Origin of the sequence: Kyrpidia spormannii, from assembly GCF_002804065.1 — a bacterium.
Taxonomy (GTDB): Bacteria; Bacillota; Bacilli; order Kyrpidiales; family Kyrpidiaceae; genus Kyrpidia; species Kyrpidia spormannii.
This window is the reverse complement of sequence record NZ_CP024955.1, coordinates 1,726,230-1,783,900: the sequence shown is the minus strand read 5'-3', so window position 1 is coordinate 1,783,900 and position 57,671 is coordinate 1,726,230. Positions and strand designations below refer to the sequence as shown.

59 protein-coding genes, 1 pseudogene and 1 other annotated feature (2 of these 61 cut by a window edge) are annotated in these 57,671 nt (G+C 59.0%); of the genes and pseudogenes, 50 read left to right on the top strand and 10 right to left on the bottom strand.

The window, feature by feature from the left end; translation table 11 throughout:
* On the top strand, positions 1-162 hold the 3' portion of the coding sequence (locus CVV65_RS09095) for a YneF family protein (RefSeq protein ID WP_232796777.1). The gene continues 132 nt to the left of window position 1, outside the view; the window shows 162 of its 294 coding nt (coding positions 133-294); its start codon lies beyond the left edge, outside the window; the stop codon is at positions 160-162.
* Between the two features lie 171 nt (positions 163-333).
* Entirely contained in the window at positions 334-936 is a 603-nt protein-coding gene (wrbA, locus tag CVV65_RS09090; RefSeq protein WP_100667857.1) for an NAD(P)H:quinone oxidoreductase, read from the top strand.
* A gap of 40 nt (positions 937-976) precedes the next feature.
* Here the strand turns inward: wrbA and CVV65_RS17155 are convergent.
* Positions 977-1,078, bottom strand: a pseudogene (locus CVV65_RS17155) (SDR family oxidoreductase); the annotation flags it as partial.
* 102 nt (positions 1,079-1,180) lie between these two features.
* Positions 1,181-2,983 (bottom strand): multicopper oxidase domain-containing protein, encoded by a 1,803-nt coding sequence (locus CVV65_RS09080; protein ID WP_100667856.1) that lies wholly within the window; start codon positions 2,981-2,983, stop codon positions 1,181-1,183.
* A 323-nt stretch (positions 2,984-3,306) separates the two neighbouring features.
* Here CVV65_RS09080 and CVV65_RS09075 point away from each other — a divergent pair, with 323 nt between their 5' ends.
* From CVV65_RS09075 to CVV65_RS09055, 5 genes are read left to right on the top strand one after another with little or no spacing between them, the layout of a single operon-like run.
* Entirely contained in the window at positions 3,307-4,140 is an 834-nt protein-coding gene (locus CVV65_RS09075; RefSeq protein ID WP_100667855.1) for an electron transfer flavoprotein subunit beta/FixA family protein, read from the top strand.
* Between the two features lie 12 nt (positions 4,141-4,152).
* Positions 4,153-5,259 (top strand): electron transfer flavoprotein subunit alpha/FixB family protein, encoded by a 1,107-nt coding sequence (locus tag CVV65_RS09070; RefSeq protein ID WP_100667854.1) that lies wholly within the window; start codon positions 4,153-4,155, stop codon positions 5,257-5,259.
* A 60-nt stretch (positions 5,260-5,319) separates the two neighbouring features.
* Positions 5,320-6,624, top strand: coding sequence for an FAD-dependent oxidoreductase (locus CVV65_RS09065; protein ID WP_100667853.1), 1,305 nt, complete (start codon positions 5,320-5,322; stop codon positions 6,622-6,624).
* A complete protein-coding gene (locus CVV65_RS09060) occupies positions 6,621-6,911 on the top strand; it encodes a ferredoxin family protein (RefSeq protein ID WP_100667852.1) in 291 nt (96 codons plus the stop codon). The genes CVV65_RS09065 and CVV65_RS09060 overlap by 4 nt, the downstream gene beginning before the upstream one ends.
* Before the next feature lie 38 nt (positions 6,912-6,949).
* Positions 6,950-7,366 (top strand): hypothetical protein, encoded by a 417-nt coding sequence (locus CVV65_RS09055; protein ID WP_100667851.1) that lies wholly within the window; start codon positions 6,950-6,952, stop codon positions 7,364-7,366.
* Positions 7,367-7,639: 273 nt separating this feature from the next.
* Here CVV65_RS09055 and CVV65_RS09050 read toward each other — a convergent pair whose 3' ends face one another.
* Positions 7,640-7,834: a hypothetical protein gene (locus CVV65_RS09050; protein WP_100667850.1), complete on the bottom strand. Its 195-nt coding sequence runs from the start codon at positions 7,832-7,834 to the stop codon at positions 7,640-7,642.
* A 208-nt stretch (positions 7,835-8,042) separates the two neighbouring features.
* On the opposite strand from CVV65_RS09050, the gene CVV65_RS09045 reads away from it, so the two are divergent.
* The 3 genes from CVV65_RS09045 to CVV65_RS09035 all read left to right on the top strand — a co-directional run bounded on the left by CVV65_RS09045 (position 8,043) and on the right by CVV65_RS09035 (position 12,174).
* Positions 8,043-9,632, top strand: a complete 1,590-nt coding sequence (locus tag CVV65_RS09045; RefSeq protein ID WP_100669350.1) for a YifB family Mg chelatase-like AAA ATPase — start codon at positions 8,043-8,045, stop codon at positions 9,630-9,632.
* 197 nt (positions 9,633-9,829) lie between these two features.
* Complete coding sequence (locus tag CVV65_RS09040) at positions 9,830-10,930, top strand: glycosyltransferase (RefSeq protein WP_133121269.1); 1,101 nt, start codon at positions 9,830-9,832, stop codon at positions 10,928-10,930.
* 116 nt (positions 10,931-11,046) lie between these two features.
* Positions 11,047-12,174: a mannosyltransferase family protein gene (locus CVV65_RS09035; RefSeq protein WP_100667848.1), complete on the top strand. Its 1,128-nt coding sequence runs from the start codon at positions 11,047-11,049 to the stop codon at positions 12,172-12,174.
* Here the strand turns inward: CVV65_RS09035 and CVV65_RS09030 are convergent.
* Together CVV65_RS09030 and nadA are read right to left on the bottom strand one after the other, a co-directional pair.
* The gene (locus tag CVV65_RS09030) at positions 12,149-12,676 is read right to left on the bottom strand and encodes a transcription repressor NadR (RefSeq protein WP_100667847.1); all 528 of its coding nucleotides are present in this window, start codon (positions 12,674-12,676) and stop codon (positions 12,149-12,151) included. The genes CVV65_RS09035 and CVV65_RS09030 overlap by 26 nt on opposite strands.
* A gap of 47 nt (positions 12,677-12,723) precedes the next feature.
* On the bottom strand, positions 12,724-13,818 hold the full coding sequence (gene nadA, locus CVV65_RS09025; protein WP_100667846.1) for a quinolinate synthase NadA: 1,095 nt from the start codon (positions 13,816-13,818) through the stop codon (positions 12,724-12,726).
* Positions 13,819-13,921: 103 nt separating this feature from the next.
* Between nadA and CVV65_RS09020 the strand changes: the two genes are divergently transcribed.
* Positions 13,922-15,088 (top strand): cysteine desulfurase family protein, encoded by a 1,167-nt coding sequence (locus CVV65_RS09020; protein WP_100667845.1) that lies wholly within the window; start codon positions 13,922-13,924, stop codon positions 15,086-15,088.
* 150 nt (positions 15,089-15,238) lie between these two features.
* Positions 15,239-16,519, top strand: coding sequence for a methyl-accepting chemotaxis protein (locus tag CVV65_RS09015; RefSeq protein WP_157935450.1), 1,281 nt, complete (start codon positions 15,239-15,241; stop codon positions 16,517-16,519).
* A 29-nt stretch (positions 16,520-16,548) separates the two neighbouring features.
* Here CVV65_RS09015 and CVV65_RS09010 read toward each other — a convergent pair whose 3' ends face one another.
* A complete protein-coding gene (locus CVV65_RS09010; RefSeq protein WP_100667843.1) occupies positions 16,549-18,159 on the bottom strand; it encodes an ATP-dependent metallopeptidase FtsH/Yme1/Tma family protein in 1,611 nt (536 codons plus the stop codon).
* 197 nt (positions 18,160-18,356) lie between these two features.
* Here CVV65_RS09010 and CVV65_RS09005 point away from each other — a divergent pair, with 197 nt between their 5' ends.
* Positions 18,357-18,968, top strand: coding sequence for a hypothetical protein (locus CVV65_RS09005; RefSeq protein ID WP_100667842.1), 612 nt, complete (start codon positions 18,357-18,359; stop codon positions 18,966-18,968).
* A gap of 35 nt (positions 18,969-19,003) precedes the next feature.
* Here the strand turns inward: CVV65_RS09005 and CVV65_RS09000 are convergent, their stop codons facing one another.
* The 4 genes from CVV65_RS09000 to CVV65_RS08985 form a co-directional block, all read right to left on the bottom strand.
* Positions 19,004-19,210, bottom strand: coding sequence for a DUF4177 domain-containing protein (locus CVV65_RS09000; RefSeq protein WP_100667841.1), 207 nt, complete (start codon positions 19,208-19,210; stop codon positions 19,004-19,006).
* Between the two features lie 58 nt (positions 19,211-19,268).
* A complete protein-coding gene (gene murI / locus CVV65_RS08995) occupies positions 19,269-20,126 on the bottom strand; it encodes a glutamate racemase (RefSeq protein WP_157935449.1) in 858 nt (285 codons plus the stop codon).
* 119 nt (positions 20,127-20,245) lie between these two features.
* Complete coding sequence (gene mqnE / locus CVV65_RS08990; RefSeq protein ID WP_100667839.1) at positions 20,246-21,322, bottom strand: aminofutalosine synthase MqnE; 1,077 nt, start codon at positions 21,320-21,322, stop codon at positions 20,246-20,248.
* Positions 21,323-21,535: 213 nt separating this feature from the next.
* Positions 21,536-21,949, bottom strand: coding sequence for a hypothetical protein (locus tag CVV65_RS08985; RefSeq protein ID WP_100667838.1), 414 nt, complete (start codon positions 21,947-21,949; stop codon positions 21,536-21,538).
* Positions 21,950-22,109: 160 nt separating this feature from the next.
* Positions 22,110-22,376 (top strand) — a binding site (T-box leader).
* 15 nt (positions 22,377-22,391) lie between these two features.
* Between CVV65_RS08985 and ilvA the strand changes: the two genes are divergently transcribed.
* From ilvA to CVV65_RS08800, 37 genes are all read left to right on the top strand, one after another.
* A complete protein-coding gene (gene ilvA / locus CVV65_RS08980; protein WP_100667837.1) occupies positions 22,392-23,417 on the top strand; it encodes a threonine ammonia-lyase in 1,026 nt (341 codons plus the stop codon).
* Positions 23,418-23,822: 405 nt separating this feature from the next.
* Positions 23,823-24,980: an ADP-forming succinate--CoA ligase subunit beta gene (gene sucC / locus CVV65_RS08975; RefSeq protein WP_100667836.1), complete on the top strand. Its 1,158-nt coding sequence runs from the start codon at positions 23,823-23,825 to the stop codon at positions 24,978-24,980.
* Positions 24,981-24,997: 17 nt separating this feature from the next.
* Positions 24,998-25,915 (top strand): succinate--CoA ligase subunit alpha, encoded by a 918-nt coding sequence (gene sucD / locus CVV65_RS08970; RefSeq protein ID WP_100669348.1) that lies wholly within the window; start codon positions 24,998-25,000, stop codon positions 25,913-25,915.
* 141 nt (positions 25,916-26,056) lie between these two features.
* The gene (gene dprA, locus CVV65_RS08965) at positions 26,057-27,211 is read left to right on the top strand and encodes a DNA-processing protein DprA (protein WP_133121267.1); all 1,155 of its coding nucleotides are present in this window, start codon (positions 26,057-26,059) and stop codon (positions 27,209-27,211) included.
* Between the two features lie 225 nt (positions 27,212-27,436).
* On the top strand, positions 27,437-29,566 hold the full coding sequence (gene topA / locus CVV65_RS08960; RefSeq protein ID WP_100667834.1) for a type I DNA topoisomerase: 2,130 nt from the start codon (positions 27,437-27,439) through the stop codon (positions 29,564-29,566).
* A 6-nt stretch (positions 29,567-29,572) separates the two neighbouring features.
* Positions 29,573-30,898: an FADH(2)-oxidizing methylenetetrahydrofolate--tRNA-(uracil(54)-C(5))-methyltransferase TrmFO gene (gene trmFO, locus CVV65_RS08955; protein ID WP_100667833.1), complete on the top strand. Its 1,326-nt coding sequence runs from the start codon at positions 29,573-29,575 to the stop codon at positions 30,896-30,898.
* Between the two features lie 28 nt (positions 30,899-30,926).
* Positions 30,927-31,841 carry a tyrosine recombinase XerC gene (locus tag CVV65_RS08950; RefSeq protein ID WP_100667832.1) on the top strand — a complete coding sequence of 305 codons (915 nt, stop codon included), beginning with the start codon at positions 30,927-30,929 and terminating at the stop codon, positions 31,839-31,841.
* A gap of 13 nt (positions 31,842-31,854) precedes the next feature.
* The gene (hslV, locus tag CVV65_RS08945) at positions 31,855-32,397 is read left to right on the top strand and encodes an ATP-dependent protease subunit HslV (protein ID WP_100667831.1); all 543 of its coding nucleotides are present in this window, start codon (positions 31,855-31,857) and stop codon (positions 32,395-32,397) included.
* 11 nt (positions 32,398-32,408) lie between these two features.
* Positions 32,409-33,797, top strand: coding sequence for an ATP-dependent protease ATPase subunit HslU (gene hslU, locus CVV65_RS08940; protein WP_100667830.1), 1,389 nt, complete (start codon positions 32,409-32,411; stop codon positions 33,795-33,797).
* A gap of 23 nt (positions 33,798-33,820) precedes the next feature.
* Positions 33,821-34,603, top strand: a complete 783-nt coding sequence (codY, locus tag CVV65_RS08935) for a GTP-sensing pleiotropic transcriptional regulator CodY (protein WP_100667829.1) — start codon at positions 33,821-33,823, stop codon at positions 34,601-34,603.
* Between the two features lie 124 nt (positions 34,604-34,727).
* Positions 34,728-35,135 (top strand): flagellar basal body rod protein FlgB, encoded by a 408-nt coding sequence (gene flgB, locus CVV65_RS08930; protein WP_232059666.1) that lies wholly within the window; start codon positions 34,728-34,730, stop codon positions 35,133-35,135.
* Positions 35,136-35,141: 6 nt separating this feature from the next.
* The gene (flgC, locus tag CVV65_RS08925) at positions 35,142-35,609 is read left to right on the top strand and encodes a flagellar basal body rod protein FlgC (RefSeq protein ID WP_100667828.1); all 468 of its coding nucleotides are present in this window, start codon (positions 35,142-35,144) and stop codon (positions 35,607-35,609) included.
* Between the two features lie 13 nt (positions 35,610-35,622).
* On the top strand, positions 35,623-35,928 hold the full coding sequence (gene fliE / locus CVV65_RS08920; protein WP_100667827.1) for a flagellar hook-basal body complex protein FliE: 306 nt from the start codon (positions 35,623-35,625) through the stop codon (positions 35,926-35,928).
* Positions 35,929-35,952: 24 nt separating this feature from the next.
* Positions 35,953-37,467 (top strand): flagellar basal-body MS-ring/collar protein FliF, encoded by a 1,515-nt coding sequence (fliF, locus tag CVV65_RS08915; protein ID WP_100667826.1) that lies wholly within the window; start codon positions 35,953-35,955, stop codon positions 37,465-37,467.
* Between the two features lie 6 nt (positions 37,468-37,473).
* Positions 37,474-38,481, top strand: a complete 1,008-nt coding sequence (gene fliG, locus CVV65_RS08910; RefSeq protein ID WP_100667825.1) for a flagellar motor switch protein FliG — start codon at positions 37,474-37,476, stop codon at positions 38,479-38,481.
* Positions 38,471-39,223, top strand: coding sequence for a FliH/SctL family protein (locus tag CVV65_RS08905; RefSeq protein WP_133121266.1), 753 nt, complete (start codon positions 38,471-38,473; stop codon positions 39,221-39,223). Before fliG ends, CVV65_RS08905 begins: the two co-directional genes overlap by 11 nt.
* A gap of 6 nt (positions 39,224-39,229) precedes the next feature.
* Positions 39,230-40,555: a FliI/YscN family ATPase gene (locus CVV65_RS08900; RefSeq protein WP_100667823.1), complete on the top strand. Its 1,326-nt coding sequence runs from the start codon at positions 39,230-39,232 to the stop codon at positions 40,553-40,555.
* Positions 40,552-40,989 carry a flagellar FliJ family protein gene (locus CVV65_RS08895; RefSeq protein WP_100667822.1) on the top strand — a complete coding sequence of 146 codons (438 nt, stop codon included), beginning with the start codon at positions 40,552-40,554 and terminating at the stop codon, positions 40,987-40,989. The genes CVV65_RS08900 and CVV65_RS08895 overlap by 4 nt, the downstream gene beginning before the upstream one ends.
* Positions 40,986-41,639 carry a magnesium transporter MgtE N-terminal domain-containing protein gene (locus tag CVV65_RS08890; protein WP_100667821.1) on the top strand — a complete coding sequence of 218 codons (654 nt, stop codon included), beginning with the start codon at positions 40,986-40,988 and terminating at the stop codon, positions 41,637-41,639. The genes CVV65_RS08895 and CVV65_RS08890 overlap by 4 nt, the downstream gene beginning before the upstream one ends.
* The gene (locus CVV65_RS08885) at positions 41,636-43,126 is read left to right on the top strand and encodes a flagellar hook-length control protein FliK (protein ID WP_100667820.1); all 1,491 of its coding nucleotides are present in this window, start codon (positions 41,636-41,638) and stop codon (positions 43,124-43,126) included. Before CVV65_RS08890 ends, CVV65_RS08885 begins: the two co-directional genes overlap by 4 nt.
* A gap of 38 nt (positions 43,127-43,164) precedes the next feature.
* The gene (locus CVV65_RS08880) at positions 43,165-43,620 is read left to right on the top strand and encodes a flagellar hook capping FlgD N-terminal domain-containing protein (protein ID WP_100667819.1); all 456 of its coding nucleotides are present in this window, start codon (positions 43,165-43,167) and stop codon (positions 43,618-43,620) included.
* A 52-nt stretch (positions 43,621-43,672) separates the two neighbouring features.
* Positions 43,673-44,470 carry a flagellar basal body rod protein FlgG gene (gene flgG / locus CVV65_RS08875; protein WP_100667818.1) on the top strand — a complete coding sequence of 266 codons (798 nt, stop codon included), beginning with the start codon at positions 43,673-43,675 and terminating at the stop codon, positions 44,468-44,470.
* A gap of 46 nt (positions 44,471-44,516) precedes the next feature.
* On the top strand, positions 44,517-44,747 hold the full coding sequence (locus tag CVV65_RS08870; RefSeq protein ID WP_100667817.1) for a flagellar FlbD family protein: 231 nt from the start codon (positions 44,517-44,519) through the stop codon (positions 44,745-44,747).
* Positions 44,710-45,153 carry a flagellar basal body-associated FliL family protein gene (locus tag CVV65_RS08865; protein ID WP_133121265.1) on the top strand — a complete coding sequence of 148 codons (444 nt, stop codon included), beginning with the start codon at positions 44,710-44,712 and terminating at the stop codon, positions 45,151-45,153. Before CVV65_RS08870 ends, CVV65_RS08865 begins: the two co-directional genes overlap by 38 nt.
* A gap of 14 nt (positions 45,154-45,167) precedes the next feature.
* Complete coding sequence (gene fliM / locus CVV65_RS08860; RefSeq protein ID WP_100667815.1) at positions 45,168-46,166, top strand: flagellar motor switch protein FliM; 999 nt, start codon at positions 45,168-45,170, stop codon at positions 46,164-46,166.
* Positions 46,167-46,176: 10 nt separating this feature from the next.
* On the top strand, positions 46,177-47,355 hold the full coding sequence (gene fliY / locus CVV65_RS08855; protein ID WP_232796776.1) for a flagellar motor switch phosphatase FliY: 1,179 nt from the start codon (positions 46,177-46,179) through the stop codon (positions 47,353-47,355).
* 4 nt (positions 47,356-47,359) lie between these two features.
* Positions 47,360-47,722 carry a response regulator gene (locus tag CVV65_RS08850; RefSeq protein WP_013075509.1) on the top strand — a complete coding sequence of 121 codons (363 nt, stop codon included), beginning with the start codon at positions 47,360-47,362 and terminating at the stop codon, positions 47,720-47,722.
* A gap of 32 nt (positions 47,723-47,754) precedes the next feature.
* A complete protein-coding gene (gene fliO, locus CVV65_RS08845) occupies positions 47,755-48,237 on the top strand; it encodes a flagellar biosynthetic protein FliO (RefSeq protein WP_157935448.1) in 483 nt (160 codons plus the stop codon).
* Complete coding sequence (gene fliP, locus CVV65_RS08840; RefSeq protein ID WP_269148816.1) at positions 48,224-49,018, top strand: flagellar type III secretion system pore protein FliP; 795 nt, start codon at positions 48,224-48,226, stop codon at positions 49,016-49,018. Before fliO ends, fliP begins: the two co-directional genes overlap by 14 nt.
* Before the next feature lie 10 nt (positions 49,019-49,028).
* Complete coding sequence (gene fliQ / locus CVV65_RS08835) at positions 49,029-49,298, top strand: flagellar biosynthesis protein FliQ (RefSeq protein WP_100667812.1); 270 nt, start codon at positions 49,029-49,031, stop codon at positions 49,296-49,298.
* Complete coding sequence (locus tag CVV65_RS08830) at positions 49,295-50,086, top strand: flagellar biosynthetic protein FliR (protein WP_100667811.1); 792 nt, start codon at positions 49,295-49,297, stop codon at positions 50,084-50,086. Before fliQ ends, CVV65_RS08830 begins: the two co-directional genes overlap by 4 nt.
* Positions 50,035-51,213, top strand: a complete 1,179-nt coding sequence (flhB, locus tag CVV65_RS08825) for a flagellar biosynthesis protein FlhB (protein ID WP_100667810.1) — start codon at positions 50,035-50,037, stop codon at positions 51,211-51,213. The genes CVV65_RS08830 and flhB overlap by 52 nt, the downstream gene beginning before the upstream one ends.
* Positions 51,210-53,246: a flagellar biosynthesis protein FlhA gene (gene flhA, locus CVV65_RS08820; protein WP_100667809.1), complete on the top strand. Its 2,037-nt coding sequence runs from the start codon at positions 51,210-51,212 to the stop codon at positions 53,244-53,246. The genes flhB and flhA overlap by 4 nt, the downstream gene beginning before the upstream one ends.
* On the top strand, positions 53,243-54,433 hold the full coding sequence (gene flhF / locus CVV65_RS08815) for a flagellar biosynthesis GTPase FlhF (protein ID WP_100667808.1): 1,191 nt from the start codon (positions 53,243-53,245) through the stop codon (positions 54,431-54,433). The genes flhA and flhF overlap by 4 nt, the downstream gene beginning before the upstream one ends.
* 14 nt (positions 54,434-54,447) lie before the next feature.
* Entirely contained in the window at positions 54,448-55,332 is an 885-nt protein-coding gene (locus CVV65_RS08810) for a MinD/ParA family protein (RefSeq protein WP_100667807.1), read from the top strand.
* Positions 55,313-55,918: a CheB methylesterase domain-containing protein gene (locus CVV65_RS08805; protein ID WP_157935447.1), complete on the top strand. Its 606-nt coding sequence runs from the start codon at positions 55,313-55,315 to the stop codon at positions 55,916-55,918. The genes CVV65_RS08810 and CVV65_RS08805 overlap by 20 nt, the downstream gene beginning before the upstream one ends.
* 11 nt (positions 55,919-55,929) lie before the next feature.
* On the top strand, positions 55,930-57,671 hold the 5' portion of the coding sequence (locus tag CVV65_RS08800; RefSeq protein WP_100669342.1) for a chemotaxis protein CheA. 361 nt of this gene lie beyond the right edge of the window; the window shows 1,742 of its 2,103 coding nt (coding positions 1-1,742); it begins with the start codon at positions 55,930-55,932; the stop codon falls past the right edge of the window.

Here is a 57,671-nt window from a genome sequence, read left to right as displayed (position 1 = left end):
GTCAATTTGAACCAGAAACAATTGCAAACGGTGATGCGCCATATGAAACAAAATCCTCCCACAGGGAAGGGCCCCTTAGGGGCACTGGTCAAGAACAAACCGCAACCCTCGGGTCAGGCCAGCAAAGAGAAGTCGAAAACGGGCAAACGCAGGACAAAATGAAAGGGGCTCCCGGGGATTTCCAGACAATTTCTTGCGGTGCCGGGAACGATTCCTTGCGATCGCTTTATCCCATGCCACCCCATCATCCTTGCAAAAGGATAGTTTGTGTAGTATAGTTAGCAACGGGTTGCCCTATAGAGAATCACTTCTTCGTTTGGGAGGGATCAAACCATGGCGGATGTCAAGGTGGCGGTGATTTATTACAGTTCCACAGGGACGAATTATCGGCTGGCTCTTGCGGCCAAGGAGGCGGCTGAGGCGGCCGGCGCGGAGGTGCGGGTGCGCCGGGTGCGGGAGTTAGCTCCGGAATCGGCCATCGCCTCCAATCCTGCGTGGAAAGCCCACGTGGAAGCGACCCGGGATGTGCCGACGGCTGAACTCGATGACCTGGAGTGGGCGGATGCTTTCGTGTTTTGTACGCCTACCCGCTTCGGGAACGTGGCTTCCCAGATGAAACAATTTCTTGATACGGCGGGGCCCCTCTGGGCCCAGGGGAAGTTGGTCGACAAGGTGGTTACGGCGATGTCCAGTGCCAGTAACCCTCACGGGGGACAAGAGGCCACGATCCTGTCCTTGTACACGACCATGTACCATTGGGGGGCGATCGTGGTGGCACCGGGGTATACCGATCCCTCCATCTTCGCTGCAGGTGGCAATCCGTATGGTACCAGCGCCACGGTGAACGACCAGGTTTCCCTGGACGAGAAAACCCTGGCTGCGGCAAGGCACCAAATTAAACGCTTGGTGGACGTCGCGCGCCGTTTGAAGAAGTAACGACCGGGGGCGGAGGCTTTCTCCGTCCCCAAGTCGTACCACTGGCGACATACCCGCCGTCGATCACCACAGCTTGACCGGTGATGGTTAGTCCCTTTTCTGAGGCGAGGAAGGCGGCGTAATCCGCCACTGCGGAGGGTTGAGGGGTGTGCAGCCAAATGTCAATACCAGGGCGGTATCACCCGGGAAATGAGAAAAATCGAGGGATTTCGATAACCGGACTCGGATTGTGTCAGAATCTGTCTTATTGGACGTTGATAAAGGTCGTGAGCCCCCCCATTCGGGCAATTTGGTGCGCCGATCCGTCCCCCGCTTCACTGGGGTTGACGGTGTGGTCGAGAATATGACAGTGGAACATCCACTGACCGGGATTGTCAGCCGTGAAGGCGATATCCGCCGTTTGCGCCGGACCGAGGGTGATGGTGTTGGCACGTTCCGGCTGCGGCAGTGAATTTCCGTCTCTTGCCACAATTTCAAAGGTGTACCCGTGCAGGTGCATCACGTGAAATTCCTCGGCACTGGCGTTCACGAGGCGCATAAGGACCAGGTCCCCGCGGCGCACGGTTAACATCGGGGTTTCGGGAAAAGCCTTGCCGTTTAGGGCGAAGGCATTTTCCTGCTCACTTCCGCCGATCTTAAAACTGGATATTTCGTACAATGCTTCGACACTGTATGGTGGCTTCGCGGAGGAGTGGGCCGGATCGACAATGATCACCCCATGAAGACCCATATCCATTTGAAAATCATCATTAACATGGGTGTGGTACAGGTGTGTTCCTACCATTTGATCGGTCACAGTAAACCGATAGGTATAAGAACCACCGGGTGGAATTTCTGGTTGGGTTCCAAGAGTTCCCGACTGCGTGGACATCTGTGGGACTCCATCCATCGCATTGGGCACGGCCAACCCGTGCAAATGCAGGGTTGTCGGTTGAGGAAGGTCGTTCTTCAACACGATCGCGACTTTGTCTCCGACTCTGACACGGATCAGAGGCCCAGGCACCCTCTGATTATATCCCCACGCATCGATGGTGGCGCCGGGATAAAGCTCCCAGGGAAACACGGATGCCGTAAGGTCGTACTCCTTGGTGCCATCGGGTAGAATCTTCGGGGTCGCGGCCTGTTCGTGCAGCAGCTCTTCGGCCATCTGCCGTTGCTGCGCACTCTCCCGGGCCGACACCGGGGCTATGGCCCCCGGCTTCCCCGCTGCGGCGGGCAGGATGTCGCCATCCGCCTCCCGAACGGCGTGCTCCTCTCCACTTTTTCCCCCTTGGGCAGTGGCGGCCACCACTTCGGTGCCCCAGCCCAGTCCAAAACCGATCGCCAAGGCGGCCATGATTAATCTTTGGGCGGTTTCCCTCCGCACGGCGAACATCAGCTCTTTCACCACATAGAGGATGGCTCCTCCAGCCATGGCGAGAACGAAGATGGAGAGGAAATCAGAGGTCCACAAACTCCCCAACAACGTCCCGATAAAGGTCGGGCCGCCGCCGATGGCCCCTAAGAGGAGGATCGAGGGCCAGGACAGCCGCTCCCCTGTGCGCGTGGAGGCACCGACAATGCCGAACCCTTCGGTGGCATTGTGAAGGGCAAACCCGATCACCAGGCCGATGGCCAGGGCAGATTTGCCCATGGCGAACGACTGGCCGATGGCCAACCCTTCGCTGAGGTTGTGCAGTCCGATACCGGCGGCGGTGATGTAGGACAGCCGGGTTCCGCTTTCCCGCAATCCCCGCTCGATCCACTTCTCTTGGACCGCCACCAAGCCCACCAGTCCGATGAGCAGCCCAGCGATCAAAAGCAAGACCTTCAGACCGGCGGATAGAGTCGTTTCAGAACCGACGACGGCGGCTTGCACACTTCCCGCTGCATCTCCGGCCGCCTCTCCCAGAATTTCCACCATGAGATAAATGAGAATACCTGCCGAGAGCATGCTGAGAATCGCTCGTGCCTTGCCGCCGAGACCGCTCAGACGCCCGACGGGCAAACCGAAGTAGATGGTGCCTCCGGCGACGAGTCCAAGAAGCAACAGGTGCCAAGGATTCATGATACACCCCCAAAAAAGATGACTAATCTAGTCAAGTATATGATGAAAAAATTGGAGTTCACGGCTGGGAACCCTCGTCGCTACTATATCATGGGCCACGCGAGTTGACAACCCGTTTAGACAGCGGTACGTTCACCCTTTTGCCGCCAAAGATTCAATGAGATGTCATGACTTCCAAGAAAATTTAGCCTTCCGAATAAGATTCCCATGTGGTATACTATTAGGGCGACGGGGTGAGGGTTTATAATCGTAGTGGAAGTCGGCGAGGCCGCGGCGTTTTCCGGGAGGACGCTGCGGTTGCACGCGGGAAGGGAGGAGACGCCTTGCTCCATTTGGTCGTTTGTATTAAGCAGGTGCCCGACAGCCGGGAGATCCGCATTGATCCCAAAACCAACACGTTGGTGCGGCAGGGGGTTCCCGCTATTGTCAATTATTTTGATCTACACGCACTGGAAGAAGCCCTGAGGATCAAGGATGAGCACGGAGCTCGGGTCACCGTGATCAGTATGGGTCCGCCTTCGGCAGAGAAAGCCCTTCGGCAGTGTGTATCCATGGGCGCGGACGAAGGGGTTCTGGTGAGCGACCGAGCCTTTGCCGGAGCGGATACCTTGGCAACCTCTTATGTGTTGGCTTCGGCCATTCAGAAAGCCGAAGACGAATGGGGGCCCGTGGACGCCATTTTCTGCGGGAAACAAACCCTCGACGGAGATACCGGACAGGTCGGCCCGGGGATTGCCTGCCGGCTGGATATCGACCAACTCACCTATGTCGAAAAAGTCGAACGATTCGATCCAGAAAAACGAGAGATCATCGTCCATCGGCACCTTGAAGACGGGGTGGAACGAGTCAAGGCGAAGCTTCCGGTCTTGATCACCGCCCTGGCGGAGTTGAACCGCCCCCGAAGGGCCAGTTTGCCAGGACTTCTGCGGGCGGCGCGGTACCAACCGATCGTGTGGACCGCAGGCGATTTCGAGAATCTCGACCGCTCGAAGATCGGGCTTCGAGGTTCGCCGACGATCGTTTCAAAAACCTGGGTGCCCGAGCCCAAGCAGGTGGACACAGAATTTCTGGAAGGTGATAGCCCTTCCGCCGTGGCGGAGGCACTGTTGGATCGCCTGTATGCGACTGATCTTCCGCACAAACTGGGTTGGGCTTGAGGAGGGACGGATATGGCGGAAAAAGCGCCAAAAAAGCGCAAACCGATGATCGGTCTCCAGCCGGAGGGGGATGTGGACTGGTCGACTTACCGAGGAGTCCTGGTGGTGGTGGAGCAACGCGGAGGGAGAGCCAAGCCGGTCTCCTGGCAGCTACTGGGGCAGGCAAGCCGTCTGGCGGCGAAACTTGAGGCGCCGGTTATGGCACTCGTGATAGGTTCGAACGTTTCGCATCTCGCCCAGGAGGCGATTTATCGCGGCGCGGACCGAGTGTATCTCTGTGACTCACCGGAATTGGAGAATTATCGGACCCGGCCATACAGCCGAGTGTGTTTGCACGTGATTCGCACCTATAAGCCCGAGATCGTCCTCATGGGGGCGACCTATACCGGGCGCGATTTGGCCGGTGCGATCGCCACCCATCTCCCGACTGGCCTGACTGCGGACTCCACTCAACTGGAAGTGGACGATGAGCGACTGCTTTTGGCGAGTCGGCCGGCTTTTTCCGAAAAGATGCTGGCGACGATCCTCTGCAAACAGTTTAAGCCCCAGATGGCCACGGCCCGGGCTGGGGTGTTCGAGGCGTTGCCCCGGGATGAATCCCGTACCGGGGAGATCATTCCCGTGCCGCCCCAGATCAAACCGGAAGACATCGCTGTGGAGGTGTTGGAGTTTCTCGAGGCGACCGGAAAAGTCAACCTCGAGGACGCAGACGTTATTGTTGCAGGAGGCCGGGGACTCGGTGGGCCGGCGGGATTTCGCCTTCTTGAGGAGCTGGCCGCCGAGCTCGGTGGAGTGGTCGGCGCCTCCCGGGCTGCTGTGGATTTGGGATGGATCAGTCACGATCATCAAGTGGGACAGACCGGGACCACCGTCCGACCGAAGTTGTATTTTGCCATAGGGATTTCCGGAGCGGTTCAACACGTAGTCGGCATGCAGAATTCCACCTATATTGTTGCGATCAACAAGGATCCTCAAGCGCCGATTTTTAAGATTGCAAACTATGGTATTGTTGGTGATTTATTTCACATAGTTCCCGCCATTACGGAAACCCTGCGCAAACGAAAAGCCGGGGTAGGGGTTTTGAGCCAAGGTGCGGCGTCTACACCACAAACGGTGTGAGTTCGCCTGGTTTATGAAGGTAAAACGGGTCCATGTCGGTCAAAGATTGGGGATGAGAGCGTGGCAGATGAACGATTTGACGCAATCGTGGTAGGTGCCGGTCCTGCCGGTACTGCCGCCGCGTATACCATGGCGAAAGGCGGCCTGAAGGTAGCCTTGATCGAGCGGGGAGAGTTCCCGGGGGCCAAGAACATTTTTGGGGGAGTGCTGTACCGCAAACAGCTGGAAGACCTCCTTCCGGAATTCTGGAAAGAAGCGCCTTTGGAGCGTACCATCGTGGAACAGCGCCTGTGGTTACTGGGGGAAGACAGCGCTGTCACCTTCGGTCACCGGAATTCCAAGTTCGTCGATCCCCCGAATTGTTGGACGGGGCTGCGGGTGAAGTTCGACCAGTGGTTTGCGAGCAAAGCGGAGCAGGCCGGGGCGATTCCGATCTATGAAACGGTGGTTACTGAGCTGTTGCGGGAAAACGGGCGAGTGGTCGGGGTTCGAACGGACCGGGAGGACGGCGACCTGCGAGCCAACGTCGTGGTCATTGCCGACGGCGTCAATTCCTTGCTCGGCAAGTCGCTCGGAGTTCACCGGGAGTGGCGCCCGGATGAGGTGTCCCTGGCGGTGAAAGAGGTCATCGCCTTGCCGAAACAGACCATCCAGGACCGCTTCAACGTCGAAGGCAACGAAGGGGTCACCATTGAGATCGTCGGTCACATGTTCGGCATGGCGGGACTCGGGTTCCTGTACACGAATCAGGAAACTCTCTCCCTGGGCGTCGGTGTGATGGTCAGCGATCTCCGGAAAAAACGGATCAAGCCCTATGAGGTTCTTGAGGCGCTCAAGCGGCATCCGATGGTCGCCCGCTTGATTGAGGGGGGCGAAGTGAAAGAATACTCCGGGCACTTAATCCCCGAAGGCGGGTTAAACTCCATGCCTCCCCTGGCGGGGGACGGGTGGATGATCTGTGGAGATGCCGCCCAGATGGTCAATGCCGTGCACCGCGAGGGAACGAACCTGGCAGTGACTTCGGGACGGCTGGCAGGGGAAACCGCCATCTCTGCCCACGCCAAAGGGGATTTCTCATCGGCGACCCTTGGCGAGTACACCAGGGCGGTGCGGGGATCGTTTATTTACCAAGATCTGAAGAAATATCGCGGCGTTCACGGGTTGTTGGCAGCTGGAGAGTCCGAAAAGCTTTTTGACCAATTGCCTCAGGCGCTTAACGACGCGGCCTACGAAATGATGCTGGTTGACGGTGTGCCAAAGAAAGTCAAACAAAAGGCTGCGGTCGGGCATCTTCGTGAAGTGGCGGGCGGGAATATGGGTCTGTTGCGTCTAGCTCTGAAAGGTTGGAGGGCGATGAACGGATGACACAAGCCCAGAGCATCGAAGAGCGGCTTTTCACGATTCGCTACAAAGCGGACGACAAGTCCCACTTGATCATTAAAGACCAGGATGTCTGCGCGAAATGCGTTGACAAAGATTGCAACTATTTTTGCCCGGCGGATGTTTATCTTTGGCACGAGGAGGACAAGATGACTTCCGTCGCCTTTGAAAATTGTATTGAATGTGGAACCTGTCGGTTGGCGTGTCCCACTTATAACATCGAGTGGGTGTATCCGACCGGAGGGTATGGGATCACGTACAAATTTGGATGAGGGTGAGCCCTGGGCGAGGAGAAAGGGGGACACCGATCGTGCGTCACGGCCGGGACTGGAGTTCTCGTTCAAGCGGGCGGGCATCCGCTTACCGAAAGGTACAATTCCCGAATCTCACGCGTTTCGTGGACACGCTTGTGAGTAAAGGAACAAATATCGTCCATGTGGATGTGTTTGAGGAGGTCCGTCAAGCGGAGCTGTCGTTTCTCTTCTATATCACGCCGACATTGTTCGTGACTGCCGTCGATCCTTCCGGATTCACCGTGTACGAGTATCAAGAGCCGCTGGAAACCGTGATCAGTGAAAGCAGGCGACTGTCGAAGGGTACTCCGGTTGAATCGGCACGCCTCCGAATGGCGGAATTGGAAGCGGTTCTGCGCTCCCAGGGGTTCGAGGTCCAGCCCGGTCGCTGCGCGGTTCCGGTGGAGTTCCCGGTAAGTACTTCAAAAGCCTAGAATGGGACGAAAGCAGCCCTCTTGAGCCTCTGGCCTCGGGGAGTTGGCCAGGGCCCGGGGGCTTTTCGTTTTTTTCTTGCCGACAGCCGGTCCCGAGCCCAAAAAATACCCCGTTCCAATGATCCCACCGATGCCGAGTGCTTCGACTAAAAGCAGATCACTTTCCCGATCTGCCTGCGGGTCGCGACAAGGTTTCTTTTTGCACTACGCTGCCTCCTGTTTTGTAAAGACTTCCGCCTTGTCAAATCCGATTATCACATCCCCTGAGGTGCTTTAACCCGGTTGATTGGTAGAAGACTTGGACGGCCCGGATTCTACCTCATCCCAGACCAGGCGGGTAACCCGGGTGAAGTCTCCCCGGGCTTTTTCTTTGGGGCTGGCATCCTCCTCCAGCCCTTCCACGCCATTTAACCCCGGCGCTGCGGTGGGCTCCTTTTTTGGCGTGGAATTCTGTTGGGGTTTATCCACGGACCATCGCCTCCCCGGGTGAGTCTCCACGTTGATCGGTCTCAAAACATAGCATGCCGGGCCAGTCGGCCTCTATTCGCCATCGGTCGTTCTAAAGGATTTCAAACAAAGGTCCCGGATAACGGCTTCGCCGAATCCCTAAGGGCAAGGAAAGTTCATGTGCAGGCCGGGCCGGCGAGTCGGCCTGCTTCGAACGGGGGGGGTTATCGTGTTTGCACGGATGCCCAGCGTCGGTTTGTTGGGAGTAGACGCGAAGTTGGTCCACGTGGAGGTCAGCATCAGCTCGGGTTTGCCGAGGTTTGAGATTGTGGGGTTGCCGGGATCTGAGGTGCGGGAAGCGAAGGAGCGGGTGAGGGCGGCGATTGAGAACAGTGGTTACCCGTTTCCACTCCGGCGCATCGTCGCGAACCTGACGCCCGCGGATTGGAAGAAGGAGGGGGCGGGGTGGGACCTTCCCCTAGCTCTCGCCATTCTGGGCGCGGCTTCGGTGATTCCGGTGGAGCGGGCGGCGCGGATGGTGGCGGTGGGGGAGTTAACTCTGGACGGCGTTGTTAAAGATGTTCGAGGCATGTTGCCGGCGGCGCGGACGGCGAAGCGAATCGGATTACCCCTTTTGTGCTCTGTCGATTCGTTGGACTTGGTCCGCACCATTGAAGGGCTCCAGGTATTTCCGGTCCGGTCGCTCCGCCAGGCGGTGGAGGCCGTTCAGGGCACTTGTTGTGGAGCCACCGTGGCCCGGGAGTCTTTTGCTCCTGATCCGGAGAGGCGGGAGGATTTTGCCGACTTGATCGAGATGGAACACGCCAAACGGGCCTGCGAGATCGCTGCAGCCGGGTGGCACCCTCTCCTTCTCACCGGTCCTCCGGGGTCTGGAAAGACTGCCCTGGGGATGCGAATAACGAGCATTCTACCACCGCTTTCCATGGAGGAAGCTGTCGAAGTGGCGAGCATCCACTCTACTGCCCATCTCTCTACCAACGTGCGGCCTTCCCTTCACCGGCCGTTTCGAAATCCTCATCACAGCATCAGCGCTTCGGGGCTTCTGGGAGGTGGATCCTACCCCAGACCAGGCGAAGTGAGTCTCGCTCATCGGGGAGTACTGTTTCTCGACGAGTTCCCGGAGTTTTCGCGAACAGCGGTTGAGGGGCTGCGCCAGCCACTGGAATCCAGAGAGATCACGGTCGTCCGCAACCAGATCCTGGTGACGTTCCCGGCACAGATTCTGTTCGTGGCCGCTGCCAATTTGTGCCCGTGCGGTCGAAGTGGGACCGACGAAACTTGTCACTGTTCTCCAGCGCTCTTACAACGTTATTACAGTCGCATGTCGGCGCCGATTCTGGATCGGATCGATCTGTTTGTGGAAGTGGCCCGGCTGCGCCGTAGCCCCTTCGAAAGGACGAACGGAAATCCTGAGAGCTCGCGGATCATCCGGGCCCGGGTGGAAGCAGCCTGGAAACGGCAGAAGCAAAGACAACCCGAATCTGTGTTTCCCTTCAACTCCGGTTATTCGTTGCAGGAACTGCGACGATGGGCTCCCTTGACCCGCCAGGCCCGGGATTTATTGGAGACGGCTTACGACCGCCTCGGACTCTCCACCCGGGCGTTTCACCGGGTGTGGCGAGTGGCGAGGACCATCGCCGACCTCTCGGGGCATGACGCAGTGGAACGTGACGATGTGGCGGAGGCTCTTCAATACCGAAGGCGTCCCAGCGCTTGGGTGGATATGAAGGACGCGCCCGGCATCACTCCGGCGGGTCTCGAATCGAACCGAACGGGAGCCAGGCGGTTGATGGAGTAGGTGAACCAGGGGCTGGGTGTGGGATGAAGGACCCCAGGTATGGGCGAGGGCAAAAAGGTGGAGGATAGGGGCACAACCTTGGAGACTCGATCTTGGAGGAATGGATTGCACAAAGTCGGGGATTGCGAGTAAGATGGACGGAGGGATTGGATCACGGTCTGAGCCTTTGCGGTGCTCAGCAGCCGAGGAGGCATCGGGTGAACGTGTTGTCGATCGTGGTACCAACCTATAACGAGAATCAAACGGTACGCTTGTTGATCGACCAACTGGAGGAAGCCCTGCGAGGACTTTCCTATGAAGTCATTTTTGTTGATGATAGCAGTGATAACACCCCGGAAGTGCTCGCCCAATTGTGTGCCGATCATCCGCGGGTGCGCTGCATTCACCGCGAAGGTCAGCGAGGCTTAGCTACGGCTGTGCTAGAAGGGTTTCGGTTGGCCCGGGGGTCGGTGTTGGCCGTCATGGACGCCGATTTGCAACATCCTCCCGAAGTCCTGACCAGGATGTATCGCGAGATCGGACAGGGGGCCGACGTGGTCATCGCCAGTCGCCATCTGCCGGGTGGAGACGACGGGGGGTTACACGGGATTCGCAAGGTGATTTCTCGAACGGCTCGAATGATCGGGAAAGCGGCGCTGCATCGGGTCCGTTCTGTCAGCGATCCGATGAGCGGTTTTTTTATGATTCGGCGCCAAGTGATTGAAGGCGTGCACCTAAACCCCGTGGGCTGGAAGATACTCATGGAGATTGTGGTCAAGGGGCGGTATTCGCACCTCGTCGAGATTCCCTACGCTTTTCGACCCCGGGCTGCCAATGAATCGAAGATGAGCCCGGCGGAGATGATCAATTACTTGCGTCATGTCGCCCGGCTAGTGGTGCAGTCACCGGACGATCGAAGGTTTTGGTTGTTTGCACTGGTCGGCATCAGCGGGGTGGCAGTGAATACACTTTTATTTGCTCTTTTGACGAGATGGCGCATTTTTCCAGAGACAGCCGCTTTTGTTTCTGGTTCGTTGGCGATGATTTGGAACTTTGCATGGAACTGCGGATTGACGTGGCGGGATGCCCCGCAAAGTGATCCGCTGGGGGTGACCTTTGCCAAATATGCCGCGGTGGCGCTGATCGGCATTGCCGTCAACCTGGTCGTGCTCAGTGTGCTGTTCCGCCTCCTGGACGTTCCGAAAGAATGGGCGAACCTAACAGGGATTATCGGAGGAGCTTTGGTGAATTACCGATTAAATGATCGGTGGACCTGGCGGAGAGTGGGACACAAACGGCCGCGAATGCGAGTGTCTTGATTTACCTGAGGGAAAGGTCGTTGAAGTATCTGCTTTTTGAATGCCGGCTGTCAGGCAAGGCCGTGGGCCTGGGCGAACCGGCCGGAATGCGGCGTGGGAAGAAATGAGGTGACGGCGTGAATCGGGGGCGGGAATGGGCGTATGCCGCCGCATCTTTTGTTTTACATAAAATCGTCGTATGGGGCGGAAGTATCTGGTTCAGCATGGACAAACATCCGGTTGTCCCGCTGACGTCCTTTTTACAATACGCCCTGATCCAGAATTTCAGCCGCTGGGATACGCAATGGTACATCGGAATTGCCGCCCACGGATATCGCCCCACCTCGGCGGCCTTTTTTCCGTTGTTTCCCTTTTTCATTCGATACGTGCACCAGTGGACCGGATTTACGTACGTTGAAAGTGCCTGGGGGATTGCAAACATCTTCTTCTTTTTTGCCCTGTACATCACGGCGAAGCTCTTCCTGCTGGACCAACCTCCCCAGACTGCGTGGCGGGCGTTGGTGCTGATGGTGTTCTTTCCGACCGCGTTTTTCTTTGCAAGCGGGTATACAGAGCCATTGTTTCTGTTTTTTACCGCTGGGAGTCTCTATTACGCGAGGACTGGGCGTTTCTGGACAGCGGGATTTTTCGGGTTGTTCGCGTCGTTGACCCGCAACACGGGCCTGGCGTTGGTGCTGCCGTTTTTGTACGAGTATTTTCGACGGCGGGGATTTCGGTGGCAGGGGGTCGGGCCAGATTTGGCGGCCGTTGCATTAATACCGGCTGGACTTGAAATCTACATGGGTCTGTTGAACGCAAAGCTCGGCGATCCCTTAGCTTTTGTACACGCCCAGCAAAAATGGAAGCGGGCATTCATGTGGCCTTGGGATACGCTTCGGCTCGGCACCCTCGAGTTGTGGGTCAAGCCGTTGCACGGTTGGTCATGGATGATCCGGGCGTTTACCGTCGGGGTGGTGTGGGCCGAGTTGGCCCTTTTAGCCCTGGCTTTGCCCTTTCGACGCTTGCGCATTCACGGCAGTTACTATCTTTTCGCCCTGGTCTCCGCAGTCGTTCCGCTGCTTTCCCCGGCTCGCGACTGGTACTTTCTGAGCATCTCTCGGTTTGTTCTCGTGCTATTTCCTTTATTCCTGATTGCCGCCCGCATGTTGAAATCTCGAGTGCTGTTTTACGCCGCCTGTGCCGCGGAGGTGGCGGGGATGTTGATGATCCTCCAGAACTTTAGCAAAGGGTACTTTGTGGCGTAGATTGAAGGAGGTAAAAGCCGGCTTCGACCAACGCTTTTCGGGCGCGGGCGATCGGTTCGGGCCCCGACGCCAAGAGGGTGTGATAATGGAGGCCGCCTGTCACCTCCGAAAAGAGAGGGACCGGCGACCTGGCGCGAATCTCGAGAAAATGGGCGAGATCTTCCGGGGTGGCAATATCGAGCCGGCCGTGAACTCGCCCGTAGACGGGGTGATCGATCCACACGTCTTCCACACTCACGCCGTGCCCCACGAGGATTTCGAGCTCCCGGGGCAGTTGTTCGGGCGTGTGCACAATTCCCAAAACTTCTCGGTAGAAGTGGGGTCGTGTGCCCAGTACGTACCCTTGGGGTGTGCTGAGGACGTTCATTCCTTCCCCTCGCAGCCGGGCGATGTCGCTCACCACCGTTTGCCGGCTAACCCCTAGGCGTCGGGCCAGTTCGCCCCCTGAGACCGGGCCCGGTTCCCGATATAGGATGTAGAGCAGTCGTTCCCGTCTGGTCATGCACGTTCGCCTCCCCGGTGATTGGACGCAGGGCTTCCGGCTGCGGATTAGGATACATCGAGCATGCGGTCGATGGCGAGTCTTGCCCAGCGGGCGGTGTCTTCCGGAACGTGGATAACGCCGGTGGGCTGGCCGTGGACCAAGCTTTCCAGGGAGTCTGCGAGATGGGGCCGGTCGATGCGATTCATGGTCAGACAGGGGCAAACCATCTCATTCAAAGAAATGATCATCTGCTCCGGGTGCTCCTTGGCCAACCGGTGAACAAGATTGTGTTCGGTCCCCACCGCCCACTGAGTGCCCGGTGGCGCCTGACGAATTGTCCGGATAATAAAGTCGGTGGACCCGCTCGCATCGGCGAGTTGGACCGTTTCGTAAGGGCATTCCGGGTGTACGATCACCTTGATGCCCGGGTATTTCTCCCGGACAGCGCGAACATGTCCGGGTTCAAAACGCTGATGGACCGAACAATGGCCTTTCCACAGAATCACCTTTGGGTCTTGACCGCCGTGGGGGAACGAGAGCTCCATCTCCCCTGGATCGTACACGGCTGTTGCTTCGAGGGGAATGCCGAGTTTGACGGCGGTGTTCCGTCCGAGGTGCTGATCGGGCAAAAAAAGAATTCGCGGCTTGATGCTTAGCGCATATTCGAACACTCGGTCGGCGTTGGACGAGGTGCAGGTGAGTCCCCCGTGGCGTCCGACAAAAGCTTTCACGGAGGCTGAAGAATTGACATAGGTGACGGGCAGCAATGTGTCCCCATACTGATCGGTAAGCAGCTCCCAGGCCTCTTCCACATCTTGAGCGTCCGCCATATCGGCCATGGAGCAACCCGCATTATGGTCCGGCAGGATCACTGTCTGGCGGTCCCCGGTCAAGATGTCTGCCGTTTCCGCCATAAAATGGACACCGCAGAAGACAATATATTGTACATCGGTCAGCCCCGCTGCGATGCGGGACAATTGTAAGGAATCTCCCCGATAATCCGCGAAGCGAATGACATCTTCCCGCTGATAATGATGTCCAAGAATCACCACTTGGTTGTTGAGTGCCCGCTTTGCCTCAGCGATGCGCTCGTCCAACTCCTCGGAGGAATAACGGGATAACTCGGCGATGCCCGGAGTGAGACATTCCGCAAAAGCCATGGGTCAAACCTCCTATCAATGATGGTTTCATTATGGTTTTGAGGTTGTCACATGTCAAGACAGATGTAAAATAAGAGCAATACCACCAAGGGGGCGGAAAACCATGGATTCTAGTCGGTATTTTGATCATGCAGCGACAACGCCGATGTACCCCGAGGTGCTCGCCGCAGTGCACCGGGTCATGGAGGAGGAAATCGGGAACCCTGGTAGTTTACATCAAGCGGGTCTTCGGGCCAAAGAGATCGTTGAGGAGTCGAGAAGCGTCATTGCCAGGTCCATCGGGGCCCGGGACCGGGAAATCGTGTTCACCGCATCGGGAACCGAGGCCAACAACCTCGCCCTTTTCGGTGCCGCCCGGAGGCGTGCAAGGAAGGGGGAGGGCCGCCATATCCTGGTGGGCGCCATCGAACACCCGTCTGTTCTTCGGGTGGCAGACCAGCTCGTCCGGGAAGGATTTGAAGTCGAACGCTTGCCGGTGGACCGACATGGACGAGTTGACCCTGCTGAGGTCGGGCGGAGGTTGCGGCAGGACACCATTCTCGTCAGCCTCATGCACGCCAATAACGTCGTGGGATCGATCCAGCCCGTGGAGATCATCGGGGAGATGACACGGGAACGGGGTGTTCTCTTTCACGTAGATGCGGTTCAGAGCTTCGGTAAAATTCCCGTCGACGTGCGGCGCATCCGGGCGGACCTGCTCACCCTTGATGCCCACAAGATGGGCGGGCCAAAGGGAGCTGCGGCACTGTATGTACACAAGGGCACGCGGCTTGACCCCGTCATATTCGGCGGAGGTCAAGAACGGCAACTCCGGCCGGGCACGCCTAACGTGCCAGCCATCGCTGGGTTTGGGAAGGCGGTAGAATTGATGGAGCGATACGCTCTGGGCGAGCGGGGGGCGGCCCTGCGGAGGCGATTGGCAGAGCAGATTCGCCGGTCGATTCCAGAGTGCGTGGTGTTTGGCCATCCGGAGGAATCATTGCCAACCATTTTGACTATTGGAATTCCAAAGGTGGAAGGGCAATTATTGATGCTCGAACTCGATCGGAGGGGGTTCGCCGTCTCCAGCGGATCGGCCTGCAGCGCCTCGGAATCCGAACCTTCATACGTCTTATTGGCGATGGGGTACTCCCGGGACGAAGCGTTGGAAAGTCTGCGCATCAGCCTCGGATGGACCAATACGGAAAGTTCGGTGGACGAACTTGGAGAAGCCCTGTCCGAGATTGCGGCGGAGATGCGATCTGCCGCACTCTCCATCCGGGGGAAGTGATCCCACCGTCGGCACGGGTGGATCCGGGAATGAGTGGTGTGCGATCCCACTGGATTTTGTCTCTCACCCGATATGTTGCCGCCGTTGTCCAAAAGTTTAAGGAAATGTTATAATGTCCACAGAACTCCGGGGTAAAGGGTGAAGATGAAGGTGGCAGCCGAACACACCATCTCGTGGTATCGAAGGAGTCTGGCCGCATATTTCTTTTTATTTCACACGGCCCTGGCCGCAGCCGTTGCCGGTGCCGTCCGATTCTTCGATCGGGTCCTCACGTCGGGAGCGGATTTTGCAATTCTAGTCGTCATTCTTGGGATGGCGTCGATCTGGACCTGGGTGTACCATCGTTGGCTGATCCCTCCGATGAAAGAGATGGTTCGCGGACTGACCGCGGTGACCGATGAGATTGACGTGTCTACCCGGGTGGGGTACCGTTCCTTTCATGAACTAGGTCGAGTCTCTCACGGCATCAACCGTATGATCAAGGGATTCTACGGGATCCTGCTCAAAGTTCGAGATCACTCCCGGGATATTTCTGCAGGCATCGCGGAAATGGTTGAGCTTTCGAGCCAATCCGCCGATTGGTCTCACAAGATATCCGCCGCCATGGACCAGTTTGTCGCCGCCCTGTCCAAACAGACCGAACTCGCCCGGCTCTCGGGTAAAACCGCCCAAGAGACTGCCGCGGCAGCCCGGGTCGCGGACGGGCGGGCTTCGGAAAGTGCCCGGGCGGCGGAGCGGGCCCGGCGGGAGTTGGACAAGGGACTTCGAGCGGTGGCGGAGATTCGGCGGCAGATTCCTCAAACGGTGACCGCGGTCCACGATACGGCGGCGGCGGTGGAACAACTTGGACAGTTGTCGAAAAGGGTGGAGGAGATCGCCGGGTGGATCGGACATATCGCTTCCCAGACTCACTTGTTGGCGCTCAATGCAGGGATTGAGGCCGCCCGGGCCGGGGAAGCAGGACGGGGGTTTGCCGTGGTGGCCCAGGAGGTCCAGAAGCTGGCGGCTGAGACCCAGGGGGCAGTTCAGCAGATCGGTGGGCTCATCGATAACATCCGGGAACAAGTCGAGATCAGTGTGGCTCGGACTCGGCGATCTCAGTCCTTGGTGGATGAGCAAGAGGCATTGATTCATACGGTGGCGACCGCCTTTGACGACATTGCCGATTCGACAGCTGACGTTGACCGATCGTTGACGGCCGTCGCCGAAGCGTATCGGGTCATGGCCCAGGGTAACGATACCGTTATTCACGCTGTGGACGACGTCGTCCAAAACGCTGAACACCTGTCGGCCGCCATCCACGAAGTGTACGCCGCCGTACAACAGCAAACTGCCACGGCCACGGCGATCGCCGCCGAAGCCCGCCGGGCCCAGGAACGGGCTCGGCATCTGGAATACGAAGCCATTCGGTGGAAGGGCTTAGGCGGCTGAGACCCTGATTCGCCGCTTCCATTACCACCTCAAGAGACAATGGACTGAACGCGGACGATCTGAAGAAAATCTTCCTCTTCCAGAACTTCTTTTTCAAGCAGCCGGGCTGCCACGCGGTCTAGCACCGCCCTGTGGCGCGTGAGGATGTCCAGGGCGGTTTGATAACACTCTCCGAGCACTGCCCGGGCGTGCTGGTTGGCCGCTTCAAGATCGGCGCCTCCGCAGTGGTGAGGCCGGAGGGACAGGAGGCCAAGGGAACTCATCCCAAATCGGGCGACCACGGACCAGGCGAGATCGGTGGCTTGTTCCAAGTCTTGTTCCGCACCTGTGGAGGTGTCGCCGAAAACCAACTCTTCTGCGGCCCGTCCCCCCAAGGCCATGGTGATTTTGCCAAGCAACTCCCGTTTGGTGTACAAAACCCTGTCTTCGGGGGATTCTTGCAAGACAAACCCGAGAGCTTGTCCCCGTGGAAGGATGCTGATTCGTTGGATTCGCTCCACTCCTTCAATCAAACCGACCAGGGCGTGTCCCGCTTCGTGATAGGCGGTGATTTGACGGTCTTTCTCGCGAAGAGTCAGATCCCTGCGAGCGTTTCCTGCAACGACCCGATCGATCGCTTGAGAAAAGTGGCGCGCCTCGATCTGTCGGGCCCCTTCCTTGACAGCTAGGATGGCGGCCTCGTTGCACAGGTGCTTGAGCATCGCTCCGGAAAAACCGGGGGTGCGCCGGGCCAGACTGCGAAAATCCACCGCCGGATGGATGGGCTTAGTGCGGGCGTGGAGGCGAAGAATTTTCTCCCGTCCCTCGATGGAGGGCAGATCAACGCGGATATGTCGGTCGAAGCGCCCGGGCCGCAGCAGGGCGGGGTCGAGGATGTCGAGTCGGTTCGTCGCTCCCATGACGATGATGTCCTGGCGTCCGTGGAAACCGTCCAACTGCACCAAGAGTTCGTTGAGGGTCTGATCCCACTCCTGGGAGCTTCCCGTCTCGCCCCGCCGCCGGCCAAGAGCATCGAGTTCGTCGAAGAAGATGATGGCCGGCCGGCCGATTCGACGCACTTGATCGAACAGGTCTCGAATTTTTTTGGCCCCGAGGCCGACGTACTGTTCAACAAACTGAGACCCACTGCAAGCGACGAATTCAACCCCGGCTTCACCCGCCACTGCCCTGGCGAGCAGCGTTTTCCCCGTGCCTGGGGGGCCGTAAAGGATCACACCCTTGGGCATCTCCGCCCCCATTCTTCGGTATTTGCCGGGATCTCGCAGGTAATCCACGATATCCCGGAGTTCGTCCACAGTTTCGTCCACCCCTGCGGCGTCGGCAAAGGTTACCGTAGGTTGGCTGCTCGAGAATTCCTTTGATGGCCGGGTGACATCTCGCACCACCGGCGCTGTGGGCCTGCCCAGGGGCCCAGGCGTTGGACGATACCTCAACCACGCCCAGAGAAGCCCGGTCATGCCGACGGATGCAAGAATCCCGGCCAGCCATTCGCCGCTGAAGACGGGCATTCCACCCGCAATCCAAATCGGGAAGTGAAATGACTTTTGCCCCCACCAGACCGTTCCGGCCGCGATGAGCATCAGCACGGACATGAAGCTAATCACCCATCGAGAGTGACGGCGTTTTCGAATATCTCGCATTTGGTCTGCCCCCTCACCCAACGAGAATCAACATCTGCCACAATTCGTCCTACGGACCAGTCTCGCCGAGAAAACGAGTAGTCAAACCGCAGCGGAGGGACAGGTGTCTCTTGGCTGGGAGGCCGGAATCACGTTATAATCATGGTGCTGGGAATCCCTTCAGGTTTCCACTTAAGAAAAGGTGCGGTGTTGCCAAGGTGTGGTTTTCATCGTTTTGGAAAAAGCAGATGCAGCCGGAATCCCGGTTGGAACGACAGCGGAAACTGGTGGCTAAAAAAAGGTACGTGGTGGATATTAACGTTATGTGCAATTGTCCCCCGTTGTTCTACACCGAGGGCGTTACCCTGGTGATGCCGATCAGCGTCTATAAAGGGGCTTTTCGTTACTGGGACTCGCTGCTGAACCACCCAGATCCCGGGGAGTTCGAACGAAGTGACATGACGGCACTGTGCCAGCTGATGCCGCAATTGTCCACCGATTTTATTCGATGGCAGGCCCAAACGGTGGAACGGGCGGGAGGCGACTACTATCGGGGCAAGCCGTTGCTTCTTAACGGCAAGGTCAGGTTGCAGTTGGTGTGGGCGTATTTTTCCGATCTCCTGCCGACGGAGGCTTTGTCGGAAGTGATCGACGAGGACTACCTCTTGGACTGTCTCATCGCCGCGGCAGAGGAGAATGCCCCGTATCTGGTCACCGATGAAACGGAGTACATTGTAGAGGACTTGCGGCGGGAGTTTCGCCTTCACGTTCCTTGTCTTGACGTGGACGACGTGATGAAGGGTTTGCGGCACAACCGGTCAAACGGGTGACAGTAGCCCCCGCTGCGTCGCGGGGGCAGTCGGAATTACCGGGTTTTGCCGTCGCCGCGTTTTTTGACTGACGTGATTCGGGGCGCTCCGGGCCGCTTGAAAACTGCAGTGCAGTGAAACTGCCCCGGTATCGGCACGATCGACACCAGTTCCCATCCCTGTTGTCCCATGTTGTTCAGTTGGTTGCGAATCCCCTCGACATGATTGACCAAGCTTGCGTATTCCCACTGGATTCGCGCCACAGTTGGTTCACCCCCGAGTGTCCGCGCGTGTTGCACTCATAGCATATGAAGGCGGTCTTCAAGGGTGCATGCCTGGTGTCGCAGAACCGTGAGTGACCGCTTTGGCTCCCGAGGTGGTTGGCTTTCTGCGCAGCCCGATGTGGCCATATTCCTCCGAGGCTTCAGTCTGGATCTGGGAAGAGACGGATTTCCAGAATGCGTCAAGAACAGTGGCATCCCCACTGGCCAGCAGCGTGACCGATCCTGATGAGGACGACGCGGGAAAAGCGTCTTGTTTTTCAGCGACATGCCGTGCGAGGTGATTCGCGGGATCAATGAGGAGGGTGTGGGGCACCCGGCTCTGAATCTGATTGGCGATCAGCGGATAATGGGTGCACCCGAGCACCAAAACCTCGGCGCCCCAAGTGGCCAGCGGTTTTAGATAGCTGTCTAAAAAAGGCCCATAAACCGCAGGATCTTTCACGCCTCGTTCGATCAGCGGTACCAAGGCGGGGGCGGCCACGCTCCTCACCGCTGCGTCGGGTCGTGCGGATCGAAGTCGGGCTTCAAAAACCCCCGCTTCTACGGTGCGCCGCGTGGCGAGAAGGGCGATTTTTCTCCCGGGGAAATGTTGGACCGCCGGGCCGACCGCATCCAGTAGGGTCAGTACAGGCAAATCCGGATAATGATCCACGAGGGTGTCCACGGCCACGGATGCGCTGGTATTGCAGGCCACGACCAAGAGGTCAATGTCCCGGGCCACCAGTTGTTTCACTGCGGCCAAGGAAAGGGCGCGTACCTCTTCTGCGGTTCGATCGCCATAGGGGGCATGAAGGGTATCGCCAAAGTAGACATAATCATGTTCGGGCATGTGACGTACGAACGCTGCCAAGACGGTCAGTCCGCCCACCCCGGAGTCGTACATACCGATCCTCAACGCCCAGGCCTCCTTCATTCGTGCCGGTGCATCACCGGGATCCAGTCGGCATCCGAACTTGCGCGTCCTCCCGGGAGCCTCGGAGAACGGCGCAACTCGGTGCCCGATTGGCCGGGACGTCAGTATACGCGAACAGGACGATAAAAGGTATCCCGCTCCACGGGAATCCGCCCGGCCCCTTTAATCAGCCAAACCAATTCATCTCGAGTCAAAGATTGACTGGTGAGTGCCCCGCCGGCGTGACTGATTCGCTCTTCCACCAAGGTCCCGTGTATATCTGAGGAACCGAAGTACACCGCCATCTGGGTCAGGCGCGGACCGATATTGATCCAGTATGCCTTAATATGGGGCACGTTGTCCAGCATCAACCGACTCACCGCAATGGTGCGCAAATCGTCATCCGCCGATGTCCGCTGTTTCAGAGAAGCGGTTTTGCGGCTCGGCTGCACAGCTAAGGGAATAAAAGATAAAAACCCTCCCGTTTCATCCTGGAGTTCACGAATATAGATCATATGCTGTAATCGTTCTTCCAGCGTTTCAATCAACCCATACAGCATCGTGGCGTGGGTCCGGATGCCCAGTTGATGGGCAATTCGATGAACGTCGAGCCACTGCTCTACCGATGCCTTGTCAGGGGCCAATTTCTCCCGGTAGCGTTCGCTGAGAATCTCGGCTCCGCCTCCGGGCATACTTTCCAGCCCGGCATCTTTTAAAGCTTGCAAGACCTCTTTAACCGATAGACCGGACAAACGATGGAAAAACTCGACCTCAGCGGCCGTGTAGGCTTTGATCGTCACATCGGGGTAGGCCGTCTTTAATGCCCGCACAACATCTGTGTAGTATTGAAATGGCACTGTAGGATTATGACCTCCGACGATGTGGAACTCTTTAATTCCCGGCGTCCACCTTTCCTTGACGTACTCAAGGACCTCATCCGGGGACATGGTATAAGCCCCCTCTTGATCCGGGTCCCGGCGGTAATAACAGAAACCGCAATGTGCTTCGCAAACGTTGGTGGGATTAATATACATGTTTTGTATGAAATAGACATTACGTTCATTCAGCCGCCGATTGTATTCGTCAGCCAGTCGCCCGATTTCCAGCAGATCGTCATGTCGATATAGGCGCAATCCGTCTTCCAAGCTCAGCCGCTGGCCGTGGCGAACCTTTTCAGCGATATCCGCAATTCCACTCATGCGGGCCCCGCCCTCCTCTCTATCAACTGGCACAAAAAGTCTTCCGGCGAAGATATCGCCTTAAGTATAGGAGGGCACCGGAGGACTGTCAACGAAAGAGGCCGAGGATCCGGAACATCTGTTTGCTCGATCCGGTAAGGTGCGATTTATGATACACAAGAAAAGCGCCCGGTTTGGCGCTGTGAATCTTTCGGGGTGAGCATCGGGGCGCTTTTAGTCTGGAGTGCGCATGATCGGGGTATCGGTGATCGCCTTGAGCCGCGTTTTAAGTTCTTCTTCCCACGTGTCGTCGCCCGTGGCTCTTGCTAAATTAATTAAATCGAGTAGCGCATCGACTTGGTCTGGAATATACCGCCGATCCAACAAGACGCGTTCGTCCGGGGGATACATGTCGAGCACCTCTTTGACCCGGTCTTCCCCTACCAATTCGCGAAAATTCGCCTCTCGCAAGCCATCCGTGGCACAGTTGTGGGCGATCATAGCGAAATCCGACGACACAGCGGGAGCGATGTGCCACCTGTTGCAGGTCGGACACGTGAGAACCGGGACATCGTGGATGAATACGGGACCTTCGGCATAGACATTCTGCAATGACGCGACCATGGTCATACCGCAGCAGAAATCCATTGGATCTCCCTCCCGCATGTGGCGGATTCGTAAAGTCTATATTTAGCTTTCATTATAGCAAAAGATCTCGGAAAAGGGAATGGACTGAAATCAAAAAGGTCCAATGTAAACATTGACATCCCATGGCAACCGTGGTAAGATGGCATAAATTAGGTTGGCGGAAAAACCGATGACCGGGTCGAGTACCCAGTTGAGGTGGCCAGAGAGTCTCCGGCTGCTGAGAAGGAGATCCACTCGAGACTGAGGGAAAATCCCCCGGGAGGTGCGCGCCGAACGCCGAGGTGTTCCCGGCCAGTAGGTGTCGCCGCGTCCCCGCGTTACGGGGCCGGGCGTCGAAGTCTGGCGCTTTGGAAGGGAGAAGTGGGCGGCCTCTTGTCCAGGAGGCGGCCAAACAGGGTGGTACCGCGGGTAACAACTCGCCCCTGAGGGGGCGGGTTTTTTTGTGGTTTTAAAACGCATTGGGGGTGTTCCAGTTGGGGATTGCGTGACCCTTACGGACGTTCAAGAAGCGGCGGTGCGGTTGGCACCCGTCATACATCGATTTCCTCTACAACAATCCCAGACGTTCAGCCGCATGTCGAACAACCAGGTGTTTTTAAAGCTGGAAAACCTCCAAAAAACCGGGGCATTCAAGATTCGCGGCGCCTATAATAAAGTGGCGAAATTGTCGCCGGAAGCCAGGGACCGGGGCATCTTCAGCGCGTCGGCCGGAAATCACGCCCAAGGGGTGGCTCTGGCCGCGTCCCGGTTTGGTGCACCCTGTACCATTGTGATGCCCGAAGGGGCACCAGAAGCAAAAATCACGGCCACTCAGGGATACGGATCCCGGGTGGAGTTGGCGGGAGCCACCTACGACGACGCTCACCTTCATGCAAAGCGGCTCTGTCGCGAGCAGGGGGGTACCTTTGTACACGCCTTCGATGATCTGGATGTGATCGCGGGCCAGGGTACCATTGCCTTGGAGATTGCGGAAGACTTGCCCGACGTCGACGCAGTGGTGGTGCCCGTGGGCGGGGGAGGCTTGATTGCGGGGATTGCCGCGGCGCTCAAGGCCCTTCGGCCAAAGACCGCAGTATACGGGGTGCAGGCGTCGGGGGCGGCCTCCATGGCCTTATCTCTGCGGGAAGGGCGTCGGGTCACATTGCCCGGGGTTGCCACCGTGGCAGATGGCATCGCAGTCAAATCCCCGGGGGAACTCACCTTTGATCATGTGAAACGTTTTGTTGATGACGTGGTTACCGTTTCGGATGACGCTATCCTTCGGGCAATGTACGCTTTTTTGGAAAGGACGAAAATGCTCGTAGAAGGTGCCGGCGCTGTTGGGCTGGCGGCTTTGTTTGAAGAGGTTCTCCCGTTGCGGCAAAAAAAAGTGGTGCTCGTGGTCAGCGGGGGGAACGTGGATATTGCAAAACTCGCCTCGTTGCATCCAATGGATCGCCCGTCACCTGTGGGAGTCGCAAAAATCTGAGGTCAAAGTGGGCCGGATCCCGGGTGCGGAATTGGGCGGCGATTGCGACAATGCCGAAAGACATTGTCATCTCGATGGGAATGGTCTATGTTTTGAAAGGGAGTACGTCTCCGGTTGGAATAGTTCGGTCGGCGCATACTAAGTGCCGGAAGTGAACCTTTGGCGTGGAGGCGATCGCCGTGAGTGAATACACGGTCCGATGTTTGTTGTGTGGGCAAACTTCGGTCGTGTCCGAACAGCAGGCGGACCAACTTCAGATCGCCAAGCAGGGGGGCGCGTATATCTGCGATCTGTGCCAAAGACGCGTTCGGCATGAATGTGAGCAGCAAACGCGTTAAAGCTGCCCGCGCCGGCCGGAGCGGCGGGCCGCTCTCCCGGGCATTTTGTCGTAAAGGGGGACCATGAATGAACATTCACGAGTATCAGGGTAAAGCGATCCTCAAAACATATGGAGTCGCCGTTCCCCAAGGGCAGGTGGCCTTCAGCGTCGAAGAGGCGGTCCGAATCGCCGAGGGTCTTGGGGGCAAAGCGGTTGTGAAAGCCCAGATTCACGCCGGAGGGCGTGGGAAGGCCGGCGGCGTGAAGGTGGCGAAATCCCTGGAACAGGTTCGGGAGTATGCCCAGCAGCTTCTCGGTTCCACTCTGGTGACCCACCAGACCGGGCCTGAGGGGAAAGTGGTCAAGCGATTGTTGATTGAACAGTTGACCGATATTCAGAAGGAGTATTACATAGGACTGGTGGTGGACCGGGCAACAGGTAGGGTTGTCATCATGGCGTCGGAAGAAGGCGGCATGGAGATCGAAGAAGTGGCCGCGAAAACTCCGGAGAAGATCGTTCGGGAGACCATCGACCCGGCAGTGGGCCTCATGCCCTTCCAAGCCCGCAAACTGGCTTATGCGATCCATATTCCGAAACCGCTGGTGAACAAGGCGGTTCAATTTATGTCTGGACTTTACCGAGCTTTTGTCGACAAAGACTGTTCAGTGGCGGAAATTAATCCACTCGTGGTGACCGGGGACGGGAACATCCTGGCCCTGGATGCCAAGCTCAATTTCGACAGCAACGGTTTATTTCGCCACCCAGAACTTTTGGAGCTGCGGGATCCCGATGAAGAGGATCCCCGCGAGCAACAAGCCGCGAAATTTGGCTTGAGCTATATTGCGCTGGACGGCAACATCGGGTGTATGGTAAACGGCGCCGGATTGGCCATGGCCACGATGGACATCATCAAGTATTACGGGGGAGAACCGGCGAACTTTCTCGATGTCGGCGGAGGGGCGAGTACCGAAAAGGTCACCGAAGCCTTCAAGATTATTCTTCAGGATGAAAAAGTGAAAGGGATCTTGGTCAATATTTTTGGCGGCATCATGAAATGTGACGTGATTGCAAACGGGGTTGTGGAAGCCGCCCGGCAGTTGGGGCTGGATCGGCCGCTGGTGGTACGGCTGGAAGGAACGAACGTGGAGTTGGGGAAAAAGATTTTGGCAGAGTCCGGTTTAAAAATCGTGCCGGCCGATTCGATGGCTGACGCGGCGGAGAAAATCGTATCGCTGGTTCATTGATGGCGGGGGGGACGAAGATGAGCATCTTGGTCGACCGGAATACCAAGGTCGTGACGCAAGGGATTACAGGTTCTACGGGATTGTTTCATACAAAACAAGCGTTGGAGTACGGGACGAAGGTTGTGGCCGGCGTCACCCCGGGCAAAGGCGGCACTGTGGTCGAAGGAGTTCCTGTATTCGATACGGTGGCGGAGGCGGTCAAGGAAACCGGGGCAAACGCGTCGGTGATTTACGTGCCGCCGGCTTTTGCTGCCGATGCGATCATGGAGGCGGCGGATGCGGGGCTGGAGCTGGTGATTTGTATTACGGAAGGTATTCCGGTGCTCGATATGGTGAAAGTCAAACGGTACCTGGAAGGCCGGAAGACGCGGCTCATCGGGCCCAACTGTCCCGGGGTGATCACTCCGGATCAGTGCAAGATCGGGATTATGCCTGGTTACATCCATCGGCCCGGACACGTCGGGGTGGTCTCCAGGAGTGGGACGCTTACCTATGAAGCGGTCCACCAGCTGACCACCCGGGGCATCGGGCAGTCGACCGCCGTAGGCATCGGTGGCGACCCGGTGAACGGGACGAATTTTATCGATGTATTGAAGATGTTTAATGAGGATCCGGAGACCGAGGCTGTGATCATGATCGGCGAGATCGGAGGCACGGCGGAAGAAGAGGCGGCGGAGTGGATCAAGGCCAACATGAAAAAACCGGTGGTCGGGTTTATCGCCGGCGCCACAGCTCCAAAAGGCAAGCGCATGGGCCACGCCGGGGCCATCATCTCCGGCGGGAAGGGCACCGCGGCGGAAAAGATTGCGAAGCTCAAGGAGTGCGGTGTTCGCGTCGCTCCGACGCCCGCCCAGATGGGGGAAACTTTGGTCGAGGTGTTGAAGGAACGGGGCCTGCTCGAGAAGTGTCAGACCGCGGTCCAGCAAACTCGTTGATCACGGTCCCCGCGGTTGAATCACCCCCTTTTCCAAGGGGGTTTTCTTTTTTTGTGTGCGGTTTGACATTTTTAAATAAAGGGAGTCCCCCGAATCCCTGTCGAATGGAGCAAGGGAGAGACAACGGGTGGGGGTGGCGGTTTGAGAGTAGGTTCGGATGAGTGGCGGGAGGAGCGGGCAGCACTCTTAACCTTGTCGCGAGTGGAGGGGGTGGGGCCCGGGACGCTTTCCGTCTGGAAGAAACAGTTCGGGACGTTCCGCAGCCTCTGGGCGCTATCTGAGGTGGAGATTGCCTCGGGCCTGGGGCCAAGGGGGAAGATGTTGGCTGGCCGTATCGTAGGTGCCCGCCGCCGGGGACCTAAGGGGGCGGACCTCGAGGAATGGACGCCCTATGGCGCCATGTGGACTACAACTCTCTTGGACTCCGATTACCCGGGGCGCTTAAGAAGTCTCCACGATGCTCCTTGGGTATTGTACGGGGTGGGTAATCCCGGGGTTCTCAAGGACGATCTCCCAGCGTTGGCAATTGTGGGAACCCGGCGTCCGACGATGGTGGGGCGGCGGGTAGCCCGATTGTGGAGTGCAGATTTGGCAAGGCGCGGTGTGGTGATCGTGTCCGGTTTGGCCCGGGGCATTGACGGGTTAGCCCACCGGGGGGCTCTGGAAGGGGGAGGGCGGACCATTGCAGTCCTGGCCGGCGGATTTCATCACCTGTATCCCCCGGAGCATCGATCTCTGGCAGCGGCGGTGGCGCGCAGCGGGGCGCTGATCAGTGAGCAGCCTCCCAACTGTCAGCCCAGGCCGGGATTGTTCCCCATTCGCAACCGCATCATCAGCGGATTGTCAGAAGGCGTCCTCGTGGTGGAAGCCGGGGTGACCAGTGGAGCCCTGAAGACCGTGGACCATGCTCTGGACCAGGGCAGGGACGTATTTGCGGTCCCGGGATCTGTGGCCATCGAGGCCAGCCGGGGCACCAACCTCCTCATCCGGGACGGAGCTAAACCGGCGATGAGCCCCGACGACGTCGCGGCGGAGTATCCACATTGGCCTGCTGCGCTTCCTGCCTCGGCCGATGGCGAAATCGAGAACCGGATTGCACGCCGGGCGGTGGACTCAGATTCCGGGCGGGTTCTGGCCGCCTTGGAGGAAGGTTGCCGCACGCCGGACCTCATCGCCAGGCGAACGGGTCTCCGGCTGGAACACATCAGCCGGGTTCTCACCGATTTAGAACTCGCGGGGCGGATCTACCGCGAACCCGGGGGATTGTACGGGGTTGTTCCTTTTTTGCGCGGTTAACCTTTCTTTCGCGGCGTCCCATGACCCTAAGGGGTTTCGTGGAAAACGGCGATCAAGTCGATTGCGGGTGGTTTTCGCTGGCCAGAACCGCCAGGGAGTGGGAAAGGGAACAGGACATGTCCGCGCGTTGCATATCTTTGGAGGAGAGTGGTACTATGGTTGCAACCGCGATCAGACTTTCGATCCCTTTGTCTGAACCCTGCAGCGGGAAAGGGGGAGAATGCGGTGGCAGATTACCTCGTCATTGTGGAATCTCCCGCGAAAGCGAAAACCATCGGCAAGTATCTCGGTAAACGATATATGGTTAAAGCGTCCATGGGCCACATTCGGGATCTCCCAAAGAGCAAGCTCGGGGTGGATGTTGCCCGTGATTTTGAACCGCATTATATCACCATCCGGGGAAAGGGAGACGTACTGAAAACCCTTCGGGATGCCAGTAAAAAAGTTAAGCGGGTGTATCTGGCGGCCGACCCGGACCGGGAGGGCGAAGCGATCGCTTGGCATTTGGCGAACTATCTCGATGTCAATCCGGATGGGCCGTGTCGGGTTGTTTTTCATGAAATTACGAAACAAGCGGTTCAAGAAGCCTTTGCTCATCCGCGACCCATCGATCGGGATTTGGTAAACGCGCAACAAGCCAGGCGGATCCTGGACCGGCTGGTGGGTTATAAGATTAGCCCCCTGTTGTGGAAGAAGGTGCGCAAGGGGCTGAGCGCCGGACGAGTCCAGTCTGTTGCACTGCGGCTGGTATGCGACCGGGAGAAGGAGATCCGGGAGTTCAAGCCCGAAGAGTACTGGACCCTGACGGCTCGCTTTAAAGTCGACGGTCGGACGTTTGAAGCGAAATTCGTCGGAGTCGGGGACCAGAAGGTGGAGTTGGCGAACGAAGAGGAGGTCAAGGCGATCCTCGCCCGGATATCCGGCCAGTCTTTCACGGTGATCGGGGTGCGTAAAAGTGAGCGTCGCCGGAATCCGGCGCCGCCTTTTACAACCAGCAGCCTGCAACAGGAGGCGGCGCGGAAACTCAACTTTCGCGCCCAAAAGACGATGTCGGTGGCCCAGCAGTTGTATGAAGGCCTCGAGATCGGGAAAGAGGGCAGCGTGGGACTCATCACCTACATGCGGACCGACTCCACCCGAGTGTCGCCGGTGGCCCAGGAGCAAGCCCGTTCTTACGTAGAAAAGACTTATGGGGCGGCATATCTCCCGGAAAAGGTCAAACAGTACCAGACTCGCTCCGGGGCCCAGGACGCCCACGAGGCGGTGCGCCCCACTGAGGTCGCGCGAACCCCGGAATCCATCAAGGCCTATTTGAACCGGGATCAATATCGGTTGTACAAGTTAATCTGGGAACGGTTTGTCGCAAGCCAGATGGCGCCGGCGGTTCTGGATACGGTGTCGGCGGATATCCAAGCTGGGGATGTCTTGTTTCGCGCGGCGGGCTCCAAGGTGAAGTTTCCGGGTTTCATGACCCTGTACGTCGAAGGGGAAGACGATGCCAAAGAAGAAGAGAACCGCGACCTGCCCGATCTGCGGCAAGGACAGGAGCTCCCGGAGCCGGCTCTGGAGCCGAAACAACATTTTACCCAGCCTCCGCCCCGCTACACCGAAGCTCGTCTCGTAAAAACGATGGAGGAGCTAGGCATCGGGCGTCCGAGCACCTATGCGCCGACCCTGGAGACGATCCAGAAAAGGGGGTATGTATTGCTGCAGGAACGACGTTTCGTTCCTACAGAACTCGGAGAGGTTGTGGTGGAACTTCTCAAGGAGTTTTTCCCCGAAATCATCGACGTGGAATTTACCGCTCAGATGGAGGAGCGACTGGATGGGGTCGGGGAGGGACGGGTCAATTGGGTGGAGATGTTGGAGGAGTTTTACCAGGATTTTCAAAAACAATTGGATCTCGCCGAGCAGGCCATGCAGCACGTCCATCTGGAGGAAGAAGAATCGAATGAGATCTGTGAGAAGTGCGGTCGGAGGATGGTGTATAAGCACGGTCGGTTCGGAAAGTTTCTTGCGTGTCCGGGATTCCCGGAGTGCCGGAACACCAAACCGATCCTCAAATCGATCGGGGTGTCTTGCCCGAAGTGCGGCGGCGATCTGGTAGAACGCCGGGCAAAGCGGGGGCGAATATTTTACGGGTGCAAAAACTATCCCAGCTGTGATTTTGTCTTGTGGGATCGTCCAACTGGCGAGAAGTGCCCCCGGTGCGGAAGCCTCCTTGTCCTTCGAAAAGCAAAAGATAAAGAGACGGTCCAATGCAGCAATCCCCAGTGCGATTTTAAAGGGAACGCACTGGAAAAGGCCGAAAAGGGCAATTCCGCCGGGCGTAGGTCAGCGGTTGAAACGATGTGAGGAGGGATGAGGGTGGATCCCGTTACGGTTGTCGGAGCGGGTCTTGCCGGTTCGGAGGCGGCGTGGCAAATCGCCCGCCAGGGGGTGCCCGTTCGTTTGTACGAGATGCGGCCGACGGTTTTCACTCCCGCCCATCGCACGGACCGCTTCGCGGAACTCGTATGTAGCAATTCCTTGCGGGGAGCCGCTCTAACGAATGCGGTTGGACTCCTAAAGGAAGAAATGAGGCGGTTGGGCTCGATCATTCTCGAGGAGGCGGACCGGCATGCCGTGCCGGCCGGGGGGGCTTTGGCGGTGGACCGGGAAAGATTCTCCGCTGCAGTGACGGAGCGGCTTGAAGCCCATCCCTTCATTGAAATCCGGCGAGAAGAGGTGACCGAGCTGCCACCCGGCATTGGCGTAGTGGCCACCGGTCCGCTCACGTCGGAGAAACTCCATCGAACGATTGCTCGGTGGACCGGGGAAGCGTATCTCTATTTCTATGACGCGGCAGCCCCGGTGGTCACCCGGGAATCGATCAATTGGGAGAAAGTTTTTGTGGCATCCCGGTATGACAAAGGCGAGGCGGCCTATGTGAACTGCCCGATGACCGAAGATGAATTCGACCGGTTTTATGAGGCCTTGGTGTCCGCCGAGACGGCGCCGCTCCGAGATTTTGAAAAAGAGGTCTATTTCGAGGGGTGCATGCCGGTGGAGGTGATGGCAAGGCGCGGCCGGCAAACTCTTCTGTTTGGACCGATGAAGCCGGTGGGCCTTATCGATCCGCACACGGGAAAACGGCCTTTTGCCGTCGTGCAATTGAGGCAGGATAATGCTGCGGCGACGCTGTATAATATAGTGGGATTTCAAACACACCTGCGGTGGGGAGAGCAGTCCCGGGTGTTTCGCCTCATTCCTGGGCTGGAGGAAGCGGAGTTCGCGCGTTTCGGGGTGATGCACCGCAACACCTATCTCAATTCTCCCAGGTTGCTTTTGCCAACGTATCAAACCCGCCGGCGAGAGACGTTGTTTTTTGCAGGACAGATCACAGGTGTGGAAGGGTACGTGGAGTCTGCCGCATCGGGGCTGATTGCGGGGATCAATGCGGGACGCCTGGCCAGGGGAGAGGATCCGTTGACCTGGCCGCCGGAGACGGCGATGGGGAGCCTCGCCCGGTATATCACCGAGGCGGACCCTGACAATTTTCAGCCCATGAATGCGACGTTTGGACTGCTTCCGCCCCTTAATCCGCCTGTTCGGGAAAAGGCCAGGCGACATCTGGCCACCAGCGAGCGGGCTTTGGCCACTTTGGCGGCCTTTATGGGCGTGAATCGATTGAATCTCGCCGGATAAATGGGTTCACGAGAAAGGGGGGAGATCCATGGGGGCGGATTGTTCCCGGGCCGATAGGGCTGTGGAGGAATTTCGGGTGTATCTGGAGTCCGAACGGCGATTGTCCCCACGTACCGTTCGAGCTTACATGGGCGATGTCGGCCAGCTGCTCGAATGGATGCAGGCACAGGGCATCGGCGGATGGGATCTCTTGACCCCGGTACGGATCCGGGATTTTTTGGCGGAGTTGTGGGACCGGGGGTTGTCCCGGCGCTCGGTGGCGAGGATGCTGTCCGCGTATCGGACGCTGTATCGGTTTTTTCTTCGGGAGGACGAAGTGCGGGAGAGCCCTCTGGAACCCGTGGCGACACCCAAACAGGAGAAAAGAATTCCCAATTTTATGGATGTTGAAGAGGTGTTCCACCTCCTGGCGTCGCCTGATCCGAATACGGCTCTCGGACAGAGAGACCGGGCGTTGTTGGAGTGGCTGTACGCCACGGGGGTCCGGGTGGGGGAAGCGGTGGCCCTTCGTGTGGGGGATGTCGACATAGCTGGTCAGCGGGCGCTGATCCACGGGAAAGGAGGGAAAGAGCGGTATGTCCTGTTTGGCCGCTCGGCGGCCCGGGCTTTAACCCGGTATTTGGAGGTGGGGTGGCCGGCTTTGGCGGGAGCATGCCCGGGGCCAGGGGATCCGGTATTCCTGAATTATCGCGGGGGTGCTCTCAGCGACCGGAGCGTCCGCCGGATCGTGGACCGGCACATGGCGCGGGTGGCGGGCTACCACAAGATCAGTCCCCACGTGCTGAGGCATACTTTCGCCACCCATCTGCTGGATGCCGGAGCGGATCTCCGGGCGGTTCAGGAATTGCTCGGGCATGCCAGCCTCAGATCGACCCAGATCTATACGCATACCACCCGGGAACGATTGCTTCAGGTATATCTCCACGCTCATCCCCGGGCCTAAGGAGGAAGTTTGGATGACCCAGTTGCATGGAACGACCATTTTTGCCATACTGGACCGCGGGCACGCAGTGATGGCGGGGGACGGGCAGGTCACGATGGGCGATGCCACCGTGCTGAAACACGGGGCGAAAAAGGTCAGGCGTCTTTACCAGGGAAGAGTCTTGGCCGGTTTTGCCGGCTCGGTGGCGGACGCCCTGGCCCTTTTCGAACGGTTCGAAGCGAGCTTGGATAGCCACAGCGGCAATTTGCCCCGGGCGGCGGTGGATGTGGCGAAAGAGTGGCGGACCGACCGGGTGCTTCGGCGATTAGAAGCGATGCTGGTGGTGTGCGACCGGGAGCACCTTTTGCTGCTCTCGGGCAGCGGGGAGGTCATTGAGCCGGACGACGGGATCCTGGCTGTGGGTTCCGGGGGGGTGTACGCCCTGGCGGCGGGGCGAGCCTTGAAGCGGCATGCTGCGGGCCTGTCGCCCCGGGAGATCGCCCTGGAAGCCATGCGCATCGCGTCGGAGATCTGCGTCTACACGAACGACCGATTCGTCGTCGAGGAGCTCGAATAGGAGGGAAGGCCATGGAGGACGCCCAGTTGACGCCCAAACAGATCGTCGCGGAGCTCGACAAGTACATCGTGGGGCAAAGGGAAGCCAAACGCGCCGTCGCCGTGGCTCTGAGGAATCGGTATCGCCGGAACCGGCTGCCTGATGAGATGAGGGAGGAGGTCGTACCGAAGAATATCCTCATGATCGGGCCAACCGGGGTCGGCAAAACGGAATTGGCCAGGCGTCTGGCGAAGTTGGTGCGCGCGCCCTTTGTGAAGGTGGAGGCGACGAAATTCACCGAGGTGGGGTACGTCGGCCGGGACGTGGACTCGATGGTGAGGGATCTGGTGGAGACGGCGATCCGCATGGTACGCCAGGAGCGGATGGCCGAGGTCGAAGTGGAGGCGCGCAAGGCGGCGGAAGAGCGATTGATTTCGCTCCTGGCTCATGAAGGGGACGGATCCAAGGGGTTTCGCAACCCCCTTGAGATGTTGTTCAACCCCGGCCAGGAGCAGAGCAGCCCCCGGGAACCGGATCCGAAAGACACTGCCCGCCGGGAGGAGGTGGCGAGGCGCCTGGCCGCCGGAAAACTGGAGGATCAGGTGATCGAGATCGAGGTTGAAGACAGCACCTTGCCCTTTTTGGACGTGGGGGCGACCGGACAGTTTGAAGAGATGGGGATGCAGATTCAGGATCTTCTCGGGCAGATACTGCCCCGGCGAAAGCGCAAGCGCAAAGTGACGGTTCGCGAAGCCCGGCACATTCTCACCCAACAGGAGGCGCAAAAGCTAATCGACATGGACGAGGTGCAGGCGGAAGCGGTGCACCGGGCTGAGCAGTCGGGGATTATTTTTATCGACGAAATCGATAAAATCGCAGGGAAAGACCGCCATGGCCCGGATGTTTCCCGGGAGGGGGTGCAACGGGACATTCTCCCCATCGTCGAGGGCTCGACGGTCATGACAAAATACGGGCCAGTCAAGACGGACCACATTCTGTTCATCGCTGCGGGTGCATTTCATATGTCGAAACCGTCCGATTTGATCCCAGAACTACAGGGACGCTTTCCCATCCGGATCGAGCTGCACAGCCTGAGTGCCGATGACTTTCGGCGGATTCTGACGGAGCCTCGCCATGCGCTCATCAAGCAGTACACGGCCCTTCTCGCCACGGAGGGGGTCAACGTGGTGTTCACCGATGCGGCCGTCCAGAGACTTGCGGAATTGGCTGCGGCCGTCAACCAACAGACGGAAAATATCGGTGCGCGGCGATTGAACACCCTGATGGAAAAATTGATGGAAGACCTGTTTTTTGAAGCTCCAGACATATTTTTGGACAAAATTGAAATAACGCCCGAATATGTGGATGAAAAGTTGGCGAGCATCGCGGGAGATCGAGATTTGAGCCAGTACATTTTGTAACCGGGCGTAAGGAGGATGTACAGATGGATCTACTCAGCAAAACCAGGCGGATCAATCGATTGTTACAGCGGTCGGCCGGGCAGCACGTGGATTTTATGGAGATGGCCCAGGTGCTGCGGGACGTCATCGAGAGCAACGTGTTTGTGGTCAGCCGGTCCGGAAAAATTCTGGGCTACGGGATCCTTTCCGAGTTCGAGGGCAGTGTGAACGACAGCGAGATCGTTCAACAGCGGCGTTTCCCTCTGGATTACAACGATTATCTGCTTCGCCACGAGCGCACAGCTCCCAACGTGGACGACCCTCAGCCCTTTGCGGTATTCACCGAGCAGATGAATCGCCTGTTTCCGGAGCGGTACACCACCCTCGTGCCCATCGTCGGCGGCGGGGATCGGCTGGGAACCCTGATTCTCGCCCGATTTAACAAGGCTTTCGAAGAGGATGATTTGTTGCTCGGCGAGTACGGCGCCACGGTGGTGGGAATGGAGATTCTCCGGGCTCATTCCGAAGAGATGGAGGAGGAGATGCGCAACAAGGCGATTGTCCAGATGGCCATCGACTCGCTGTCTTACAGTGAACTGGAGGCGGTGGAACACATTTTTGAAGAGCTCGACGGGAAAGAAGGCCTCCTGGTCGCCAGCAAAATCGCCGATCGGGTAGGTATCACCCGTTCGGTCATCGTCAACGCCCTGCGGAAGTTGGAGAGCGCCGGGGTGATTGAGTCCAGGTCCCTGGGGATGAAAGGGACCTACATCAAGATTTTGAACGATAAGCTGCTTCCCGAGTTGGAGCGCGTGAAGAACCGGTAATCCCATGGCCGTCTCTTCCTTTGATTCCGGCACCCGAAAGGGTGCTTTCTTTTTGCCCCGGAGAGCAGGAATCTCTGGCGGACTGACGAAACTTATGATGACTTTCGTCAAGGAGGGGTGAGGCGTGCAACTGTTTTCCACAGGCGCCATGCAGTGGCTGCCTCAGGCGTTGGATGCGACGGCCCTCCGTCAGAAACTCATCGCTGACAACGTCGCCAACGTCGATACGCCGGGCTACCAACGCCAGGACGTCCGGTTCGAGGACATCTTTGCCCAGGCGTTAGCCCAGCCGGCCCCATTGGCCGGTTTCCGTACCGATCCCCGCCATTTTATTATCGGGCCGCCGCCCTTGTCTCAGGTCCGTCCCGAGACGACGGTGGACAATCAAACGGTTTATAGCACGAACGGGAACAACGTGGATATGGATCGGGAGATGACCGAATTAGCAGCGAACCAGACGGAATACTTGACCTTGCTGCAGGACGTCAATCTCCAATTCGCCATGCTTCGGTACGCTTTGAATGGGAGGTAAGATTTCATGGCTTGGCAAGACACGTTCGCCATCAGCGGCTCCGGCCTGTCCGCCCAGCGCCTGCGCATGGACGTCATTGCGGGCAACATCGCGAATGCCGATACCACCCGCAGGCCGGACGGCACGCCGGGACCGTATCGGCGGAGAATGGTGATCATGGAGCCCCAGCCCGCCCCGGGCAGTTTCGCAGCGGCCTTGGCATCGGCGGGGGGGCCTGGCGTTTCGGCAGGGGTGCGGGTGAGTGCCATCGTCGAGGATCCCAGCCCTTTTCAACTGAGGTACGATCCATCGAATCCCGATGCGGTCCAGAACCCCGCCAGCCCGTTGTACGGCTATGTCCAGTTGCCCAATGTCGACGTGGCCACGGAGATGGTTGATCTGATTTCCGCTTCCCGGGCTTACGAAGCGAACGTGACGGCGCTCGATGCCGGGAAGATGATGGCGGTCAAGGCCCTGGACCTTGGCCGCGCGTAGGGGGGGTTGACGCATGGTTACACCGGCGAATGCCATCGGATCAGTGTCTGCCGCCCTCCCGCCCGCGACTTCGTCGACCCCCCAGCCGTCGAGCCCTTCCGGGGGATTCGGCGAGCTGTTCGGCCGGGCGCTGGATCAGGTCGACGCTTTGCAACAGCGGGCCGATCAAATTGTCGCTCAATTCGTGGCTGGCCAGGGGCCCGATGTTCACGATGTCATGATCGCGGCCCAGCAGGCGTACTTGGCCCTGCAGACGGTGGTTCAGATCCGGGACCGGGCATTGGCCGCCTATCAAGACATCATGCGGATGCAGATCTAATCGACGCTTGGGCGGGGTGAGGGTATGAATCCACAAGTGCGCCGATGGCTGGAACAGGCCCGGACGATGTGGCGGGAACTGGACCCCAAGCGGCGGCGCTGGCTGATTGCCGGCGCCGCGGCGGGCCTGGTGCTACTCGTCGCTCTCTCCTGGTATGCCCTCGCACCTCGCTATGTGGTGATTTATCAAAATCTAGATGCGAAGGCCGCCGGAGAGGTGACCAACAAACTGGACGAATTGAAGATTCCTTACCGGACCTCCGGCGGTCAGGTTATGGTTCCCGAGCAAGACGCCGACCGAGCCCGCATGCAACTGGCCATCGCCGGATTGCCGAAGTCGGGTTATGTCGGTTACGAGGATTTGTTCGGCAACACCAATATTGGGGGGATGAGTGACAACGAATTTAACGTCAAATCTCTCATGGCTCTGGAAGGGAGCCTTGCCGGAACCATCCGGCAGATCGATGGAGTCGAGGATGTACAGGTTCACTTGGTCATGCCCGAACAGCACATGTTTGTGGAACAGCCTGTGGGCCAGGCGAAAGCTTCGGTGTTTCTCAAGATCGCCCCGGGCGCTCAACTGGGCCCCGACCAAGTGGCGGGCATTCAACAACTGGTCTCCCATTCGGTGAAAGGGCTGAACGCGACAGACGTGGCGGTGGTGGATCAAAACGGCGTCCGCCTCGACCACCCAGAAGACGCCGGGACCGCGGTGAGCAATGCCGATCGACAGATCCTGATTCAAAAACAATACGAACAGCTTATCTCCGATCGGCTGCAGTCGGCCCTAGGAAAGATTCTCGGGCCGGGGAATGTCGTGGTCCTGGCCAACGCCAAGCTGAATTTTGACCAGGTAAAATCCACCCAAAGCGATGTCCGGCCCGTGGTGGGCCAGAACGGCGTGCCGATCAGTGTCCAGAAATCCACCAAGTCCGCTACGGGGACCGGGGTCGGAGGGGCTCCGGGCACGGCGACGGCGGGGGGCATGGCCACTGGAGCTCCCCCCACGTACCAAGGGGCCACGGGGAACGGAACCTATGACGAATCCCAGCAGACGATCAATTATGAGGTATCCAAAATCGTCACCGAACGGGTGGGCCAGCCCTTTACGCTTCAGGATTTGACTGTCTCCGTATTGGTGAACGGCCAGCCCACTCCCTTGCAGGTCCAGCAGATCCGGAACTATGTGCTCACAGCGGTGGGCTATCCGAACGACGGCACCCAGGATCAGAAGGTGACGGTAACGGGTATGCCCTTTCAGGCTGCTCAGCCGGCGCCCCAGGTTGGTTGGTGGACGCGATACGGATGGGCCATCGGGACTTTCGCCGCAGTGGCTGCGGCCATGGGAATCTGGTTTGCTCTGAGGCGGCGGCGGGTGGAAGAGGAGGGTGTCCCAGAACCTGTAATTCCGGCGCCGTCGTTGCTTGAGGAGAGTGAACTGCCCGAGGCAGAACAGCGGCGCAGGGAGGTGGAGCAGTTGGCCAGAACCCGGCCTGAGGAGTTTGCCGAACTGCTTCGGACCTGGTTGGCGGAGGAGTAGGTTGTCATGCAACGATCCGCAGGGTTGAGCGGAAAAGAGAAGGCGGCGGTGTTGATGATCACCTTGGGACCGGAGACGGCGGCCCAGGTGATGAAGCATCTGCGCGACGACGAAATCGAACAACTGACCTTAGAGATGGCGAATCTCCACAAGGTGGATTGGCGTTATAAAGATCTGGTCCTGGAGGAATTCCACCAGGTTTATAAAGCGAAAGAGTACATCACCAAAGGTGGAATTGAATACGCCCGGGAAGTGTTGGAGAAGGCACTGGGCCAGCAGCGCGCCGTGGAAATTCTTAACCGGCTCACGGCTTCCCTTCAGGTGCGGCCCTTTGATTTCGCCCGGCGGGCAGATCCGACGCAGATTTTGAATTTTATCCAAAACGAACATCCCCAGACCATTGCGTTGGTGTTGTCATATCTGGAGCCGGAACAGGGGTCCTTGATCCTCTCGGCCCTTCCACCGGAATCCCAGGTGGAAGTTGCCCAGCGGTTGGCGGTTTTGCAGAGTACGTCCCCGGAAGTGCTGGATCAGGTGGAGCGCACCCTGGAGAGTAAACTTTCCGCCCTTTCGGTGAGAGATTTTACTCCGGGGGGTGGGATCGACGCCTTGGTAAAGATCCTCAACGGGGTCGACCGGGGAACAGAGAAAACGATCCTGGAAGCGCTGGAGATGAGGGATCCGGATTTGGCCGAAGAGATCAAGAAGCGGATGTTCATCTTCGAAGATATCGCTTTCTTGGACAACCGGGCGATCCAGCGCATCATCCGGGACGTGGATGCCAACGACCTGGCCCTCGCCCTCAAAGTCGCCAGCGATACCGTGAAAGAGGCGATTTTCCGAAACATGTCCAAACGCATGGCGGAGACCTTTCGGGAGGACATGGAATACATGGGGCCTGTTCGCCTCAGGGACGTGGAAGAGGCCCAACAGCGGATCGTCGGTGTCGTACGCCGCCTAGAAGAAAGTGGGGAGATCATCATCGGGCGAGGAGGGGACGACATTGTCGTCTAGAGTAGTGAAATCGGCGGTGGCTCAACTGTTGGCTGCGGATCCGGTGGTCCTCGGGAATCCCGCTCCACGCGACGGCCGTCCGGAACCCGCTGAAGAGGCCCTTCAGGTGGCAGAACGCCTTCGCCGCCTGGCTGCAGAGGAACTGGAAGCGGCCAGGCGCCAGGCGGCCGAAGTGCTGGTTAAGGCTCAAGCCGAAGCCCGTGATCTGGTCGAGGCAGCGCGCCGGGAGATTGAACGCGAACGCCAGGCCGCTCATCAGAAGGCATGGGAGGAAGGGTTTCAAGAGGGCAGGGAGGAAGGCCTGCGAAAAGCCCAGGTCGAGTATGAGGAGCGGATGAAAAGGCTGGAAGCCCTGCGCTTGGAAGTGGAGGCCGAACGGAAACGCCTGGCGGAGGTCACCGAGGCGCACGTGGCGGAGGTGGCGGTGGCGGTCGCCCAGCGCGTGGTCCGGGGACTTGTGGAAGTGGATCGAAGCTTCGTCCACGCGGTGGCCGAAGAGGCGGTGGCGAGCCTGTTGCCCGCCGAGGATGTTGTGGTGCGAGTGTATCCCGGGGATGTGGACAAGTTGGACGCCGGGCGGCTGGGTTACGGGGATGGCGGGGTGAAAATCGTCGCCGACGCTCGCCTCGGTCCCGGAGATGTGGTGGTTTCCTCCTCCGGCGGAGAAATCGACGCCCGGGTGGATACAGCCCTGGAGGAAGCGGCGGCTCTAATCCGGGCCCGGGCTCGCCAAGCGGGGTGAAAGCCGGTGCAGGAAAGTTGGGACACCAACGCGTATTGCGAAACTCTTCGCCGCTCCCCCCTGTGGAGGGTTTCCGGGCGGGTCGCCCAAGCGGTAGGCATGACGGTGGAATCGAACGGTCCCGTGGCGCGGGTGGGAGATCTCTGCTCGATTGAAACGGACGCCGGGCCGCGTTTTGCGGAGGTCGTGGGCTTCCGGAACCGCCGGCTCATTCTGATGCCCTTCTCCGACCTGGACCGCATCCACAACGGCGCCGTGGTGAAGGTGGTGTCCGAAGGCCTCCGGGTACCCACTGGGCCGGGCATTTTGGGGCGGGTTCTCGACGGACTCGGCCGGCCCATCGACGGGCTCGGGCCGGTGGCGGGGGAATTTCAAGATCCCATCGAGCAGCCTCCCCCGCCACCCATGGCTCGAACCCCGGTGAACCAGCCCTTGTCCGTGGGCGTGAGGGCGATCGACGGGCTGCTCACGGTGGGACAAGGCCAGAGGATCGGCATTTTCGCCGGGAGTGGGGTGGGGAAAAGCACCCTTTTAGGGATGATCGCCCGTTATACCGAAGCGGACGTGACGGTGATTGGCCTGATTGGTGAGCGAGGAAGGGAAGTGCAGGATTTTATCGCCCGGGAGTTGGATGAAGAAGGGCGAAAAAGGGCGGTGGTGGTGGCTGCGACATCCGATCAGCCGCCCTTGATGCGGATCAAAGGGGCGCTCACGGCCACAGCCATGGCGGAGCGGTTCCGGCGCCAGGGACGACGGGTTCTGTTGTTGATGGACTCTGTAACCCGTTTTGCCATGGCCTGCCGCGAGGTGGGATTGGCCGCCGGCGAACCCCCCACCGCCCGGGGCTACACCCCTTCGGTCTTCGCTGCCCTGCCAAAACTGTTGGAGCGCACGGGAACTGCCCGTACCGGCTCGATTACCGCCTTTTACACCGTCTTGGTGGAAGGGGACGATTTTAACGAACCCATCGCGGATGCCGTGCGGGGCATTCTGGACGGTCACATCGTATTATCCAGGAAAATCGCCCAACAGGGGCTGTATCCCGCCATCGATGTAACGGCGAGTACCAGTCGCCTCATGAATCAAGTGGCGGAGACAGGTCACATCCGGGCTGCAGCCCGGTTTAAAGCCCTGTTGGCGGCGTACGAAGAAGCGGAAGATTTGATTCAAATCGGTGCCTATCGCGAGGGGACCCGACGAGAGGTAGACACCGCTCTGCGCCTTAGACCTCGAATGTGGGCGTACCTGGCCCAGAATCGCGATGTGAGAAGTGACATGGGCGACGCGGTACGCCAGCTCGTGGAGATGTTCAACGAGGAGGGCGGCGGATGAGAAGCGCAAAACGGGCAGCTCGGGTTCGCGAAGTGCAAGAGCGACTGCTTCAGGTCCGGGTCAGCGAGTTGGAGGAGGCCGCCCGACGCCGGGACGCTGTGCATCAGGCGAGGGACGCTTGGTCCGGTAGATTGATGGAGGCGGCAGCCCCCCGCCAGGCGTCGATCTCGTCGGCGGAATGGACCTTATGGCAACATTGGGCAGCCTTTGTCGCCGGTCGAGTTGCAGAACTGGGAAACCAGCTGGATGCGGCAGAGCGGAAAGTGGAACAGTGCCGAGAAGCAACTTTAGACCAGTGGAAGTGGGCAAAGACGTGGGGAATGTTGGAGGAACGCGCAGCCGAAGAAGAGCGGCACTGCCGGGAGCGACGTGAAGAAAAGGACCGGGAGGAAGCATTTCTGCTTCGCCTGGCCGGGGAGCGTGGGGAAGGATGACGGCGCGGCTTTCCCTCCGATGGATGATCGCCGTGGCCGCCATGGCCCTGGTGCTCACCTTGTTGATCTCTGGTATCGTCCTCTCCCTCCTCGGTTTTCCCGTCGTCACCCGGGTCAAAAATACGGCTCTCGGCGTGGTGCAAGGGTTGTTCCCAACGAACCGATCAGCTCCGGCGGCGGGCGCCCAAGCGGAAATCGATGCGCTTCGGGCCCAGGTGAGTGCGCTGCAAGCCCAGTTGGACGATGCCAAGAGGCAGTTACAACAAGCCCGGGCTTCTGCCCAAGGCTCCGGGAACTCGGGCGGGGCCTCGGGGGCTCCGGGCCCCGGGGGGACGACGACGGCAGGGGCGGCCCCGGGAATGCCCGGGCCCCCGGGATCTGTGGGAGGAGCTGCATCCGGGGCGGCAGGAGGCGGGACGGCTTCAGGGGCGCCAGTCCCCTCACAGCCGGGTGCCGCCCAGGATGTGAACCAGGTTTACGGGTCCATGGTGCCCACGAAGGCCGCGGCTATTTTGCAGCAAATGACCCCTCAAGAGGCGGCGGCAGCCCTCCAAGGGTTATCGACAGACGATCGGGCTGCCATCCTTGAGAAAATGGACCCGAAGACGGCGGCGGCTGTGATTCAGATCATGGGGAGGGCGGGTCAATGAGCGAAGCGACCATCAGTGGGGCGACCATCCGGTCGCCCCGGGAGGAGGGCCAGCCTACCTCGGGAAAGTCGTCGGCGGCGATCGGTGCGGGGGTTCCACACGATCCAGCGGAGTCCCAGGTGAAAGGGGCGCGCCGCTTTACCCGGGTGTTAGAGAGTCATTTGCCGGGAAAAGGACAATTGGGAAGGGGCGGAAAGACCACCGGGAAGAAGAAACGATTGCCCGGCGAGGCGGTCCAGGAATCGGGTAACTCTCCCCTGTATCCCGGAGGCGCCTCCGTTGTATTCCCTGGATCCCATGCGTCGGCGTCCGGGGTGCGGGCTGGTGAAGGGAAAAGAGGCGGGGAGATACTTGGCAGTGCTTCGATGCCTGGCAAGGGCTCTCAATCCGCTCCGTCTCCATTTCAACTTGCCGTTTTGTCAGAGAAGGGAAAAGCCGAGAACCGCCCTTCCATCGCCGATGCGCCGGATGGATCGGGGGCACCGGGGGAAGGGGGGATCACCCGGAAAAATGCCGTCCAAGACCGCCTTTCTTCCGCCCCGCTGCAAGGAACGGGCGGGCAGAACTCGGGTGTGGGGGCTCTTCCTCAAGGTGGGAAGGTTTTGACCGCCTCACCGGGAACCATCGACCAGTCGGGGAAAGCAGGTGCCACTCACAAGGCCATTGGCCTTGGCGGACCGGCCCAGCTCCAAGGGGCCGAGGATATCGGGAATGCAGTGGTAGGGGTTGAGGCTTGGCGCCGGGGGATTCCGCAGGATCCACCCACGGTCCAGGCACTCGCCGCCCGGGAGGGGCGCACCGACCTTCTTAGCGACAGCTCTTTCCAGGCAAAGGCGGCGAAGGCAGCATCGGATGCGCCTTCGCACCGCGCAGTTTCCATTGACTCGGGGGCCGGGCGACTGGCAGGTGACGATTCCCTGGTCGCAGGACTCTCCGGGGGGCCTTTTCCAGGTCAGGGAATGCAGGAACCTCCAACTGTCCTGACGAATGTGCCCAGTGAAGGACTGGCTGATGCGGTGGGGGCAAACCTCGCGAACCGCGCCTGGCGACCTGGGGAGAGCGCGACCCTTCGCGTGACGGTAGTGCCAGCCGATCTCGGGCCGGTACAGGTCATTGCCCACATGGATGTGGAAGGCCGGTTACATGTGCAGATTCACGCGGCCTCTCCGGAAACCCAGGCGATGATTCAGCAACAATCCATGCAACTGATTCACCATTTGCAACAAAACCACATCCCGGTCCAACGCCTGGACGTGGGGGGTACCCCGATCATGAGCGGAGGAACTGGTTCCGGTGCCGCGTTCACTGGGGGGACGGGCACTGGACAAGGGCAGCCCCATTCCGGTTTCCAGCCACCGGTCGCCGGCCGCGGGACGGAAGGGGCGGGAGTCAGGAATGAAGGGGTGGAGGGGCCCGGTGACTATCCTTCGGCGGCGGGGACTGCCGTACGATTATCGGGGACCTCGGGCTTTGAAGCGATGGTGTGAAGAGGTCCAGGTCCAGGACCGCGAAAGGGGGAAACGACATGAGCGAAGTGGCGGCGACGGGGATGAACGCGGCAAACTCTTCGGGATATGCCAGCCCGACCTCCGTGATCAATCCCAAGAGTCAGCTCGATAAAAATTCCTTTCTTCAATTATTGGTCGCTCAGTTGAAAAACCAAGACCCGCTCCAGCCGATGGACAGTACACAGTTTATCTCCCAACTCGCTCAGTTTTCGGCCCTTGAACAAATGACCAATGTGGCCCAGGCTCAGGAGCAGGCCGCGACAGCCACCGAGATGCAAGCGGCGGCGGAGTGGATCGGGAAGCGGATTTCTTACCTCGACGAAAAAGGAAACATCCAGTCCGGGGTCGCTCAAGGCGTGCAGCTCAAAGATGGCCTGGTCTACCTCGATCTCGGTGGTCTCCCCGTTCCGTGGAGTTCGATTCTGGGGGTCGGTGACGGCACGAATGTGGCGGGTGGAGGCACCGGGGTTTAAGCAAGGCCTGAATGCTTCTGGGGAGTGAATCTGCGAAAGGGGATGAGCGGCTATGATGCGATCGTTATACTCAGCGGTTTTGGGCATGCGTGGATTTCAAACCAAGATGGACGTGATCGGCAACAACATCGCCAACGTCAACACGGTGGGCTTCAAAGCGAGCCGGGTCATGTTTCACGACCTGATGAGCCAGACTCTTTCCGGGGCTACGGCGCCTGGGAACACGACCGGAGGCTCGAATCCCCAGCAGGTGGGGCTCGGGGTAGGGTTGGCGAGCATCGATACGCCGATGACTCCCGGAGCTCCGATGATGACCGGGGTGCCTACAGATCTGGCCATTGACGGCAACGGCTTTTTCGTGGTCCAACTCCCAGATGGGGCCACCCAGGCCTATACACGGGCGGGAAATTTCCACATTGACAGTAATCGGAACCTCGTGACCTCGGAGGGGTTGTTTGTTCTAGATACGGGAGGGGCCCCTATCCAAGTGCCCGATAACACCAAAAGTGTTTCCATCGATAAAAACGGCAATGTCAACTGCCTGCTGGACGACGGGACCACCCAAACGGCTGCCCAGATTGGGCTTGCCAATTTCGCCAACCCCGAAGGCCTGCAAAAGATCGGGAACAACCTGTATGTGGAGACCACAAACTCCGGAACGGCGGATGTGCAAGCCCCGAATCAAGGGGTTTTCGGCAGCATCACGTCCGGTGCCCTGGAGATGTCAAACGTGGATTTAACGAACGAGTTTACCGAAATGATCATTGCCCAGCGGGCGTTCCAGGCCAATGCCCGAACGATCACCAGTGACGACCAGATGCTGCAAGAGGTCGTCAACCTGAAACGGTGATGACCACGGACATTCTACCTCGGTCCACCGGGCCGGGTGAGAGACTGTGATTCCGTTGACCCGATTGAATGGCTCGGAAGTTTGGGTGAACGCCTTGCTCATTGAGTCGGTGGAGGCCAGCCCGGATACAGTGGTGACCTTGTCTACCGGACGAAAATTGGTCGTCCGGGAAACGGTGGGGGAAATTGCCGATCGGGTGACCGATTACTATCGGAGCATCGGCCTGGTGCGCGGCATCCGTGGACACCGACGGGAAGGGGGGAGTCGCGACGAGTAAAGCGCTGACATGGGCGTTAATCGTGGTGCTGGCCGCGGCGGTGGCCGTGGGAGCGTGGTATGTCATCGGGTCTCGGGCGACTTCCTCGGGTCCGCCGACGGCGGCCGATCTCGCCAAAACGCGCTATGACCTGCCCCAAATGACCACCAACCTCGCCGGGGGAAGTGTCATTCAGTTGAGCATCTCCCTTCAGGCGAGCTCCGACCAGGCGAAGGGCGAGCTCGAACTGAGAAAAGTGGAGATCCAGGATGCAGTGAACGATATTCTTCATTCCTGGAAACGGGAAGATCTCGACCAGCCCCAAGGGCAGGAAAAGCTGAAAGGGGACATCATGAAGAGGGTCAACGAGCTCCTTCACAATGGTCGAGTGACGCAAGTATATTTTCCCTCCATCATCGTTCAGTAAGGGGGTGACGAGGCGTGGCGGACGTCCTGTCGCAACGAGAGATCGACGCCCTTTTACAGGCCTTGAGTTCCGGCGAGGTTTCGGCGGAAGCCATGAAGGAGGAAGAAGAGCAGCGCAGGATCCGTGTCTATGACTTCAAACGGGCCATGCGATTTTCGAAAGATCAACTGCGCAGTCTGACCCGGATCTACGAGAACTACGCGCGGATGCTCAGCACGTATTTTTCGGCACAGTTGCGGACCTGGATGCACCTGGATGTCATCTCTGTCGAGCAACTGCCCTACGAGGAGTTTATTCGCTCCATGCCGCATCTTTCGACCTTGCTCGTGGTGGATCTGGCTCCGCTCAGCGGGCGGTGGGTGATCGGGATTGGACCGGACGTCGCCTTTGTCATGCTCGATCGCCTCCTCGGAGGGCCAGGGTTGGAACTGGCCGGCGCCCGGGCGTTTACGGAAATTGAGACTACAGTGTTCGAACGGTCGTGGAGCCGATCTCTCGAAGTGTTGGGCGATGCGTGGAAGGGCATTGTGGAGGACTTGCGGCCGACTCTGTCTTTTATCGAATTTAATCCCCAGTTTCTCCAGATTGCGGCGCCCAATGATACGGTGGCCGTGGTCTCCGTCAGTATGCGGATTATGGAGACCACCGGTTTAATGCACATATGTATGCCCCATCTGACCTTGGAGCGGTTGTTGCCGAAACTGAGTTCACAGCACATGCTGGGCATGGGGCAGGTGCACCGGGCACTGGATCCTGCGAGAGAGGAGGCGCTGCGGGAACGTTTGCGGGCTGCCCCGGTGGAAATCCGGGCGGTTTTGGGAAGGACCTCGATCGATTTCTACGACTTGATGCACCTCTCCGCCGGGGATGTCATCCCCCTTCATCAAGCCGTGAACCGGCCCGTGGAGATCTATGTCGGGGACAAGGTGAAATATCTTGGCCGCCCGGGAGTGGATCACGGCCGGCTCGCTGTTCAAATTACAGAGATCGCCGATGACGAAGGGGGTGAATAAGGTGTCCGATATGTTATCTCAGGATGAAATCGACGCGCTTCTTCGGGGAGGAGGGGCCATGACGCCTCCGCAACAAGGAGAAACCCTGAGCGACATGGAGCGGGACGCCCTCGGGGAGATTGGCAACATCAGTTTCGGAACTGCCGCCACGGCCCTGTCTACCCTTTTAAATAGACGGGTGGAAATCACCACGCCAATGGTGAGTGTGGCCAAAACCCAGGAACTGGGCAGCGAATTTCCCGTGCCCCATGTTGCGGTGCAGGTCCAGTATACCGCGGGTTTTGAGGGGCTCAACGCTTTGTTTATCCGCCCGGAGGACGCCCGGATCATTGCTGATCTCATGATGGGTGGTCAAGGAGCTCCCCCGGAAGGCGAGCTCGATGAATTGCAGCTCAGTGCGGTGAGTGAAGCGATGAACCAGATGATGGGGTCGGCGGCCACCTCCATGTCCCAGATGTTTAACATGAAAATCAACATTTCGCCGCCCACGGCCCGAATTGTGGATTTTCAAAAGGAAACGCCGGGGGAGCTGTTTTCCGGAGAAGAAGTCGTGGTGAAGGTGGCTTTTCGCCTCATCGTCGCTGATCTCATCGACTCGCACATCATGCAGATCATTCCTCTCAGCTTCGCCAAGAAAATGGTGACGGCGCTAATGGGGCCGCAGGACAGTGCGAGTCCTTCTGCCACGGCACCATCGCAAACCCCGGGAACTCAGCCGTCCACAGGGACAGGTGCCCCGTCTCCTACAGAGGCTTCCGGCCAGCAAACCGTCTCCCCCCAAGAGAAGGCTGTGGCGGATCGGCCGGGGGGTTATCACGAAGCCGGGACCTCCCAAACCGAGGTGGCTGCCAGCGCGCAGACCGTCGTCAAGCCGGTGGAATTCGGCCCTCTGCACTCCCCTGGTGCCGAAACGCCCCGGATGGATAACCTCGATCTTTTGCTCGACGTATCCCTCACGGTGAGTGTCGAGCTTGGCCGCACCCGTCAGTCTGTTCGGGAGGTTCTGAGCTGGTCCCTGGGATCTGTGGTGGAATTGGATCGCCTGGCCGGGGAGCCGGTGGATATTTACGTCAACCAGAAATTGATCGCAAAAGGGGAAGTTGTGGTCATCGACGAAAACTTTGGAGTGCGGGTGACAGACATTGTACACCCCCGCGATCGAATGCGCGGTGTACAGCAGGGAGGGTGAGAAGGTGAGTCGCAAAGTTCTCGTCGTAGACGATGCCGCGTTCATGCGCATGATGATCAAGGAGATTCTGACCAAGCACGGGTACGAAGTGGTGGGCGAGGCGGTGAACGGCATCCAGGCTGTGGAAAAGTTTCAGGAACTTCGGCCGGATCTTGTCACCCTCGATATTACGATGCCCGAGATGGACGGGATCGAGGCGCTCAAGCGGATCCGGGCCATTGATCCGGAGGCGAAAGTGATCATGTGCTCGGCAATGGGGCAGCAGGCGATGGTGATCGACGCGATACAGGCCGGGGCCAAGGATTTTATCGTAAAGCCGTTTCAGGCGGATCGCGTTTTGGAAGCGGTCCGCAAGACTTTGGGATGAAGGCCGTGTTGGTTTTTGCCGGGTGGTGTTGGTTGCTCGCGTGGCCACGTACGAGTTTGGCCGTGGCGAACTCTGTGGAAGATGCAGTCCGTCACGCTCCTCCCAGCACCCCTTCGGCGCCCCCTCCCGTGCCGTCTTTGTCGCTATCCTTTCTGAAGCTCGGGCTGGGTTTGCTGGTCATTCTGGCCCTCATCTGGCTCGCGTCCAGGTGGCTGCGGGGGCGCTGGCCGAAAGCGGCGGGGTCTGACAGCTTCAGAGTGCTGGGCGTCCTCCCTCTCGGACCAGGTAAAGCGGTTCATTTAATCGAAGTGGCAGACCGGGTGCTCGTGTTGGGGGTGGCCCAGGACATCCGCTTACTTGAAGTGATTGAGGATCCACAGCGGAAACAAAGCCTCCAAAGAGAGGAAGGGAAGGCCCCGGGCTTTGACCGCCGACTGGCCGAGGTCCTCCAAAAGATGGCCGATCGGCGCCGGACGTGGCTCCAGAAACAGAGGGGAATGGATGGGGATGACTGATCTTCGATGTTATAAGCACGTGGGAATGAAGATTGCCGTCGTCCTGGCGGCTTTCCTGGTGATGAAGACGGGGTACGCCCTGGCTGCGCCGGCGGACCCGACCGCTATCATTCCTGGATTGCCGTCCACGCTACAACCTGATTCTTCCCCTCAAGGGGTCGCGGGCACCCTTCAGCTTATCTTACTGATCACCGTTCTTTCCCTGGCTCCCGGGATTCTCGTCATGATCACGAGTTTTACCCGGATGATCGTGGTGCTCTCTTTTGTGCGAAGCGCCCTCGCGGTGCAGCAGACCCCTCCGAATCAAGTGTTGATCGGCCTTGCCTTGGCCCTGACCTTTTTCGTCATGGCCCCGACTTTGTCCCAGGTCAATCAGCAGGCCGTTCAGCCGTATCTCCGGGGGGAATTGAGCCAGACCCAGGCCATTGCCCGGGCCGAGGTGCCCTTTAAACATTTTATGGCCAAGCAGACCCGGGAAAAGGACTTGCAATTGTTCTTGGATTACCGAAATGTGGCCCTTCCGGCCCGGGTGGAGGACATCCCCATGTCGTTGTTGGTGCCGGCGTATACCATCAGTGAACTGAAGACCGCTTTCGAGATCGGATTCATGATCTTTATCCCGTTTCTCATCATCGACATGGTGATTTCGAGTGTTCTCATGGCTATGGGCATGTTGATGCTCCCACCGGTTATCGTGTCGTTGCCCTTTAAAATTCTTTTGTTCGTTCTGGCGGACGGCTGGTATTTGATCGTGAAATCGCTCCTGGCGGGCTACGTGTGAGGTGGTTGCGGTGAGTCCGGACAACGTGCTTCAGATTGGGCAGGAAACGCTGCGAATCGCCTTTTTATTGTCGCTGCCCTTCCTGGGCTTCACCCTGGTGGTGGGCCTGATTATAAGTATTTTCCAGGCGGTGACGCAGATTCAAGAACCGACCTTGACGTTCTTGCCAAAGGTGCTCGCTGTGTTCGCGGTGATTCTGCTGTTGGGGCCGTGGATGCTCCACACCCTGCTCGATTACACCGAGGGGATCTTCGGGCAGTTGTCCGGATTCATCCGATGATTTCCCTGGCGGCGTTGGTGGATCAGGTTCAGGTGTGGCTATTGATCTTGGCCCGGATCATCGGATGGGTGATGACCGCCCCGGTGATTTCGAGTCGGGCGGTGCCGGCGCCTGTCCAAATGGGATTGGCTGGGGTTGTGGCTCTGTTGGTGGCGCAAACGGTCATTCCCGCCCAGGGGGCGGCGGTGGCAGGACTCGCGCTCAGTGCCTATCTGTTTGAGGTGGTGAAGCAGTGGTTGATCGGCGCTGCCATCGGGTTTATGGCTTCCGTTCTTTTTACAGCGGCCGAAATGGCCGGGCAACTCATCGATATCCAAATGGGTTTCTCGATGGTCACCCTCTTCAATCCCCAATTTGGAACCAATGGGTCGATCCTAGCCAACTGGCAAATGTGGCTGACCAGCGTCGTGTTTTTGGGAATCGACGGCCATCTGGCGATGCTCTCGGCTCTGCTTCACAGTTTCGAATGGATCCACCTGGGTGCGGGTATCCCGGTGGGACCGGTGGCAGAAGTGGTGGCCAGAAGCGTGGCGGTCTTGTTTATCCTTGGGGTTCAATTGGCGGCGCCCCTTCTGTTGACGCTCCTGTTGATCGATGTCATCCTGGCCTTTGTTTCCCGGGCGGCGCCCCAGACCAATCTGTTGTTTGTCGCCCTGCCCGGAAAAATTCTCGTCGGCTGGGGGGTTGCTCTGGGGACGTTGCCCGTGTTGATCCTCGGAATCGAGCGGGTGGTGGGATGGATGAATCAAGCGGTGGACGGGGTGCTCCGAGCACTGGGGACCGGCTGAACCCGGAGCACAAGGTGGCGGCCACTCCCTATCTCTGGGACCTGCAATGGTTTGCCGAGGAAAAAACGGAACCTCCCACCCCCCGTCGCCGCCAGGAAGCCAGAAAGGAAGGTCAGGCGGCCCGCAGTGCGGACCTCACGGCGGCACTGGTTTTGCTTGCCGCGGTTTTGGCCGTCCGGGCCCTGGGCCAGACGTGGATCGATGAATGGCGGAGGTTGTTCGCCGCCTTTATCAGCGGTTCTCCGGTCCAGTTCTCGACGCCGGACGGGTGGCTGGCGTGGTTGGGTGGGCAGGTGATGGGGGTTTTTTCAAATCTTATTCTGTTTCTTTTGTTGCCGGCCGCAGCGGGGTTGGCCACGGGGTTCATCCAGGTGGGGGGACTTTTCGCGTTCAAAGCCGTGTCCCCCCAGTGGAAGCGGATTTCCCCTTTGGAGGGGTTCCGCCGGTTGTTCTCGCTCCGCTCCCTGGTGGAAGGAGCCAAGATGATTCTAAAAATCGCCATTCTCGGCGGCATCGGGTACAGCCTGGCCAGGCAAATTTTCGAAAGCTCCGGGAGTTTAGGAGGGATGGACCCCACGGCCCTGGCTGGGTGGACCGGCGACCAGTTGTGGAACGTCGCCCTCGAAGCGAGCCTCGCTCTGCTTGGACTTGCGATCCTCGATGCGTGGTACCAGCGGGTATCCTTCGAACGTCAACTTCGGATGACCAAACAAGAGGTCAAAGAGGAGTTCAAGCGCACCGAGGGCAATCCGACCATCAAACGCAAAATCCGGGAACGGCAACGGGCCTTGGCTCAGCGGCGGATGATGCAGGAGGTGCCGAAGGCGACGGTGGTTATCACGAACCCCACCCACTACGCCGTGGCCCTCCGGTATGAGCCGGAATCGATGGACACGCCGGTGGTCATCGCCAAAGGGGCTGATGTCTGGGCGTGGAGAATCCGAGAGACCGCCCGGCGCTACGGAGTCCCGGTGGTGGAAAATCCGCCCCTGGCCAGGCGGTTGCATGCCATGGTGGAGATCGGGGAGGCCATTCCCGAAGTGTTGTTCCAAGCGGTGGCGGAGGTGCTGGCATACGTGTATCGCCTCCGGGGGTGGACGGGCGAAAGGAGGGGGAGTGATCGATGAAACGGACAGATTTGGCCGTTTTGGTCGGCGTGATCGGAATTGTGGTCATGATGGTCATCCCGTTGCCTCCTTCTCTGCTCGATTTCTTGCTCGTGATCAATTTGGGGGTGTCCCTGGTTGTTCTCCTGATTGCGATGAACGTCCGGGAGCCCTTACAGTTTTCGGTGTTCCCAGCCCTTTTGTTGCTCACGACTTTATATCGTCTCGCCCTGAACGTCTCGTCCACCCGGTCGATTTTGTCCGTGGGCTACGCCGGAGAAGTCATTCAGACCTTTGGCGACTTCGTGGTGCGGGGTAACGTGGTGGTCGGGCTGATCGTGTTCGCCATCCTTGCGGTGATCCAGTTTGTGGTTATCACCCGGGGCGCTGAGCGGGTGGCGGAAGTAGCGGCCCGGTTTACCCTGGACGCCATGCCGGGTAAACAGATCAGTATCGACGCTGATCTGAGCTCGGGCTTGATTACCGAACAAGAAGCCCGGGAGCGCCGGAGGACGGTGGAACGAGAGGCCGATTTCTACGGCGCCATGGATGGCGCCAGCAAATTCGTCAAAGGGGATGCCATTGCTTCGATCATCATCGTGGTGATCAATATCATCGGGGGATTCATCATTGGGATGGCCGTCAACCATCAGGATTTCAACACGGCCCTCAGTCATTACACCCTGCTGTCAGTGGGGGACGGTCTGGTGAGCCAAATCCCCGCCCTGCTGATCTCGACCGCCACCGGACTGGTGGTGACCCGGGCCGCCTCCGACAACAACATGGGGCGAGATGTCATCACCCAGTTGTTGTCCTACCCGAAAATGCTTTTCGTGGTGGCTAGTGCACTGGCTCTTCTCGGAATTCTGACCCCCATTGGGTGGGTGAAGACCTGGCCCGTCGCTGGGGTGGTCGCGTTTGGAGGATGGAGGATGCAGAGCCGACTCCGGGCGGATGCCGCCGCACAACAGGCGCAGGAGGCGAAACGGGAGACCGAAGAGATTCGGACGCCGGAAAGTGTCGTCTCCATGGTGCCGGTGGATCCGGTGGAATTCGAATTCGGTTATGGGCTGATTCCCTTGGCTGACGCCGCCCAGGGCGGCGACCTTTTGGACCGGGTGGTCATGATCCGACGCCAGTTGGCCCTGGAGCTCGGGGTGGTGCTTCCGGTGGTTCGAATTCGGGACAACATTCAGTTGCAACCGGACGAGTACGTGATCAAAATCCGAGGATCCGAAGTAGCAAGGGGCCGATTGATGCTGGGCTATTATCTGGCCATCAGTCCGGGGGTGGACGATCCCCGGGTGGTGGGGGTGGCGACAAAGGAACCCGCTTTCGGGCTCCCGGCGCTGTGGATTGGGCCGGAGATGAGAGAGAGAGCGGAGCTTTCAGGGTACACCGTGGTGGACCCGCCTTCAGTGGTGGCCACCCATCTGACCGAAGTCCTGAAGCGCCACGCCTATGAACTGATCGGACGCCAAGAAACCCGCCAGTTGATCGACGCCCTTCGCCGACATCACGCGGCCTTGGTGGACGAAGTGGTGCCGAACGTGGTGGGGTACGGCGAGGTCCAAAAAGTGCTCTCCAATCTTTTGCGGGAGGGAGTGCCCATCCGGGATTTGGCCACCATCGTGGAAACCTTGGCCGACGCCGTGAAGACCACCCACGATCCTGAACTGTTGACGGAGTTCGCCCGCCAGGCCCTGCGGAGAACCATTACCCAGCGATGGGCCGCCCCGGGCAAGCCTCTCACCGCTATCACCCTTCATCCGGGGCTCGAACGGCAGATCGCGGAATCGATTCACCGAGGGGATTTTGGCGCCTATGTGGTCCTCGATCCCCGGGTCCACCAACAGATGGTCGGGCAGTTGGTGGATCAGGTGCGGCGCGCCATGGCAGCAGGACAGCATCCCGTCATTGTCACCTCGCCACACATCCGGTCTCATGTGCGTCGCTTGTTGGAGCGTACTCTGCCCGACGTAGCGGTGTTGTCTTACCAAGAGATCGATCCGGCGGTGGATGTTGAAACGGCAGGGGTGGTGAATGTATCGTGAGGATCAAACGATTTACTGCCGAAGATATGGCGACAGCCATGGCCCGGGTTCGGGACGAGCTCGGGGGAGAGGCGGTGATTCTCAACACGAGGGAAGTGCCGGCCTCTCGTTGGGTTCCCTGGCGGCGGAGAAAGCGGATTGAAATCGTGGCCGCCGTAGAAGATGGGGGCGGACAAGGGGCGAAGGGACCGGCGCCCACCGGGCCCCGGTCGAACCCCCGCCCTGAGGTGAATTTTTTATCAGGTCCCGATCCCGGGGAGGTAGGGGCTGAGTTCACACGGGGCAATTTGTACCGGGATCCATTGACGGGCTCCTCGGGACGCTCCGGTGTTTCGGGCGATGTCCGGGACCTGACCGATGCGGGGTGGCGAGAGCTCATCCGCAAGATCGCGGCCTCGGGGGAATCCCCGGCAGCCCGGGCCCTCGTACACTTGGCCGAAGGCCTGGTGGCCGGCGGCATGGACGAGCGCCGGGCCCGGGCTCTGGCCGAGCAGGCGGTTATCTCGATTCCCGACGACGGGTCCTGGGAAATATCGCATATGGTCGAGCAGCTGCAGGAGATTGTCCGCAGCCAGCTTCAGCCCTGGGTCGGCTCACCCATGGCGGCGGAGTCTCGGGTGATTGCCTTGGCTGGGCCCACGGGGGTTGGGAAAACCACCACGATAGCGAAACTCGCGGCTATCGAGACTTTGGACGCCGGTCGCCGGGTGGCCTTGATCACAGCGGATACGTACCGCATTGCCGCCGTCGACCAACTGCGAACCTACGCCCAGATCATTGGTATACCTTGCTTCGTCGTGTACACCCCCGAGGAAATGCGGCGCACGGTGGGGGAGTTGGCAGAATATGACCGCATCTTCGTGGATACTGCGGGGCGCAATTACACCCAGCGTGAACACGCGTTGTCGTTGCGCGAAATGCTTCAGGCCGCAAAGCCCGACGAGACCTACCTCGTCTTAAGCCTGTCTGGTAAAGGCCGGGATTTGTACCGGACGGTGGAGGCACTCCGGGAGGTGGCGATCGACAAATACCTGTTCACCAAGGCGGATGAAACGGAAAGCTTGGCCTCGGCGGTTGATCTCATACTGGCAGAATCCCGACCCGTGGCATACATCACGACCGGGCAAGGCGTTCCGGACGACATTATCGAAGCGGATGCCGCTTATCTGGCACAGCGGCTCTTTTAGGACGGGGGGAGACGATGGATCAGGCATCCGAGTTGCGCAAAAGGATGGCCCATCAGTCCGGGCCCCGGGGAGTCTCGTTGAAGACCGCGGCGGTGACCAGCGGGAAAGGTGGGGTGGGAAAGTCCAACGTGGCCGTCAATGTCGCCTTGGCTCTTCAACAGGAGCACAAGAACACCCTCATCTTGGACACCGACGTCGGATTTGCCAACGTGAATGTTTTACTTGGAAGTGGTGCGGGCCGAACGTTGCTGGATTTGGCTCAGCCCGGGGTTTTGGCTTCAGATGTCGTCCAGACCGGCCCCCTAGGGATTTCCTGGATCTCAGGGGGCACGGCCTTGCCCGATTGGATCCAGCTTTCCAGGGATCAAGTCAAGGTGTGTTTCGATAAATTGATGGATTTGGAATCGACTCTCGACTGGGTCATCGTCGATACCGGCGCCGGGCTGAATGAATCGAGCCTTCACCTATTGGAAAGTGTGGATCAGATTCTGCTTGTGACAACCCCGGAACCCACAGCCCTTGCGGACGCCTACGCCTTGATCAAAGTACTGGTTCGGCGGTCCCTGAGCGCCCGCATTCGGATCGTGGTCAACCGGTGCCGGACGTTTTCGGAGGGGATACAAACGTTTCAACGATTGGTCCAGGTTTCGAAAACTTTTCTTTCTTTCGAGCCCGGTGCGATGGGGTATATTCTCGAGGATCCTGCGGTGGGACGGGCCGTTTTTCGACAAACGCCCTTTCTCCTGAGTGCTCCCGATAGCCGGGCTGCCCAGTGTGTACGACAAATCGCCCGCCGCCTGATGGGCGGTGAGGATGTCGCTCCGGCAGAGAGCCCCCCGAGTCGGCGCGGCTGGCGCGAGTTCATCTGGAAACTGCAGCATGCCCTCGGGCGCGGATAAAAGGTGGGGCGCGGCGGAACTCGTGGTGATGGGGGCATCCACGGGGGGACCCACCGCCCTTGCATCCATTTTGTCAGGACTTCCAAAAACCTTTCCACTGCCCATTGCTGTGGTTCAACATATGCCCGAGGCCTTCACCCGGACTTTTGCCGCCAGACTCAACCAAGAGTCGTCACTGCAGGTGTTTGAGGCGGCCAAGGGAAATCGGCTGAGGCCGGGAACCGTGGCCATTGCCCCTGGAGGTCGACAGATGAGAGTCCATCGGGATCTTGAAGGTTGGTTTGTGGAACTTGGGGAAGAAACTCCGTGGCACAACCACGTACCTTCCGTGGATGTATTGTTTGACTCGGCGGCTAGAGCGGCTCATCAACCGGTGATTGCCGTCCTCTTGACGGGCATGGGAAAGGACGGGGCCGAGGGGATGGAGAAAATTCATCGCCGGGGGGGGATCACCATCGCCCAGTCTAAAGAGAGTTCCGTGGTGTTCGGAATGCCCCGGGCCGCCATCGAACGCGGCTGTGTGGATTACGTCGCAGATCTAGAGGAAATCCCAGCCCTCCTGATGAAGTTGTCCATGAACAGGTAGGGGGTGGTATGGTGGAGAACAGTGAATACCTCGACATGTTTATTGAAGAAACGAAGGAGCATCTGCAGCAATTGAACGAACAATTGCTAGTTCTCGAGCGGGATTCCTCGGACCATGAGGCGATCCACGCCGTTTTTCGGTCGGCGCACACCATTAAGGGGATGGCGGCGACCATGGGTTTTGAGCCCATGGTATGGGTCACGCACGACATGGAGAACGTCCTGGACGAGATCCGAAACGGCCGGGCGGCCATCACTCCGGACCATATGGATGTGCTGTTCAAAGCCGTCGACCTGTTGGAAGCCCAACTCGCGGCGGTGGAAGAAGGAGGGGACCTGGCCGGGATTCCCACCGAAGACGTGGTGCAAGGCCTTCAGCGGCTTTTGGATGAATCTCGGGGCATGACCGGTGCTCCCGACGCCGGGTCTGGCTCTGCCGGAAAGGGGCCTTCGGCGGGGCGGACGGGAGGTGGGCGGGAGATCGACAGTTCCCAAGGGCCGGCCCTCGTCCTGGACGCGTACCAGGAGTCTGTGGCCGAAGAGGCCCGGAGGGAAGGCTTACAGGTGGTGACCATCGCCGTCCGGCTCGATGAAGGTTGTATCTTAAAGGCTGCCCGGGCTTACATGGTGGTGGACGCCTGTGAACAATTTGGGGAATTGGTCAAGGTGGACCCTCCGGTGGAGGAGCTGGAACAAGGGAATCTGGATCTGGACATCCGCCTGCTTCTCATTCTGAAACAAGAAAGCCCCGAAGCCGTGGAGAAAGCACTGCTCGGGATTTCTGAAATCCGGGAGGTGGTGGTCAAGCCGTGGGCTGGAACCACCGGGAATGGACCATCGCCCGAACGTCTCGCCCCACGCGGAAAGGGAGAACGAAACGGGTCGGGAAGTGAGTCGGATTCTCCCAAGGGGGTACGCACGACAGCTCTGGGGGGTTCCCCGGAAGAAAGGGCGACGAATCACCGCACGCTCAAATCGGTCCGCGTGGACATCGATCGGTTGGACACCCTCATGAACCTGTTCAGCGAATTGGTGATCGACCGGACCCGGATCGAAGAGTTGGCGAAGCAAACCGGACATCAGGACCTTCTGGCAACAGTCGAGCACATGGTGAGAATCAGCGCCGATCTTCAAAATTTGGTGATGACGATTCGCATGGTGCCCGTCGACACGGTGTTCAATCGCTTCCCGCGCATGGTCAGGGACCTGGCCCGGGAGTTGGGGAAGAGTGTCGATTTTGTCGTTCGCGGCGGGGATACGGGACTAGACCGTACGGTCATCGATGAGATTGGCGACCCCTTGGTGCACCTGTTGAGGAACGCCGTGGATCACGGAATTGAGACGCCGGAGGAGCGCCGGAAACTTGGCAAACCCGAGGCGGGGCGAGTGGAGCTGGTGGCTTATCATTCCGGAAACAACGTGTTTATCGAGGTGTCTGACGATGGCCGGGGAGTGGATCGCGAGAAAGTGATTCAGAAAGCTGTGCAGCGGGGGCTTATTGACCGCAGTGACGCGGCTTCCTTGACGGACGGACAGGTTTTTGACCTTCTTTTCCAACCGGGATTCAGTACGAAAGACACGGTCAGCGATGTTTCCGGACGGGGCGTGGGTTTGGATGTCGTGAAACGCAAGTTGGAGCAGGTCGGGGGCAAGGTGACGGTGGAATCCATCTCGGGTCGAGGGACGAAATGGGTGATTCAATTGCCTCTGACGCTCTCGATTATTCAAGCCATGCTGGTCAGCCTGGCCGGAGA

Coding starts and splice junctions, on each gene's coding strand:
- wrbA (WP_100667857.1), top strand. CDS start 334: ATGGCGGATGTCAAGGTGGCGGTGATTTATTACAGTTCCACAGGGACG.
- CVV65_RS09080 (WP_100667856.1), bottom strand. CDS start 2,983: ATGAATCCTTGGCACCTGTTGCTTCTTGGACTCGTCGCCGGAGGCACC.
- CVV65_RS09070 (WP_100667854.1), top strand. CDS start 4,153: ATGGCGGAAAAAGCGCCAAAAAAGCGCAAACCGATGATCGGTCTCCAG.
- CVV65_RS09060 (WP_100667852.1), top strand. CDS start 6,621: ATGACACAAGCCCAGAGCATCGAAGAGCGGCTTTTCACGATTCGCTAC.
- CVV65_RS09030 (WP_100667847.1), bottom strand. CDS start 12,676: ATGACCAGACGGGAACGACTGCTCTACATCCTATATCGGGAACCGGGC.
- nadA (WP_100667846.1), bottom strand. CDS start 13,818: ATGGCTTTTGCGGAATGTCTCACTCCGGGCATCGCCGAGTTATCCCGT.
- CVV65_RS09020 (WP_100667845.1), top strand. CDS start 13,922: ATGGATTCTAGTCGGTATTTTGATCATGCAGCGACAACGCCGATGTAC.
- CVV65_RS09010 (WP_100667843.1), bottom strand. CDS start 18,159: ATGCGAGATATTCGAAAACGCCGTCACTCTCGATGGGTGATTAGCTTC.
- mqnE (WP_100667839.1), bottom strand. CDS start 21,322: ATGAGTGGAATTGCGGATATCGCTGAAAAGGTTCGCCACGGCCAGCGG.
- CVV65_RS08985 (WP_100667838.1), bottom strand. CDS start 21,949: ATGGATTTCTGCTGCGGTATGACCATGGTCGCGTCATTGCAGAATGTC.
- sucC (WP_100667836.1), top strand. CDS start 23,823: ATGAACATTCACGAGTATCAGGGTAAAGCGATCCTCAAAACATATGGA.
- sucD (WP_100669348.1), top strand. CDS start 24,998: ATGAGCATCTTGGTCGACCGGAATACCAAGGTCGTGACGCAAGGGATT.
- trmFO (WP_100667833.1), top strand. CDS start 29,573: ATGAGGGTGGATCCCGTTACGGTTGTCGGAGCGGGTCTTGCCGGTTCG.
- CVV65_RS08950 (WP_100667832.1), top strand. CDS start 30,927: ATGGGGGCGGATTGTTCCCGGGCCGATAGGGCTGTGGAGGAATTTCGG.
- hslV (WP_100667831.1), top strand. CDS start 31,855: ATGACCCAGTTGCATGGAACGACCATTTTTGCCATACTGGACCGCGGG.
- hslU (WP_100667830.1), top strand. CDS start 32,409: ATGGAGGACGCCCAGTTGACGCCCAAACAGATCGTCGCGGAGCTCGAC.
- codY (WP_100667829.1), top strand. CDS start 33,821: ATGGATCTACTCAGCAAAACCAGGCGGATCAATCGATTGTTACAGCGG.
- flgC (WP_100667828.1), top strand. CDS start 35,142: ATGGCTTGGCAAGACACGTTCGCCATCAGCGGCTCCGGCCTGTCCGCC.
- fliE (WP_100667827.1), top strand. CDS start 35,623: ATGGTTACACCGGCGAATGCCATCGGATCAGTGTCTGCCGCCCTCCCG.
- fliF (WP_100667826.1), top strand. CDS start 35,953: ATGAATCCACAAGTGCGCCGATGGCTGGAACAGGCCCGGACGATGTGG.
- fliG (WP_100667825.1), top strand. CDS start 37,474: ATGCAACGATCCGCAGGGTTGAGCGGAAAAGAGAAGGCGGCGGTGTTG.
- CVV65_RS08895 (WP_100667822.1), top strand. CDS start 40,552: ATGAGAAGCGCAAAACGGGCAGCTCGGGTTCGCGAAGTGCAAGAGCGA.
- CVV65_RS08890 (WP_100667821.1), top strand. CDS start 40,986: ATGACGGCGCGGCTTTCCCTCCGATGGATGATCGCCGTGGCCGCCATG.
- CVV65_RS08885 (WP_100667820.1), top strand. CDS start 41,636: ATGAGCGAAGCGACCATCAGTGGGGCGACCATCCGGTCGCCCCGGGAG.
- CVV65_RS08880 (WP_100667819.1), top strand. CDS start 43,165: ATGAGCGAAGTGGCGGCGACGGGGATGAACGCGGCAAACTCTTCGGGA.
- flgG (WP_100667818.1), top strand. CDS start 43,673: ATGATGCGATCGTTATACTCAGCGGTTTTGGGCATGCGTGGATTTCAA.
- fliY (WP_232796776.1), top strand. CDS start 46,177: ATGTTATCTCAGGATGAAATCGACGCGCTTCTTCGGGGAGGAGGGGCC.
- fliP (WP_269148816.1), top strand. CDS start 48,224: ATGGGGATGACTGATCTTCGATGTTATAAGCACGTGGGAATGAAGATT.
- CVV65_RS08830 (WP_100667811.1), top strand. CDS start 49,295: ATGATTTCCCTGGCGGCGTTGGTGGATCAGGTTCAGGTGTGGCTATTG.
- flhB (WP_100667810.1), top strand. CDS start 50,035: ATGGATGAATCAAGCGGTGGACGGGGTGCTCCGAGCACTGGGGACCGG.
- flhA (WP_100667809.1), top strand. CDS start 51,210: ATGAAACGGACAGATTTGGCCGTTTTGGTCGGCGTGATCGGAATTGTG.
- CVV65_RS08810 (WP_100667807.1), top strand. CDS start 54,448: ATGGATCAGGCATCCGAGTTGCGCAAAAGGATGGCCCATCAGTCCGGG.
- CVV65_RS08805 (WP_157935447.1), top strand. CDS start 55,313: ATGCCCTCGGGCGCGGATAAAAGGTGGGGCGCGGCGGAACTCGTGGTG.